The 57,671-nt window shown below is 45.1% G+C and carries 46 protein-coding genes and 1 tRNA gene (1 of these 47 running past the window's edge); 32 read left to right on the plus strand and 15 right to left on the minus strand.

The genetic code is table 11. The features are described from left to right. Window positions 1-97 precede the first annotated feature (97 nt). From VJL_RS04595 to nspC, 4 genes are all read left to right on the plus strand, one after another. Window positions 98-173 (plus strand) — tRNA-Gly (locus tag VJL_RS04595). Window positions 174-926: 753 nt separating this feature from the next. Further along, the gene (locus VJL_RS04600; protein ID WP_038876061.1) at window positions 927-3,818 is read left to right on the plus strand and encodes a pyridoxal phosphate-dependent class III aminotransferase; all 2,892 of its coding nucleotides are present in this window, start codon (window positions 927-929) and stop codon (window positions 3,816-3,818) included. A gap of 18 nt (window positions 3,819-3,836) precedes the next feature. Then, window positions 3,837-5,090, plus strand: coding sequence for a carboxynorspermidine synthase (locus tag VJL_RS04605; RefSeq protein ID WP_009706907.1), 1,254 nt, complete (start codon window positions 3,837-3,839; stop codon window positions 5,088-5,090). A 236-nt stretch (window positions 5,091-5,326) separates the two neighbouring features. Continuing rightward, on the plus strand, window positions 5,327-6,460 hold the full coding sequence (gene nspC / locus VJL_RS04610; protein ID WP_038876065.1) for a carboxynorspermidine decarboxylase: 1,134 nt from the start codon (window positions 5,327-5,329) through the stop codon (window positions 6,458-6,460). A gap of 80 nt (window positions 6,461-6,540) precedes the next feature. On the opposite strand, the gene VJL_RS04615 is transcribed toward nspC, so the two are convergent. Then, entirely contained in the window at window positions 6,541-7,053 is a 513-nt protein-coding gene (locus tag VJL_RS04615; protein ID WP_038871841.1) for a glycine cleavage system transcriptional repressor, read from the minus strand. 240 nt (window positions 7,054-7,293) lie between these two features. Next, window positions 7,294-8,196 carry a DUF3943 domain-containing protein gene (locus VJL_RS04620; RefSeq protein WP_038876066.1) on the minus strand — a complete coding sequence of 301 codons (903 nt, stop codon included), beginning with the start codon at window positions 8,194-8,196 and terminating at the stop codon, window positions 7,294-7,296. 199 nt (window positions 8,197-8,395) lie between these two features. On the opposite strand from VJL_RS04620, the gene VJL_RS04625 reads away from it, so the two are divergent. After that, on the plus strand, window positions 8,396-9,628 hold the full coding sequence (locus tag VJL_RS04625) for a CinA family nicotinamide mononucleotide deamidase-related protein (protein ID WP_038876067.1): 1,233 nt from the start codon (window positions 8,396-8,398) through the stop codon (window positions 9,626-9,628). Window positions 9,629-9,708: 80 nt separating this feature from the next. Here VJL_RS04625 and yfaE read toward each other — a convergent pair whose 3' ends face one another. The 4 genes from yfaE to ubiG form a co-directional block, all read right to left on the minus strand. Beyond that, a complete protein-coding gene (yfaE, locus tag VJL_RS04630; protein ID WP_038871832.1) occupies window positions 9,709-9,987 on the minus strand; it encodes a class I ribonucleotide reductase maintenance protein YfaE in 279 nt (92 codons plus the stop codon). Further along, window positions 9,987-11,120, minus strand: coding sequence for a class Ia ribonucleoside-diphosphate reductase subunit beta (gene nrdB / locus VJL_RS04635; protein ID WP_038871828.1), 1,134 nt, complete (start codon window positions 11,118-11,120; stop codon window positions 9,987-9,989). The genes yfaE and nrdB overlap by 1 nt, the downstream gene beginning before the upstream one ends. Before the next feature lie 80 nt (window positions 11,121-11,200). Next, entirely contained in the window at window positions 11,201-13,483 is a 2,283-nt protein-coding gene (nrdA, locus tag VJL_RS04640; protein WP_038871826.1) for a class 1a ribonucleoside-diphosphate reductase subunit alpha, read from the minus strand. A gap of 498 nt (window positions 13,484-13,981) precedes the next feature. After that, the gene (gene ubiG, locus VJL_RS04645; protein ID WP_038871823.1) at window positions 13,982-14,689 is read right to left on the minus strand and encodes a bifunctional 2-polyprenyl-6-hydroxyphenol methylase/3-demethylubiquinol 3-O-methyltransferase UbiG; all 708 of its coding nucleotides are present in this window, start codon (window positions 14,687-14,689) and stop codon (window positions 13,982-13,984) included. A 309-nt stretch (window positions 14,690-14,998) separates the two neighbouring features. Here ubiG and gyrA point away from each other — a divergent pair, with 309 nt between their 5' ends. The 3 genes from gyrA (at window position 14,999) to VJL_RS04660 (ending at window position 18,989) form a co-directional block, all read left to right on the plus strand. Then, a complete protein-coding gene (gene gyrA / locus VJL_RS04650) occupies window positions 14,999-17,647 on the plus strand; it encodes a DNA gyrase subunit A (RefSeq protein WP_038876068.1) in 2,649 nt (882 codons plus the stop codon). A gap of 121 nt (window positions 17,648-17,768) precedes the next feature. Then, window positions 17,769-18,392, plus strand: coding sequence for a TPR domain-containing protein (locus VJL_RS04655; protein WP_038876069.1), 624 nt, complete (start codon window positions 17,769-17,771; stop codon window positions 18,390-18,392). 42 nt (window positions 18,393-18,434) lie between these two features. Continuing rightward, entirely contained in the window at window positions 18,435-18,989 is a 555-nt protein-coding gene (locus tag VJL_RS04660) for a hypothetical protein (protein WP_038876070.1), read from the plus strand. Window positions 18,990-19,094: 105 nt separating this feature from the next. Here VJL_RS04660 and nrfA read toward each other — a convergent pair whose 3' ends face one another. Further along, window positions 19,095-20,522: an ammonia-forming nitrite reductase cytochrome c552 subunit gene (nrfA, locus tag VJL_RS04665; RefSeq protein WP_038876071.1), complete on the minus strand. Its 1,428-nt coding sequence runs from the start codon at window positions 20,520-20,522 to the stop codon at window positions 19,095-19,097. A gap of 449 nt (window positions 20,523-20,971) precedes the next feature. Here nrfA and nrfB point away from each other — a divergent pair, with 449 nt between their 5' ends. From nrfB to VJL_RS04740, 15 genes are all read left to right on the plus strand, one after another. Further along, the gene (gene nrfB / locus VJL_RS04670; protein WP_038871811.1) at window positions 20,972-21,574 is read left to right on the plus strand and encodes a cytochrome c nitrite reductase pentaheme subunit; all 603 of its coding nucleotides are present in this window, start codon (window positions 20,972-20,974) and stop codon (window positions 21,572-21,574) included. 1 nt (window position 21,575) lies between these two features. Beyond that, window positions 21,576-22,262, plus strand: coding sequence for a cytochrome c nitrite reductase Fe-S protein (nrfC, locus tag VJL_RS04675; RefSeq protein WP_038871809.1), 687 nt, complete (start codon window positions 21,576-21,578; stop codon window positions 22,260-22,262). Then, window positions 22,259-23,230: a cytochrome c nitrite reductase subunit NrfD gene (nrfD, locus tag VJL_RS04680; RefSeq protein ID WP_038876072.1), complete on the plus strand. Its 972-nt coding sequence runs from the start codon at window positions 22,259-22,261 to the stop codon at window positions 23,228-23,230. The genes nrfC and nrfD overlap by 4 nt, the downstream gene beginning before the upstream one ends. 9 nt (window positions 23,231-23,239) lie before the next feature. Then, entirely contained in the window at window positions 23,240-25,147 is a 1,908-nt protein-coding gene (locus tag VJL_RS04685; RefSeq protein WP_038876073.1) for a heme lyase CcmF/NrfE family subunit, read from the plus strand. Continuing rightward, window positions 25,125-25,658, plus strand: coding sequence for a DsbE family thiol:disulfide interchange protein (locus tag VJL_RS04690; RefSeq protein ID WP_038876074.1), 534 nt, complete (start codon window positions 25,125-25,127; stop codon window positions 25,656-25,658). The genes VJL_RS04685 and VJL_RS04690 overlap by 23 nt, the downstream gene beginning before the upstream one ends. Then, the gene (gene nrfF / locus VJL_RS04695) at window positions 25,645-26,055 is read left to right on the plus strand and encodes a heme lyase NrfEFG subunit NrfF (RefSeq protein WP_038876075.1); all 411 of its coding nucleotides are present in this window, start codon (window positions 25,645-25,647) and stop codon (window positions 26,053-26,055) included. The genes VJL_RS04690 and nrfF overlap by 14 nt, the downstream gene beginning before the upstream one ends. A gap of 144 nt (window positions 26,056-26,199) precedes the next feature. Beyond that, window positions 26,200-26,376: a hypothetical protein gene (locus tag VJL_RS04700; protein WP_038871948.1), complete on the plus strand. Its 177-nt coding sequence runs from the start codon at window positions 26,200-26,202 to the stop codon at window positions 26,374-26,376. Between the two features lie 227 nt (window positions 26,377-26,603). Next, window positions 26,604-27,251 (plus strand): GTP cyclohydrolase II, encoded by a 648-nt coding sequence (locus VJL_RS04705; RefSeq protein WP_170946265.1) that lies wholly within the window; start codon window positions 26,604-26,606, stop codon window positions 27,249-27,251. 177 nt (window positions 27,252-27,428) lie between these two features. Further along, entirely contained in the window at window positions 27,429-28,691 is a 1,263-nt protein-coding gene (locus tag VJL_RS04710; protein WP_038876076.1) for an imelysin family protein, read from the plus strand. A 94-nt stretch (window positions 28,692-28,785) separates the two neighbouring features. Further along, complete coding sequence (locus VJL_RS04715; protein ID WP_038876078.1) at window positions 28,786-30,168, plus strand: di-heme oxidoreductase family protein; 1,383 nt, start codon at window positions 28,786-28,788, stop codon at window positions 30,166-30,168. 10 nt (window positions 30,169-30,178) lie between these two features. Next, window positions 30,179-31,216, plus strand: a complete 1,038-nt coding sequence (locus tag VJL_RS04720) for an imelysin family protein (protein ID WP_038876080.1) — start codon at window positions 30,179-30,181, stop codon at window positions 31,214-31,216. Then, window positions 31,197-32,279: a DUF1513 domain-containing protein gene (locus VJL_RS04725; protein ID WP_038876082.1), complete on the plus strand. Its 1,083-nt coding sequence runs from the start codon at window positions 31,197-31,199 to the stop codon at window positions 32,277-32,279. Before VJL_RS04720 ends, VJL_RS04725 begins: the two co-directional genes overlap by 20 nt. Before the next feature lie 131 nt (window positions 32,280-32,410). Continuing rightward, window positions 32,411-33,976 carry a L,D-transpeptidase family protein gene (locus tag VJL_RS04730; protein ID WP_458260169.1) on the plus strand — a complete coding sequence of 522 codons (1,566 nt, stop codon included), beginning with the start codon at window positions 32,411-32,413 and terminating at the stop codon, window positions 33,974-33,976. Window positions 33,977-34,149: 173 nt separating this feature from the next. Then, the gene (gene mepK / locus VJL_RS04735; RefSeq protein ID WP_038876086.1) at window positions 34,150-34,698 is read left to right on the plus strand and encodes a peptidoglycan L,D-endopeptidase MepK; all 549 of its coding nucleotides are present in this window, start codon (window positions 34,150-34,152) and stop codon (window positions 34,696-34,698) included. A gap of 130 nt (window positions 34,699-34,828) precedes the next feature. Then, window positions 34,829-35,485, plus strand: a complete 657-nt coding sequence (locus VJL_RS04740) for an MBL fold metallo-hydrolase (RefSeq protein WP_038876088.1) — start codon at window positions 34,829-34,831, stop codon at window positions 35,483-35,485. 25 nt (window positions 35,486-35,510) lie between these two features. On the opposite strand, the gene VJL_RS04745 is transcribed toward VJL_RS04740, so the two are convergent. Continuing rightward, the gene (locus VJL_RS04745; protein ID WP_038876090.1) at window positions 35,511-36,179 is read right to left on the minus strand and encodes a DUF2982 domain-containing protein; all 669 of its coding nucleotides are present in this window, start codon (window positions 36,177-36,179) and stop codon (window positions 35,511-35,513) included. Window positions 36,180-36,450: 271 nt separating this feature from the next. On the opposite strand from VJL_RS04745, the gene VJL_RS04750 reads away from it, so the two are divergent. The 6 genes from VJL_RS04750 to VJL_RS04775 all read left to right on the plus strand — a co-directional run bounded on the left by VJL_RS04750 (window position 36,451) and on the right by VJL_RS04775 (window position 42,438). Continuing rightward, on the plus strand, window positions 36,451-36,840 hold the full coding sequence (locus tag VJL_RS04750) for a MarR family transcriptional regulator (RefSeq protein ID WP_038871782.1): 390 nt from the start codon (window positions 36,451-36,453) through the stop codon (window positions 36,838-36,840). 412 nt (window positions 36,841-37,252) lie between these two features. Next, window positions 37,253-38,347 (plus strand): TRAP transporter substrate-binding protein, encoded by a 1,095-nt coding sequence (locus VJL_RS04755; RefSeq protein ID WP_038871780.1) that lies wholly within the window; start codon window positions 37,253-37,255, stop codon window positions 38,345-38,347. A gap of 131 nt (window positions 38,348-38,478) precedes the next feature. Next, complete coding sequence (locus VJL_RS04760; protein WP_038876092.1) at window positions 38,479-39,018, plus strand: TRAP transporter small permease subunit; 540 nt, start codon at window positions 38,479-38,481, stop codon at window positions 39,016-39,018. 12 nt (window positions 39,019-39,030) lie between these two features. Further along, window positions 39,031-40,317 carry a TRAP transporter large permease gene (locus VJL_RS04765; protein ID WP_038871776.1) on the plus strand — a complete coding sequence of 429 codons (1,287 nt, stop codon included), beginning with the start codon at window positions 39,031-39,033 and terminating at the stop codon, window positions 40,315-40,317. A 134-nt stretch (window positions 40,318-40,451) separates the two neighbouring features. Beyond that, complete coding sequence (locus VJL_RS04770) at window positions 40,452-41,807, plus strand: cache domain-containing protein (protein WP_038871774.1); 1,356 nt, start codon at window positions 40,452-40,454, stop codon at window positions 41,805-41,807. Continuing rightward, complete coding sequence (locus tag VJL_RS04775; protein WP_038871772.1) at window positions 41,800-42,438, plus strand: response regulator; 639 nt, start codon at window positions 41,800-41,802, stop codon at window positions 42,436-42,438. The genes VJL_RS04770 and VJL_RS04775 overlap by 8 nt, the downstream gene beginning before the upstream one ends. Before the next feature lie 55 nt (window positions 42,439-42,493). Here the strand turns inward: VJL_RS04775 and cosR are convergent, their stop codons facing one another. Beyond that, a complete protein-coding gene (cosR, locus tag VJL_RS04780) occupies window positions 42,494-42,970 on the minus strand; it encodes a MarR family transcriptional regulator CosR (RefSeq protein ID WP_038871769.1) in 477 nt (158 codons plus the stop codon). A 395-nt stretch (window positions 42,971-43,365) separates the two neighbouring features. On the opposite strand from cosR, the gene VJL_RS04785 reads away from it, so the two are divergent. Both VJL_RS04785 and VJL_RS04790 read left to right on the plus strand, forming a co-directional pair. Next, on the plus strand, window positions 43,366-44,937 hold the full coding sequence (locus VJL_RS04785) for a BCCT family transporter (protein WP_038871767.1): 1,572 nt from the start codon (window positions 43,366-43,368) through the stop codon (window positions 44,935-44,937). Window positions 44,938-45,165: 228 nt separating this feature from the next. Further along, window positions 45,166-47,049: a methyl-accepting chemotaxis protein gene (locus VJL_RS04790; protein WP_038871766.1), complete on the plus strand. Its 1,884-nt coding sequence runs from the start codon at window positions 45,166-45,168 to the stop codon at window positions 47,047-47,049. Between the two features lie 77 nt (window positions 47,050-47,126). Here VJL_RS04790 and VJL_RS04795 read toward each other — a convergent pair whose 3' ends face one another. Both VJL_RS04795 and VJL_RS04800 read right to left on the minus strand, forming a co-directional pair. Next, entirely contained in the window at window positions 47,127-47,846 is a 720-nt protein-coding gene (locus VJL_RS04795) for a 3'-5' exonuclease (protein ID WP_081634911.1), read from the minus strand. Window positions 47,847-47,854: 8 nt separating this feature from the next. Then, window positions 47,855-49,744 carry a DUF294 nucleotidyltransferase-like domain-containing protein gene (locus tag VJL_RS04800; RefSeq protein ID WP_038876094.1) on the minus strand — a complete coding sequence of 630 codons (1,890 nt, stop codon included), beginning with the start codon at window positions 49,742-49,744 and terminating at the stop codon, window positions 47,855-47,857. A 228-nt stretch (window positions 49,745-49,972) separates the two neighbouring features. Between VJL_RS04800 and VJL_RS04805 the strand changes: the two genes are divergently transcribed. Then, window positions 49,973-50,614 (plus strand): outer membrane beta-barrel protein, encoded by a 642-nt coding sequence (locus VJL_RS04805; RefSeq protein ID WP_038871763.1) that lies wholly within the window; start codon window positions 49,973-49,975, stop codon window positions 50,612-50,614. A 121-nt stretch (window positions 50,615-50,735) separates the two neighbouring features. Here VJL_RS04805 and VJL_RS04810 read toward each other — a convergent pair whose 3' ends face one another. From VJL_RS04810 to VJL_RS04825, 4 genes are all read right to left on the minus strand, one after another. Continuing rightward, window positions 50,736-51,926 (minus strand): amino acid aminotransferase, encoded by a 1,191-nt coding sequence (locus VJL_RS04810; RefSeq protein ID WP_038871761.1) that lies wholly within the window; start codon window positions 51,924-51,926, stop codon window positions 50,736-50,738. 181 nt (window positions 51,927-52,107) lie between these two features. Beyond that, window positions 52,108-53,574, minus strand: a complete 1,467-nt coding sequence (locus tag VJL_RS04815; protein WP_038876104.1) for an HD domain-containing phosphohydrolase — start codon at window positions 53,572-53,574, stop codon at window positions 52,108-52,110. Window positions 53,575-54,097: 523 nt separating this feature from the next. Continuing rightward, the gene (locus VJL_RS04820) at window positions 54,098-55,819 is read right to left on the minus strand and encodes a solute:sodium symporter family transporter (protein ID WP_038876096.1); all 1,722 of its coding nucleotides are present in this window, start codon (window positions 55,817-55,819) and stop codon (window positions 54,098-54,100) included. Window positions 55,820-55,952: 133 nt separating this feature from the next. Next, window positions 55,953-57,671, minus strand: partial view of an alpha-galactosidase gene (locus tag VJL_RS04825; protein WP_038876098.1) — the 3' portion only. The gene runs 384 nt beyond the window's last position; 1,719 of the gene's 2,103 nt are visible here — the last part of the coding sequence; its start codon lies beyond the right edge, outside the window — the gene reads right to left on this strand; the stop codon is at window positions 55,953-55,955.

Here is a 57,671-nt window from a genome sequence, read left to right on the forward strand (position 1 = left end):
CCCTGGTGGTGGAATTGGTAGACACAAGGGATTTAAAATCCCTCGACGTTCGCGTTGTGCCGGTTCAAGTCCGGCCCGGGGCACCATCTCAAAATCTGCGACACTAGCTCAGTTGGTAGAGCGCAACCTTGCCAAGGTTGAGGTCACGAGTTCGAACCTCGTGTGTCGCTCCAGATTCGAAAGCCCAGCATTTATGCTGGGCTTTTTCGTATCTGTCATTCCGCATGGCTGTTTTCATCAAGGCTTCATTTTTAGTGGTGGGCTTTGAATATGCCTCTCACGCTTTTTCTTTCCAGATCTTCTGAGCCGTTTCTTCCGTTCCTCGAATCGCTGTTATCGATAGTCTGTTTCCTCTAAAGCACGAACCTTTGCGGTGCAAAACTGCAGCGATACGGTTTGATATGATTAAAAATGAATGGAGTAAACGTTTGCTGTTGTTTGTGATCTCAATCAATATGCAACCTGTGAAAACATATTGCCAGAAGATTTTATTTTGTGATAAATTCGCGCGCAATCTCGGAGCGTAACTTTTACGACATTTGATTCTCTGGGGGATACGCGTAGTGACCATTCAAGCTGATTGTGACACTACGTAGGGTAGGTATCGGCAAAGCCATTTGTCGATAGACGGGATACTAATGCTGTAAACGCAGCATGTTTATGGGAAACCCAACATTGAAACCTTTTAACAACCACACACTAATCAGCTTCATACTGCCGAAATGTCCTGTTTTACAAAACGGATGCATTACGGAACCTTGATTACTTCCCAATATTTATAAAAGTCGCGCTTGTCGTGACGGGTTATCTGTATTTGTCATTTAAGTAATGACGAATGCGGAGGTGTATCTGTATCTCCTGTTATTTAATACTAACGATAATAAATACAGGAAAGAGAATCATTATAATTCAAGGGATTATGTAGTATGAGCACTGCCTTTGAAGTCGATAATACTATCGCAAACTTTTTTTCTTCCCAGGTTCCTGTAGTTGAAGGAACGTATGATTTAACGCCAGATCAAATTCTTATTGAGCAGGCGGAGCATGAATCTGAGGTTCGATCTTATCCACGTCGTCTGCCAATCGCGATAAAACAAGCCTATGGTTGTTTGGTTGAAGACACTCGTGGTCAAATCTTCTTAGACTGTCTTGCGGGGGCGGGCACTTTGGCTCTGGGTTATAACCACCCAGAAATCAACCAAGCGCTAAAAGAACAATTGGATTCTGGTTTGCCGTACCAGACTCTGGATATCGCAACATCTGCGAAAACGCATTTCATTAAGTCTGTTAAAGGCTTCCTACCTCAAGAGTTGAGCGACAACTGTGTGATTCAGTTTTGTGGCCCTTCTGGTGCAGATGCTGTTGAAGCCGCGATCAAACTGGCGAAGCAAACCACAGGTCGTAATACCATGTTTGCTTTTCGCGGTGCCTACCACGGCATGACGAACGGCACTATGGGCATGATGGGTAACTTGGGCACTAAGGCTCGTCGTACCGGTTTGATGTCAGACGTACACTTTATGCCCTTCCCATACAGCTTACGTTGTCCGTTTGGTCTAGGCGGTGACGAGGGTGCGAAAGCGAGTATTCGTTACATCGAGCGTCTACTGAACGACGACGAAGCAGGCATCATGAAACCTGCTGCAATCATTGCAGAACCGGTACAAGGTGAAGGCGGTGTTATTCCTGCTCCTGCGTTCTGGCTACGTGAACTACGCCGTATTTGTGATGATCATGGTATCTTGTTGATCTTCGATGAAATTCAATGTGGTGTTGGCAAGTCGGGCTACAACTTCGCGTTTGAAGAAGCGGGGATTGTTCCTGATATTTTATGTTTGTCTAAAGCGATCGGTGGTGGCTTGCCAATGTCACTATTGGTGATCAACAAACAACACGATACATGGAAGCCAGGTGAGCACACTGGTACTTTCCGTGGCAACCAGTTAGCAATGGTGTCAGGTGCGAAAGCACTAGAAATCATCCAGCGCGACAACCTTGTAGAGCATGCAAACGTTGCAGGCCAGTACCTACGCTTTGGTCTTGAGAGCATTCAAAAACGCGTAAACTGTATTGCAGATGTACGCGGCAAAGGTTTGATGCTTGGCGTTGAGATTAAACATCCAAGTGGCGAGCTAAACAAGTTTGGTGAGCCTTTGTCGGATGGCCAACTTACTCTAGATATTCAACGCGCGGCACTTGAACGTGGCTTGATGGTAGAAAAGGGCGGCCGTGACGGCTCTGTGATTCGTTTCCTTCCACCACTTATCATCTCTTTCGAGCAAATCGACTTTGCCCTCCGAGTATTGGAAGACGCCATTATCGCGGCGGGTGGTAGCCACGTTGAAACAGACCCACAAGAAGAGTGGAAGAAGCACTTCATTCAAACCGGTGAGCTTGGTGGTACTGAGTTTGCGTCTGTGATGAATCACATGACTGCAGCAATGAAGTCAGTGTTTGAGCAGGTGAATTCACCATACTCGGGAATGGAACCAAAATTGCTGGAAGCGGCGATTAACGCGGTCGACCTAGACAACAAAAACGCATCGCTAAAATCAGTGATTGATGAATCAGCAGAGCTTGTTGCGAAGAATGCGATTTTCACTCAGCACCCTGATTGTATTGCTCACTTGCATACGCCTCCTCTCATGCCTGCGGTAGCGGCAGAAGCCATGATTGCAGCGTTGAACCAATCAATGGATTCATGGGATCAAGCATCGTCTGCGACTTACGTTGAGCAGAAGGTCATTAACTGGCTTTGTGACAAGTACGAGCTTGGTGAGAAGGCGGATGGCATTTTCACTAGCGGTGGCACACAAAGCAACCAAATGGGCCTAATGCTGGCGCGTGACTGGATTGCTGACAAGCTTAGTAACCACTCAATCCAAAAGCTCGGTCTTCCTGATTACGCAGACAAACTGCGCATTGTGTGTTCTAAGAAATCACACTTCACGGTTCAAAAGTCAGCATCTTGGATGGGACTGGGTGAGAAAGCCGTGATGACCGTCGATGCGAACGCTGACGGCACAATGGACAGTACTCAGTTAGATCAAGTTCTAACGCAGGCAAAAGCAGAAGGTTTGATTCCATTCGCTATTGTTGGCACCGCGGGTACGACCGATCACGGTGCAATTGACGACCTAGATTTCATTGCTGATATGGCAGCGAAACACGAAATGTGGATGCACGTGGATGGCGCTTACGGTGGTGCATTGATTCTTAGCAGCCACAAATCACGCCTGAAAGGTGTAGAGCGTGCACACTCGATCAGTGTCGACTTCCACAAACTGTTCTACCAAACAATCAGCTGTGGCGCGTTGCTGGTGAACGACAAGTCGAACTTTAAGTTCTTGCTTCATCATGCTGACTACCTAAACCGTGAACATGATGAGCTACCAAACTTGGTCGACAAATCTATCGCAACCACGAAGCGTTTTGATGCATTGAAAGTCTTTATGACGATGCAAAACGTCGGTCCTAAGACGCTTGGCGATATGTACGACCACTTATTGGTACAAACGCAGCAAGTCGCCGACATGGTTCGCGATCACGAGCAGTTCGAACTTCTCGCTGAACCAGCACTTTCTACAGTTCTATTCCGTGCAACAAACGTTCCCGTAACAAACGCGTGTGCTGATCTAGATGAACTGAACAAAGCATTGCGCCTTGAAGCGCTGACTCGCGGTATTGCAGTTCTTGGTGAAACCATCGTTGATGGTAAGACCGCTCTTAAATTTACGATTTTGAATCCTTGTTTGACGACAGCGGACTTTGAATCTTTGCTCTTTAAAATCAACACGCTAGCAGTTGAGCTAGTTTAATAAAGGTAACGGAAAACTATGGCAGTTCTACAGATTGGTGCAGGCGGCGTTGGCTGGGTTGTTGCACATAAAGCAGCACAAAACAACGACGTTCTGGGTGATATCACAATCGCATCACGTACTATCGGTAAGTGTGAGAAGATCATCGAATCGATTCAGAAGAAAAACAACCTGAAAGATTCAGCTAAGAAACTAGACGCGCGTGCAGTGAATGCTGACGACGTAGATTCTCTGGTTGCTCTTATTGAAGAAGTAAAGCCGGATCTAGTGATCAACGCGGGTCCTCCGTGGGTAAACATGCCAATCATGGAAGCGTGTTACCGAGCAAAAGTTTCATACTTAGATACATCAGTAGCGGTTGACCTATGTTCTGAAGGTCAGCAAGTACCTGAAGCTTACGATTGGCAGTGGGGCTACCGTGAGAAGTTCGAAGAAGCGGGTATCACAGGTATCCTAGGTGCGGGTTTCGATCCAGGCGTAGTATCAGTATTTGCGGCGTACGCAGTGAAGCATCTGTTTGATGAAATTGACACGATCGACGTAATGGACGTGAACGCAGGCGACCACGGTAAGAAGTTTGCGACGAACTTTGACCCAGAAACGAACATGCTTGAGATCCAAGGCGATTCGTTTTACTGGGAAAACGGCGAGTGGAAACAAGTACCTTGTCACTCTCGTATGCTAGAGTTCGATTTCCCGAACTGTGGTTCACACAAAGTGTACTCAATGGCGCACGATGAAGTTCGCTCAATGAAAGAGTTCATCCCTGCTAAACGCATTGAATTCTGGATGGGTTTCGGTGACCGTTACCTAAACTACTTCAATGTAATGCGTGATATCGGCCTATTGAGCCCAGATCCGCTAACGCTACACGATGGTACAGTCGTACAACCTTTACACGTATTAAAAGCGATGTTGCCAGATCCAACGTCTCTAGCTCCGGGCTACACTGGCCTAACGTGTATCGGTACTTGGGTTCAAGGTAAGAAAGACGGCAAAGAGCGTAGCGTGTTTATCTACAACAATGCAGACCACGAAGTGGCTTACGAAGATGTAGAACACCAAGCGATCTCTTACACAACAGGTGTGCCAGCAATTACAGCTGCGTTGCAATTCTTCCGCGGCGAATGGGCAGACAAAGGTGTGTTCAACATGGAACAGCTGAATCCAGACCCGTTCCTAGAAACGATGCCAACTATCGGCCTTGATTGGCATGTTCAGGAATTAGAAGCAGGCCAAGGTTTGCCGCTGATTCACGAACTGAACAAATAAGTTTAACGCCAAACTTATTTAGATAACTCGAGCAGTCATGGCATGAAGCCGTGGCTGCTTTTGTCGTATTTAAGGTTAACCCCTCCCAGCCTCCCCTTGAAAAGGGGAGGAGCAAAGACAGGCCGATAGTTGCTTCAATCTCTCCACTTTTTTGGCAAGAGTAGAGGTGGCTTGGTTTAATCCTCCCCCTCTCTAAGGGGGAGTTAGAGGGGGTAATCGTTGATAAATGGTTAGTTATGAGCAAAGAACAACTGAAAACCCCGTACTTCATGATCAATGAAGACAAGTTGGTTGAGAACTTAGAGAAAGCAAAACAGCTGAAAGATATCTCTGGTGTGAAACTGGTGTTGGCGCTGAAGTGCTTCTCAACATGGGGTGTGTTCGACATCATCAAGCCTTACTTAGACGGGACAACCAGCTCTGGCCCGTTTGAAGTAAAGCTTGGCTATGAAACTTTCGGCGGAGAGACACACGCATACAGCGTGGGTTACAGCGAAGATGATGTCCGTGAAGTAGCCGATATTTGTGACAAGATGATCTTCAACTCTCAGTCACAGTTGGCGGCATACCGTCATATTGTTGAAGGCAAAGCGTCGATTGGTTTGCGATTAAACCCCGGTGTGAGCTACGCAGGTCAAGACTTAGCGAACCCTGCTCGTCAGTTCTCTCGTCTTGGCGTACAAGCAGACCATATCAAGCCGGAAATCTTCGATGGTATTGATGGCGTGATGTTCCACATGAACTGTGAGAACAAAGACGTCGATGCGTTTATTAGCTTGTTGGATGCCATCTCTGAACAGTTTGGTGAGCATTTAGATAAGCTTGATTGGGTAAGCATGGGCGGCGGCGTGTTCTTCACATGGCCGGGCTATGACATTGAGAAGCTAGGCTTAGCACTAAAAGCTTTCTCCGAGAAGCACGGTGTACAAATGTATTTAGAGCCGGGCGAAGCCATCATTACCAAGACCACGGACCTTGTGGTTACCGTAGTGGACGTCGTAGAAAACGTGAAGAAGACGGCGATTGTGGATTCTGCAACGGAAGCGCACCGCTTAGACACGCTTATTTACAATGAATCCGCGTCAATTCTGGAAGCCTCTGAAAACGGCGAGCATGAATACGTGATTGGTTCTTGCTCTTGCTTAGCGGGTGACCAGTTCTGCGTGGCGAACTTTGAGCAACCGCTTGAGATCGGCCAACGTCTACATATTCTAGATAGCGCGGGCTACACCATGGTGAAGCTGAACTGGTTTAACGGTTTACGTATGCCATCTGTGTACTGCGAGCGTTCAAACGGCGAGATTCAAAAGTTGAATGAATTTGATTACTCAGATTTCAAACGCTCTCTGTCTCAATGGACAGTGAAGTAATCCTATTTCATTTGGTTGAACGTAAAAAGAGCAGCATAACGCTGCTCTTTTTTATTGGATGAAAGCGTTTGAATAGTGCGTTAACCTTCCACGATAACGCGTGTATCTTCACTTAATGCTTCAAGCTCATTCGCTACGTCATCAATGCCCAACTCACTTGGTAACTTAATCGCCATTTTTGCGCTGAAGAGGCTCGAGCTAACGCCACCTCCGCCAGCAATAAACACACGTTGGCAGTCCATATCGAGAATAGAGATGCCTTGCCCGTCGAGGACATGAGTGATTTCATTGACGATACCAGCTCGATCGTTCGCATCCAGACGTAATTGAAAAACCGTATCTTCTGAGTGAGCATGCGGCTCTGAATCAACAAATTTTACGACCAATGTTTGGCACGCTGAAAACGCTTCTTTAACAATGTCTGCGTTTTCTTCAGGAAGTTCAACCTTGATAACACCGGCGACCTGATCTTCAATAAAGTTCACTTTACTGATTAACCATTTGCCGTCGTTTTCGTGTGTAACAGCTGCAAGCTGTTTAATGGTCGCTGGTGATGCCTGACCGACAAAATTAACGATAAACACTGTGTTCATAATGTCCCCTCCCGGAATAAGGTTTGGGTGCGGCACGGTAGACGTATCGCTATAGTTATTTGGGCTTAAGGTTCAAGAACTTAAGTTAATAGAGTTTTTCCTTAAATTCAGTGTAGATGTTGGGGGAGGGTTAGGTTTGACAAAGGTCAATTTTTCACACTAATTCGTGATGTAAATAATGAAAACTATGCTTGGGGCACAAAAAAAGCAGCTCGTGAGCTGCTTCTTAAATGTTTGGTTTTAGAAGGTTACCTTCATTTCAAAACCGTAGAAGACGTTGTCGTAGCTTGCGCCTGCGTCCATCGCGAATTTCGCGGCATCTTGGTTGCCGAACCAAGGCGATGAGCTGAATTGGAATTCTGCGCTACCACCCCAAGCGTCGGATACCCAATAGTGGATATGACCAACCGGGTTTAGGAAGAACAGAGACACATCCCCCATTGTTTCTGAACCCATCACCTCGCCACCACCGGCAATAATGTCTTGCTCGGCTGTTAGCATCATCTCACCAACCACGGCACCAAAAAATGGAGTAATAAACAAGTCTTGCCATGATGGGATTTCTGCAAATGCTTCTACGCCGTATTCCCAGAAGAACGTCGACATGGTCGCAGAATATAAAAACGATTCAAACTCGTTGTAGCCTGCGTGACGTGCAGCCGTATAGTAAACACCGCCAAAGTATGGGTGCATAACGTAGTTTAGGAAGTGTTCATCACGATCCCAAACTGGACCGCTTGAAACGTTGTCTTTCCATTTACTACCAAGCTTACTCATGTCACGATCTTCATCGTCCCATTTCGTGATGCTTTCAGGTAGCAGTGTCATCAAACCGACGGTTGCGACACTCAAGCCAAGAATGGTGTATGTCTGCCCCATTAAATAGTCCCAATCTTTATCTTTAGGGATGATGAGGTGTTTTGGTTGAAGACCAGCGTCAAGGTTTAAAGAGTCACCATTATCCAGACCCATAGCGAAACTACGATTTTGTGGCTCGAAGCTATACAGAGTGGTTGTTTCGCAGTAACCTGACAAGCAATCAGGCGTGTAAGAAAACTCAATATGATTAGTCATATCGTACTGGCTTGCGTTTGCTGAAGCAGATGCTGTCAGAACAAGACCACTTAGCGTTTTCTTGAACATGGATGATTTTGACACAGAGGTCTCCGAGTTGTTGGTTTGATGATCGGGCTCACAATTATCCCTTAAAAGAACAGCCATTTAAATACTTGACCTACATTTAATCTCAACAATTTGACTAAGAGATTAGTCTAATAAAAAGAAAACGATATAGGCACAATGTCGAAAAAAAGTGAATTTTGCCTATTTCCAGGAGTCAGTTGTGAAAATTGCGATGCTTAGTACCGGAGAAGAAGTGCTTCACGGTGATATTGTTGATACGAATGCAGCTTGGTTGTCGAGCTTGTTTTATCAACATGGATTTGGCTTAACCAAGCGCTCGACGGTCGGAGATAAACAGTCGAGCCTTATTGAAGAATTTCTCATGCTTAGCTTTAACAACGATGTTGTTATTGTTAATGGAGGTTTGGGCCCAACTACAGATGACATGAGCGCGGCGGCAGCGGCAAAAGCTGCCGAATGTAAGTTAGTACTGTTCAAAGATTGGTTAGAGAATCTGGAGGCAATGTACGCTCGTCGTGGTATCCCAATGCCAGACAGCAACCTCAAGCAAGCGATGTTGCCAGAGACGGCAGAAATCGTAGATAACCCAATCGGCACCGCTTGTGGTTTTAAGATGCTGATCAATGATGCGGTTTTCTATTTTACCCCTGGTGTGCCAAGTGAATTTAAGTTGATGGCAGAGGCGCAGATTCTGCCTGATTTAAAAAAACAGTTTCCTGAAATCGAAAGCTCGTCATGCAGTCGAATTTATACCTTTGGTCTCTCTGAATCTGGTATTTCTGACAAGCTCGATCAAATGAAATTGCCGCAAGGTTATGAGCTTGGCTACCGCTCTTATTTGCCTTTTATCGAAGTGAAACTGTTTGGGCCATCTAATCAACTAGAGCAGCGTATGAAGCTCATGCAGCTCATTCACAAGCACCTTGAGAGCAACACGGTGAGCGTTGACACACCAATGGTTGAGCACGTCGGCCACTTGCTGGTGGAGAAAGGGTTAACCTTATCGGTTTCTGAGAAGAGCAGTGCAGGGCATTTAACTTATTGGCTCAATGGCGATGAGAACGTCGAAAAACAATTTGGACATGGATGGGTGCTCTCAGCGCAGAGCCAAACCATTACTGATGAAGGTGATCCGTTAGCGGCGACGTTTGCGCTGGCGGGGGCGACGCGTGAGAAGTGTGGTACTGATTTAGCGTTAGTCACAGGTAAGCTTGATGAGGGCGTTTTCTCTGTCGCACTTTCCACTTCAACGGGAGAGTGGGGCGCGTTGTATAAGTTATCGAGAAAATACCAACGTGACGACCAAGTGAAAGTCATCAGCGCGGCGGCACTAGATATGCTACGTCGTTATTTGGAACGCAAGCCAATGTCTGCACAATACGCTTTCTTAGAGAAAGTCAAAGAAATGCACATTCCAAGTAGTGCGCTTTAGGCTAATGGCAGACTGCCCAATTTACATAGCAAAAAGCCAAGACGATTGTCTTGGCTTTTTTGTATTTGTTAGAGCTAAGTTTATGCGCGTTTTTCTTTCATCGCATAGTTTACGCCACTAAGCGAAACACTGGATTTCGCTTTGCAAATACAAGGCAGAATCTCATCTGGCTGAGTGTAAGCCATTGCAAAACCTACATACTCTACCTCACCAGATTCTAACTTGCAGCGACAAGCACCACAGTGGCCGTCTCGGCAGTTATATTCTGGTAACAGTCCAGCTTGCTCCATCGTCTCCAAAATAGTATTGGATGGGTTAGACTCAATGCTGACGAGTTTGTTGATTTTGATGGTTGGCATTACAGCTCAAATCCTTCGAAGTCGTCTGCGCTTACTTCGTTGTCAATTTGACCAACAAGGTAAGAAGAAATCTCTGCTTCTTGTGGCGCTACTTGAACGTTATCCGATGACAACCAAGCGTTGATCCATGGGATAGGGTTCGTTGTTGCTTCTGGGTATGCCATTGGTAGACCTACCGCTTGCATACGGATGTTGGTGATGTACTCAACGTATTGGCTCAGGATATCTTTGTTCAGACCGATCATTGAACCGTCTTTAAATAGGTACTCTGCCCATTCTTTTTCTTGCTCAGCCGCTTCTTTGAAAAGATCAAAACAGTCTTGTTTTGCTTCTTCAGCGATTTGCATGAATGTGAAGTCATCTTGGCCGTTGCGTAGCAAGTTGATCATGTGTTGCGTGCCGTTCAGGTGAAGGGCTTCATCACGTGCGATCAGCTTGATGATTTTCGCGTTACCTTCCATCAGCTCACGCTCTGCGAAAGCGAATGAACAAGCAAAACTTACGTAGAAGCGGATGGCTTCTAGTGCGTTTACTGACATCAAGCACACGTACAATTTCTTCTTCAAGTCGTACAGGCTAACTTTAACCGTTTCGCCATTTAGAACGTGCTCGCCTTCACCGTAGCGGTGGTAGTCATTTGTCGCTTGGATCAAATCATCATAGTAGTGTGCAATGTCTTTCGCGCGCTTTAGGATATGCTCATTTTCAACGATGTCATCGAATACAACACTTGGATCATTCACGATGTTACGGATGATGTGCGTGTATGAACGAGAGTGGATCGTTTCAGAGAAAGACCAAGTCTCAATCCATGTTTCTAGCTCTGGCAAAGAAACAAGCGGAAGTAGTGCTACGTTCGGGCTACGACCTTGGATTGAATCTAGAAGCGTTTGGTACTTCAAGTTTGAGATGAAGATGTGCTTCTCATGATCTGGTAGCTTGTTGTAATCGATGCGATCGCTTGACACGTCAACTTCTTCTGGACGCCAGAAGAACGACAATTGTTTTTCGATTAGCTTTTCGAAAATTTCGAATTTTTGTTGGTCGTAACGAGCAACGTTCACGGATTGACCAAGGAACATTGGTTCCTTTAGCTGGTCATTTTTGTTCTGGTTAAAAGTACTGTAAGCCATAATGCCTCAATTCCTTTTAGACCTCCCCAAGAGGGGAGGCGTTCGATAGTCTGTTTTTACGTATTGTTCAGTGGGGAAGATTAAATCTTACAACCGCCGCCTGCACAATCGTCATCTTGTGGTTGAACTGCGTCTTTCTGGTCGTCTTTCGCGCCATCACGAGTGTTATGGTAGTAAAGTGTCTTCACACCAAACTTATACGCAGTTAGCAGGTCTTGAAGAAGCTTCTTCATTGGAACCTTGCCAGTTTCGTAACCTGATGGGTCGTAGTTTGTGTTAGCTGAGATCGCTTGGTCAACGAATTTCTGCATGATACCCACAAGATGCAAGTAACCGTCGTTAGAACCGATGTTCCAAAGCAGTTCATAGTTGTCTTTCAGCTCAGTGAAATCAGGCACAACTTGCTTCAGGATACCGTCTTTCGATGCTTTTACTGATACATAACCACGTGGTGGCTCAATACCATTTGTTGCGTTCGAAATTTGAGAAGAAGTCTCTGATGGCATCAGCGCAGTCAGTGTTGAGTTACGTAGACCGTGTTCAACGATTTCTTTGCGTAGACTATCCCAGTCGTAATGAAGTTCTTCTTCACAGATAAGATCGATGTCTTTCTTGTAAGTGTCGATTGGCAATAAGCCTTTCGCGTAGTTCGTTTCGTGGAACGAAGGACACTTACCTTGTTCTTTCGCAAGTGCTACCGATGCTTTCAATAGGTAGTATTGAATCGCTTCGAATGTACGGTGCGTTAGACCGTTTGCGCTACCGTCAGAGTATTTAACACCGTTCTTCGCTAGGTAGTATGCGTAGTTGATAACACCAACGCCCAGCGTACGACGGTTCATTGTCGACTTGTATGCTGCTGGTAGTGGGTAATCTTGGTAATCAAGTAGTGCATCTAGTGCACGGACTACAAGTTCAGATAGCTCTTCGAAATCATCAAGAGATTTGATTGCACCAAGGTTGAACGCAGAAAGCGTACATAGTGCGATCTCGCCTGAGTCATCTTCAACGTTCTTCAGAGGCTTAGTTGGCAGTGCGATCTCTAAACATAGGTTTGATTGACGAACTGGCGCGACTTCTGAGTCGAACGGGCTGTGAGTGTTACAGTGGTCTACGTTCTGAATGTAGATACGACCCGTTGATGCACGCTCTTGCATTAGCAGAGTGAACATTTCAATCGCTTTAACGGTCTCTTTCTTGATTGAAGGATCGTTCTCGTATTTCACGTATAGACGTTCAAATTCTTCTTGGTTTTCGAAGAATGCGTCATATAGGCCTGGTACGTCAGATGGTGAGAACAGCGTGATGTTGCCACCCTCTACCAAGCGTTGGTACATCAGTTTGTTTAACTGAACACCGTAATCCATGTGACGAACACGGTTCTCTTCAACACCACGGTTGTTCTTAAGAACCATCAGTGAACGAGCTTCACCGTGCCATAGTGGGTAGAACACCGTCGCAGCACCACCACGAACACCACCTTGAGAACAACATTTCACTGCAGTTTGGAAGTATTTGTAGAATGGGATACAACCAGTGTGGAATGCTTCACCACCACGGATTTCAGAACCTAGCGCACGGATACGACCTGCGTTGATACCGATACCAGCACGTTGAGATACATAACGTACGATTGAGCTCGCCGTTGCGTTGATAGAATCAAGGCTATCACCACACTCGATCAGCACGCATGAGCTGAACTGACGAGTAGGAGTACGTACACCAGACATGATCGGTGTAGGTAGAGAAATCTTAAATGTCGATGTCGCATCGTAGAAACGCTTGATGTAATCAAGGCGTGTTTCTTTCGGGTAATTTGCGAACAGACAAGCTGAAACTAGGATGTATAGGAACTGAGCACTTTCGTAGATCTCGCCAGATACACGGTTCTGTACGAAGTACTTACCTTCTAGCTGTTTTACAGCAGCGTAAGAGAAGTCTAGATCGCGTTTGTGGTCTAGGTACGCATCAAGTTCGTCTAGTTCTTCTTTTGTGTAGTCTTCCAGAATGTGCTGATCGTACTTACCCATATCAATAAGACGAGCTACGTGATTGTATAGCGTTGGCGGCTCGTATTGGCCGTATGCTTTTTTACGTAGGTGGAATACCGCTAGGCGAGCCGCTAGGTATTGGTAGTCCGGTGTTTCTTCTGAAATCAGGTCTGCGGCAGACTTGATCATCGTCTCATGGATATCTGACGTGGTGATGCCGTCGTAAAACTGGATGTGAGCACGCAGTTCTACTTGAGATACTGAAACGTTGTTAAGACCTTCGGCAGCCCAAGTGATAACGCGATGGATTTTTTCCAGATCGATAGTTTCTTTACGGCCATCACGCTTGGTGACGGTAAGTTGTTGGTTCATTCTGCTTTATTTCCCTAAGAAAACTGATAAAAGCCGTGTTTTTGTTTGTTTATGTGCAAAACTTGTAAAATTTGCGGCGGCTTTGTGATCAAAGTCTATCTATATATTGTAGCTTAAACACAACATATAGGGGTTAATTTGTTTTCGAGTTACAAGATAGTGCTGTTACCCCAATTTTTCAAGGCACAGGTTTGGGATGACTTGTGGATAACTAACAAAATAAAAAAAATCAGTAAGTGAACACTAACCGATGAGAAAAGGGCGGACTTGAATGGGGAAAATTACGTTTTTCAGATCGGTTCATAAATAACCGCATGTAAAAATATTTTCCTTGATCTTTGATAGTTTTTGTCTGTTAAAAATAGATTGGTCAAAATGGAATCTAGAGCACTATTTTTATACAGAATATGACAAAAAAAGCGGTGCATTTATGCTACCGCTTTTCACTTAATTTCATATTTTAATGAAAGGATATCTCTTGGCGAGATGGTGACATTATCAATACTTCTGAGTGTGCACGATGTAGTTTACATCCACATTACGGCCTAGTTTGTAACTGTCGTTTAGTGGGTTGTAATGTAAGCCGGTGATGCCCATTTCTGTTAGGTCAGTTTGGTCTATCATCTTCATCATTTCTGCTGGCTTGATGAACTTTTCATGGTCGTGCGTGCCTTCAGGAACAATCTTTAATAGTTTTTCAGCACCCACAATCGCAAACAAGTAAGATTTGATGTTGCGGTTTAGTGTAGAGAAGAAGACATGGCCACCAGGTTTCACAAGTGCCGCACACGACCGAATAACTGAAAGCGGGTCTGGCACGTGCTCAAGCATTTCCATACAAGTGACGACATCGTAAGACCCCGCATTTTCTTCTGCATGGTCTTCAATCGTGCTTTGGATGTAAGTCAACTTGGTGCCTGTTTCAAGCGCATGAAGACGAGCAACTTCGAGAGGCTCTTTACCCATATCTAGCCCGGTAACGACGGCGCCTTCTTTTGCCATACTCTCGGCAAGGATGCCACCACCGCAGCCAACATCGAGCACTTTCTTCCCAAACAGGCCATCGGCTTTGTCTAGGACATAGTTCAAGCGAAGCGGGTTAATTTGGTGAAGAGGTTTGAACTCGCCCTCTAAATCCCACCAACGAGAAGCCATCTCTTCGAATTTCTTAATTTCACTAGGGTCGACGTTTTGTGCTTTAGTCATGATAGTTATATCGCTTCGCTAATAGTCCTTTGGAAGGCGAGATTATACTCCAATGGTACGATACGTTAAAACTGCTTCTTTTCTCACAATCGCTACAGGGGAGATTTTTGAACGACGTTGGTGGAAATGTAGTCAGTTTTCAGAAAGATATGGGATGAATGTGCAAATTCTCTTCATTTAACTCATAACGAAGCTCACAACCTGATAAAAGGAGCGGGAAAGTGATGCCCCGTTGATGAATTGTGTGTTATATTTTTGCACCTTACACGTATCGTAATTACGATCAGATAATAGAGGGATAATGGCTCTATGAGCGATTTAGCTAAAGAGATCACGCCCGTAAACATTGAAGATGAGCTTAGAGGTTCATACCTAGACTACGCGATGTCAGTAATCGTGGGTCGTGCTCTTCCAGATGTGCGTGATGGCCTAAAACCAGTACACCGCCGCGTTTTATTCGCGATGAACGTACTAGGCAACGATTGGAACAAACCATATAAAAAATCAGCCCGTGTTGTCGGCGACGTAATCGGTAAATATCACCCACACGGTGATAGTGCTGTGTACGACACAATCGTACGTATGGCTCAGCCGTTCTCACTTCGTTACATGCTGGTCGATGGTCAAGGTAACTTTGGCTCGATCGATGGCGACTCTGCTGCGGCAATGCGTTATACCGAAGTACGTATGGCGAAAATTGCCCACGAGCTTCTGGCTGACCTAGATAAAGAAACCGTGGACTACGTACCTAACTACGATGGTACGGAGCAAATCCCAGCGGTTCTTCCAACGAAAATTCCTAACCTATTGGTAAACGGTGCTTCTGGTATCGCGGTAGGTATGGCAACCAACATCCCGCCACACAACCTTGGCGAAGTGATCGATGGCTGTCTTGCATTCATCAATAATGAAGAAATCACCATTGATGAACTGATGGATTACATTCCTGGTCCTGATTTCCCTACGGCAGCGCTTATCAGCGGTCGTAAAGGCATCGTAGACGCGTACAAAACTGGTCGCGGCAAAATCTACATGCGTTCAAAAGCGGACATCGAAGTGGAGAAGAATGGTAAAGAAACCATCATCGTCACTGAAATCCCTTACCAGGTAAACAAAGCTCGCTTGATCGAAAAGATCGCTGAGCTAGTGAAAGATAAGAAAGTAGAAGGCATCAGTGCACTGCGCGACGAGTCGGATAAAGACGGTATGCGTATTGTTATTGAATGTAAGCGCGATGCAGTGGGTGAAGTTGTACTAAACAACCTTTACGCACAAACTCAGCTTCAAACGACTTTCGGTATCAACATGGTTGCGCTAAACAACGGCCAACCACAGCTATTCAACCTAAAAGATATGTTGAAGTGCTTCGTTGACCACCGTCGTGAAGTTGTAACTCGTCGTACTATCTTCGAACTGCGCAAAGCGCGCGAGCGTGCTCATATCCTTGAAGCACTGTCTCTTGCTCTTGCAAACATCGATGAAGTTATCGAGTTGATCAAAAACGCACCAACACCAGCAGAAGCAAAAGTTGGCTTGGTATCGCGTGGTTGGGATCTTGGTAACGTAGCATCAATGCTTGAGCGTGCTGGTACTGATGCAGCTCGTCCAGAATGGCTAGAAGATCAATACGGTATCCGTGATGGTCTGTACTACCTAACTGAGACTCAAGCGCAAGCAATCCTAGAACTTCGTCTACACCGCCTAACCGGTCTAGAGCACGAGAAGATTCTTGATGAATACAAAGCACTTCTAGAAGAAATTGCAGAGCTAATGCATATCCTTGCAAGCACTGAGCGTCTAATGGAAGTGATCCGCGAAGAATTAGAAGCAGTTCGTGATAGTTACGGTGATGTTCGTCGTACAGAAATCACAGCAGCAACCCATGACATTGACATGGAAGAGCTGATTGCTCGTGAAGACGTGGTTGTGACTCTGTCTCACGAAGGTTACGTTAAGTACCAAATTCTAAGCGACTACGAAGCTCAGCGTCGTGGTGGTAAAGGTAAGAGTGCAACGAAGATGAAAGATGAAGACTTCATCGAGCGTCTACTTGTTGCAAATACTCACGATAACATCCTATGTTTCTCTACTCGTGGTAAGACTTACCGTCTGAAAGTTTACCAATTGCCGCATGCAACTCGCACTGCTCGTGGTAAGCCAATCGTAAACATCCTTCCGCTAGAGGAAGGCGAGCGTATTACTGCAATCCTTCCTGTTGATGAGTTCTCTCCAGAGAAATTTATCTTCATGGCAACGGGTGACGGTACGGTTAAGAAGACCCCACTGAACCAGTTTGCAAACGTACGTTCAAACGGTCTAATCGCTGTTAACTTGCGTGATGATGACTCGCTAATTGGTGTTGATATCACCAACGGCGATAGTGACATCATGCTGTTCTCTAAAGCAGGTAAAGTGGTTCGCTTTAGCGAAGACAAAGTACGTGCAATGGGTCGTACAGCGGCGGGTGTTCGCGGTATGAAGTTAGCAGACGATGACCAAGTGGTTTCTCTGATCGTTCCATCGAACGAAGGTGACATCCTAACCGTTACTCAAAATGGTTATGGTAAACGTACTGAACTAGCAGAATACCCAACGAAAGGTCGTGCAACTCAGGGCGTTGTGTCTATCAAGGTTTCTGAACGTAACGGTCCAGTAGTTGGTGCGGTACAAGTAGAAGAAGGCGACGAGATGATGATGATCACCGACGCTGGTACTCTAGTTCGTACACGTGTTGCAGAAGTTAGCCAAGTTGGTCGTAACACTCAAGGTGTGACTCTGATCCGTACAGCAGAAGACGAATCAGTGGTTGGCCTACAGCGTATCGATGAAGTTGAAGAAGTTGAATTGCCTGAAGGCGAAGAAGCAGAAGCAGCCGAAACGACAGAAGTGAATGCAGAGCAACAAGCACCTGAAGCGCCAAAAGCAGATGACGCAGAAGAAGGCTCTGAAGAAGAATAATCTTCACCTTCATAACTAAATGTGAAAGCCGAGCGAAATGCTCGGCTTTTTTGTATTTGTATCACCGCAATTCAAATCATAAACCAGTAAACTGTGCGTACATTCTCCGATAGGTCGTGTTATGTCTGTTTGGTTTTTTGTTGCCATTACGTTGATGGGTTTGTTCATCGTCTTGTTGTCCTTGAGCGCGTCTCGAATAAAACCGGCAAAATGGTTTGGTTTTTGCGTATTAGTTTTCGTTCTGACGACCGCTGGCTTTTTGCTATTTCGACAACCGCCGCCACCGCCGATTCAAGCCGAAATGTCACGCATGATGACCACTCGCGACATCATGGAAGAGATTCAAACCCAACTTCGGGAGAAGCCTAATAATGCCGAGCTTTGGTTCCAGCTAGGGCAGGGCTATTTGCTCGAAGGAGAGTTTGATGGTGCTCTTATTTGTTTCGACTACGCGATCCAATTGACTGACCCAGTCAGTGCTACTCAGCTTGCCGCTAAAGCGACGACCCTGTATTACATTCATAAGCAAGCAATGACGGATGAAGTGGGTTTGTTGCTTGAACAAGCGCTACAACTTGAACATCACAATGAAGCGGCTTTGTCTTTGATCGCAAATGACCATTTTTTGTCATTCCGCTTTCAGGAAGCCATTGATACTTGGGTACTATTATTAGATTCTAATGATCCAAACTTAGATAGAGTGCAAATCATTAACTCTATCAACAAAGCAAAAGAGCTGTTGTAGGCGTACAATTTAATAAGCAGTAGAGGGAAAGGTGGGCAACGAATGAAAAATAAAGCACTGAGCATATTGGTTTTGCTGTGCGGCTCTATATTGGCGGGTTGTAGCTCTTCCGATCATTCTGGCTCTTCCTCTTCGGTTTATTATTCTTCAGGTTACTATGATCCTTGGTGGTTCGATCATGACGACTACTGGATTTATTACTACCCGGGTTGTTGCGACAACGACGATGAATACAAAGAGAAGCTTGAAGAATGGTGGAATGGCTTAGATGAAGACCAACAGCAATCGATTAAAGACAAGGTAGAAGATTGGAAGGACGATGATATGTCCTCCAATATTGACAATATGAAGCGTCAGTTAGACGACCATTGGCAATCGCTTCCTGAAGAACAAAAGCAGGAGATTCAAACCAAGTGGGAAAATCGTCCGGAGCGTATTGAGCCTGCAGCGTTACAAGACAAAGCCTTGAAAGAAAAGGTTCAACAAAGAAAAGCATTACCGGAAACGAAAATCCAGCGACCAGTTGCTCGTCCAAATGTGCAGATGCCTAAAGCACGTCCAAATATCCAACCTAGGCCGAGGCTTCCTCGTCGCTAGTGAATCTAATTTTTATCTCTCGATAAGATTGACGATGAAGAAATAAAGAAAGGGGCGTACTGTGCGCCCCTTGTCGTATCTATTTAACCATACCTGTCAGTTTAATTAGTACGTGGCTTCGCGTTCGGCTGCAGCCTTATCCCAATCTGGAGCAACGGTTTCTAAGAAGTCTTTCTTATCGGCGTTCATTTTCTCCATGTCCATACCGAGTGCTTGCTGCGCTTTCGCTTTAGTGGAGATGTCCGGGATCTGTACTGGTTCGGTAATGCCTTTCTTCGCAAGTAGACGAACAAGTTTAGTACGCGCATCCGCAGCACGGTCAACGGCGGTACCGAGCACTTCGAGCGCAACTTCAGGTGCATGCATGTGGACACCGTGAGACGCTATTGCATAGTCCCAACGCCATTGTGCGTGACGGATGTCTTGTAAGATTGGTTGCATTTCTTCTTCTGTTGCACCGGCATCCCAAGCCGCTCCTGCTTCAAAGTGTGCAGCAACGATTTGTTTCTCGGCGGTTAGCTTCATGTTCAATACTTGCGCCTTACGTGTTGAAACGATGCCCTGTAGCTGCTCTTTTGTTTGAGTGTGGCATTGCGCGCACGTATCATCAAAGCGATCAAATGGGTTACCGACTTTATGATCGGTATACACAGTGCCATCTTCTTTGGTTACTTTCGGCATGTGACAGTCTACACAAACTACTTTGTTCTTACCGTGGATGCCTTCTCGCCAAGTTTCGTAACCAGGGTGTTGTGCTTTTAACATGGGTGCTTTAGAAACGGCATGCGTCCAATCTTTGAAGTTTAGTGCGTCGTAATACTTCTCCATGTCGTTTACTGAAGTTCCCATATCCCAAGGGAATTTGACCGCTTTTGTTGGGCCTGTGAAGTAGTATTCAACGTGGCATTGTGCACAAACAGAGGCTTGTTGATCGAGGCGGGATTGCTCATCAAATTTTTTGCCAATCGTATCAAAAGCTCGCTCAACATACGGGCGAGTGACCGCAAGTGCTGGCTCGCCATTTTTGAACTCCTCAGAGCGAGTATCGTGACAGTCAGAGCAGCCAATAGGATTTACGATTTCTGAGCCCAAGCGTGCCCATTTTCCCTCGAAATACCCATCTTCACCTCGTTCATCAATCACACGTGCGACATCTGGGCTCTTACAGCTCCAACACGCCATTGGCATGGGACCTGATTTTTCATCGGTGGGAGCACCAGTGCGAAGTGTTTGACGAACATCATCGAGAGCGTAAAAGTGCCCGCGAGCCTTATTGTAGTCTTTAGCGAAGCCATAGCCAGCCCAAAGAATGACCATATTAGGGTCTTCTCCGAGTGCATCTTCAATATGTTCGCTTTCAGATGTCGCTTTCCAAGAATGGTATTGGTCAGGGTGGTTTTGTTCGAAGGCGTCATTGCGTGGATCGATGAGACCTTTATCTTCCGCTGCCAACGGAGCGCCGACCAAAAATAATTGGCTGGCAAATAAGGTCGCAACCGCGATAGGTGTGCTCATCCAGTGTTTTATGCTCACGGTGTTATCTCCATATTCATTTTTATTAGCAGCGTTGTGAGAAGCTATTCCAAATAAGAATCGGAGATCTACTGTTTATAATATGGCTTAATTAAATAGATGAAATAGTGAGCGGAACTTGTTTTGTTTTAGATCAATTTATACCAGTGATCTCAATCATGTTTGAATTTATATAACCCTAAAGGGGTAGTTATCAATGCTTTGTTTGATAAGGGGTTAGCTTTTTAACCATTTTAAAAATAGGGTGATTAAGCTCGCTTTTTGAACGGTTGTCTCTACCTCTTATGAATAATAGAGGTATTATAAATATAGGTTTAGCGTTGTGGCTTTCTGAAATAAGAATTGATGTCATTTGAAGATGTTAAAAATATCTTCAGAGGAAATTAATTGTCGCTCAAATAAATAATTGAGAATAATTATCACTTATTTAAGAGCTAAGGAAAGAAAATATGGGCAATATAAAATTGGCCATAGAGACAATGTTGAAACTTCTCTTCATCTTTGCCGTCTATGGTTTTTCCATCGCCGCCCATGCGACTTCTTCAGAGCCAGTTGAAGGTGCTCAAACCGAGCGCCATCAAGTCGAATTAATCCGTGACAGAGACTATAAATGTCTCCAGTGTCATAAGGACGCCAAAGATACTCTGAATCTATCGCATGACCCGCAAGCTCTATTAAGCCAGGGCAAACAGCTCAACTGCACGAATTGTCATAGTAATATCGGACCCGATCACCGTGAAGGTGCTTCGGAGGTGATTAAGTTTTCCGCAGCACAATCTCAAGCCGTTCACGATAAAGTCTTTCTTGATCCAAGTTTAATCCTTAAAGCCAATAGTCAATGTGTGGATTGTCATACACCGTTGAAGTTACGTGAAAGTCACTGGACGCATGATGTACACGCGAAAAACCTGACGTGTTCAAATTGTCATGATGTGCATGCTGCGAAAGCCAAAGCGCTGGCATACGACCGTAAAGAACTGATTAAGCAATGTGTCGACTGTCACTCTGAATTTGCCATCGAGCCTGAACTCGCAAAAGAGGAGGAGAGATAGCATGAAATGTTCTAGAAGAAATTTCTTAGCCGGTGGCGGCGCACTGATTTTGACTACAGGCGTTGCAGGCACTTCCGTTGTGAGCTCTTCTCTTTATGCCAGTGACAGTGAGCGAGCTAAACGTTTAGGTATGTTACACGATGAAACGGCTTGTATTGGTTGCACCGCGTGTACTGATGCGTGTCGTGAAGTGAATAATGTTCCGGAAGGTGTGACTCGTCTTAAAATTCATCGAGGAGAGCCGATAGGGGAATTCCCTGATGTGGAATACCAATTCACTCGTGAATCTTGCCAGCACTGTGATAACCCACCTTGTGTGTATGTTTGTCCAACAGGTGCTGCATATAAAGACGAAACGACAGGCATCGTCGATGTGCACAAAGAGAAATGTGTCGGCTGTGGTTATTGCTTAGCGGCCTGCCCTTACCAAGTGCGCTTTTTCAACCCTGTTGACCACTCTGCAGATAAATGTAATTTCTGTCGCGATACCAATTTAGCGCAAGGTAAACAGCCAGCTTGTGTGGAGTCTTGTCCGACGAAGGCACTGATATTTGGTGATTTGAACGATCCGACGAGTGAAGTGAGCAAAGCGATAGAAGGCCACGTTGTTTACCGGGATAAATCGCACCTAGGTACGCAACCTAAGCTGTATAAAATTCCGCATAGCAAAGGGGAGGTGTCATCATGAACGGCTTTGAAAGTGCTTTCCACTTTGACTCGTTAGTCTGGGATTGGATTATCGCGATCTATTTGTTCTTAGCGGGTATGTCCGCTGGTGCGGTGATGATTGCCATCTATCTAAAACGTAAAGTCATCGAGGGTGACCCAGCAAATAACGGCATCATGAAGGCCATGGCTTGGTTGGCGCCATTTGGTATCATTGCTGGTTTGGTTATTCTGATTTTCCACCTAACTAAACCGCTAGAGTTTTGGAAGATCATGATTTACTACAATCCGACTTCCGTGATGTCGATGGGCGTTATCCTGTTCCAAGTGTACATGATTGTGTTGTTTGTCTGGATCGGCGTAATTTTCCGCCACCCTATCATCAACTTCTGTGAAGGAAAGCTGCCAAGTAAGCTACTGGACTTTGTTGATGGTCTGCTTATTAAGTTAGGTAAAGGCAACAACGCCATAGAACTTTTTCTGGGATTTTTAGCGATAATCTTAGCTGCATACACCGGTTTCTTACTGTCTGCATTGAAGACCTATCCAATGCTTAACAACCCAGTGCTGCCTATTTTATTCTTGTTCTCGAGCTTGTCTTCTGGCGCAGCGGCTTGCTTGATGTTCGGAATTCTCGTCTTTAAAGAACCGACTAGCAGCCCTAGCGTGTCTTGGGTTCACGGGTTTGAACGCCCAGTGGTGTTGTTCGAATTGTTCGTATTGGTGACATTTTTCACGGGCTTAATCTTCAGTGGAGGGCAAAATGAAGCAGCTGCGTGGAACGCGATATCCAGTGGCTTTTGGGCGCAGTGGTTCTGGGTTGGTGTAGTACTAATAGGTATGCTAACACCTCTTACCATGAACTGGCTGATACCTTCAGAAGTGCGCCATAAAGGCAGTTATGTCTTTGTCGTTACCACTTTGAGCTTGGTCGGTGTACTCATGCTACGTACGTTCATCCTTTATGCAGGCCAAATGACGGTTGTATAAGGAGGTAAAATGGAAGCTGAATTGGGGTTTTTCTTACTGGTATTGGTGGTCATGGCGTCCAGCAGCGCAGCATTGTTGCACTGGTTTCGACGTGCTATCGGAAAGAGCGTGGCGTTAACACATCAAATTGCCACGTCGCACATCATCAGTTTAGCTTCCGTTATCTGTCTATTGCTTCTTGTTCATTGTTTCATTAAAGACAACTTCGCTCTTGAATATGTCATAGCTCACTCTAATAGCCATTTGCCAGTCGCTTTTAAGGTTGCTGCCGCATGGGGAGGGCATCAAGGCTCGATGCTGTTTTGGGTGGTAACGCTTAGCGTGTGGGCGTCATTTATTGCGTTCAAATCTCCTATTAGTAAGCAATATACAGGTGACTGCTTAGGCATCATGAACGTGTTAATAGCCGTCTTTGCTTGGTTCACATTAACAACTTCTAACCCCTTTGAATACGCTCAAGTCCTAGCTACAGAAGGACGAGACTTGAATCCGATGTTGCAAGACATTGGGCTTATTATTCATCCACCACTGCTTTATTTAGGTTATGTCGGTTATGCCGCGATATTGGCCTTTGCTTTAGCTGCTTTGCTGGGTAAATGTCCTCTGAATGAATGGTACGGGATTGCTCGTCGTGCCGCTTTCTTTGCTTGGGGGACACTCACTGTCGGTATTTTGGTTGGCTCTTGGTGGGCTTACAACGAGTTAGGGTGGGGCGGTTGGTGGTTCTGGGACCCAGTAGAAAACGCTTCATTATTACCATGGTTAACCGGAACTGCACTGTTGCACAGCGGAGTTCTAGCTCAAAGACATAAAAGTGCTCTATGGAGTACCTATGCGTTGGCATTTGCGACTTTTAGCTTGAGTATTTTGGGAACATTCATTGTGCGCTCTGGGGTTCTTACCTCGGTGCATGCTTTTGCGGTTGATCCAACCAAAGGCTTATTACTGCTGGCGGTGTTGAGTCTGTTGGTCGTGGTCACTTTTGGGATACTTATTGTTCGAGGTGACGGCATCAAAGCTTTTAAGCTAGTTTCTCTTCTTAGCCGAGCATACTTGACTTACGTTGCGATAGGCTTGTTCGTCATTACTACAGCGATTGTTTTCTTGGGTACGTTCTACCCGATGGTCTACCAACTGTTTGGACTTGGTAATATTTCCGTTGGTGCTCCTTACTTCAACAGCTTGCTATTCCCATTATCATTATTAGCATTGGGCGTAATGGCGATTATTCCTTTGCTTAGGTGGCAAAAGGGAGCGGATAAAAATGCTTTTATCTTTGCCTTGATTGCTATGTTGGCAATGGTGAGCTCTGCTTTCGTGTTTGTTTTCTCGGTTGAAAGCGTGCGTACAACCAGTTTGATCACGATTATGTTAGCGGTGTGGGTTGTGGTCGCCCATTTTTTGCTGATATTAACGTCTGAGACTAAGGTGACGCTGGTTCCTATGGTAATGGCACATATTGGTTTTGCCCTCGCCGCAACTGGGGCGGTGATAAACAGTGACTATTCTTATGAATATCATTTGCGAGTTGAGCCTGAGAGCTTGCACCAACGTTCAGACGTGAGTATTGATTATCATGGCATTGAGTGGGTAATTGGTCCAAATTACACCGCAGAACGAGCGAGCATTTATCTTCATTTGGAAGATGGTCGTACCTTGTCCCTTCAACCGGAAAAACGCCATTATCCAGTTCGAGTTATGAATATGACCGAGCCAGCCATTCGTTCATTGTGGCATGGAGACTACTATGTCACGCTAGGCGATAAAGTAGATTCCAATGCCTATGCAATTAAACTTCAGTATCGAGCCGGTATCTGGTGGATTTGGAGTGGTGGGCTAATCGCAGTATTTGGTGCGTTAATGACACTCGCGAACAAAAGAAAAAAGGTGGCACATGGTGTCGAAGAATACGCTTAAGTTGTTATTTCTTGTTAGCGTTGTGGCTTTGTTTGCTGCCCTTACGGCAACCGCTCTGTCTGACAGGCCCAATGTTGAATTGTCTGAGCAGCGCAAGTTGGTGATTCCTAGCTTTACCTCGATATCATTGCTTTCTGAAAAGGAAGTAAACCAAACCGTGTTTAAAAGCGAAGGTTATAAATTGCTGAATATTTGGGCTTCTTGGTGTGGAATATGCAAGAGTGAGCACGATGAGTTACTTCTATTAGCAGAGCAGGGTGTACCCATCATTGGTTTGAATTATCGAGATCAAAAACAAGCCGCTCGTGAATATTTGAGCTTTAAACGAAATCCATATAAAGAGGTAATCAGTGATCCCAATGGAAAGCTTGCTGTTGAACTTGGTGTAATAGGTACACCAGAAACTTACTTGATTGATCAAAATGGAATCGTGTTGATCAAATATCGTGGAGAGCTCACTAAAGATAAATGGAATGATATATTTTCGGAGTATTTTGATGTTTCGATTTAATTATCTACTCGCCTGTTTGTTGGCTTTTACGTTATTTTCATCTTTAGTGAAAGCGGAAGACATTAAGCAGAATGTTGATCTATTTCAGTTTCATTCTGTTGAAGTGCAACAACAGGCAACCGCTCTAGCCAAGACATTACGCTGTCCTCAATGCCAAAATCAAAACCTTGTTGAATCAAATGCCCCAGCGGCAAAAGACTTACGTTTGAAGGTCTACACGATGGTGAATGAGGGGAGTAGTGAACAAGAGGTCAAAGAATATTTAGTTGCAAGATATGGGAATATTGTTCTTTATCAGCCGCCGTTTAATTATTCCACAGCATTGTTGTGGATCTTTCCTGCGCTATTTTTGATCTTTTTTGTCTTATATTCGATCCGAATGACAAAACGTAATTAATGTGATGATAATTCCACTATTAAAAATAAATTGTGCACATAACAAGCAGAATGTTATCATTTTGCAGAATTTATGAAGGCTCCAGTGAATAGCAGACCATAAAAATGAGCTGGAGAAGTAATAAAAGAACGAAAGGTGTACGCAGTGGATTCAGTTATATCGCAATTAAAAAAGGACTTTTATTCGCAGATTCGTGCATTGCAGTCACCGAAGCTGCCACAAGTCACTTCGTCTCTCGCCGTCTTAACCGACGAGGAAATTCAAGAACTCGAAGCCGTTTGGATTGAGCTCGCTGTATGGAAGCGAAGCCAAACTCATTAAACCGATTCAAACTTAGCGACTTTAAACCCCAGGCAAATTTGTCTGGGGTTTTTTTATTGTAGTTAGCTGTAAATGTTATACTATAACAAATGTAAAGTCGGCAGTTGGGGATCATTTTCGCTATGAATTCTCGCTGTTGCTAGAATAAGAGTACGCCTCGTTGTGATCTCAACATTGAAAAATGCGGTATCAATCCCCATAGTTGAAGAGCAAATGAGAGCAATCCCATGAATGCGATAACGAAAATGCATCAAGCAATAAATCGAGTGAGTGTAGATATGGCGGAAGTACGTGCCAGAGTAGATTTTAAAGTCGGGGCTAACAGCAACATAGATGCCGAAATCCTGTCTTTCCATGGCCTAAAGACAGATAAAGAGCATGTAGCAATTATCTTTAAACAAGCGGATCAAACGCAAGATATGCCTTTAGTGCGTATGCACTCTGAGTGTCTGACTGGCGATGTGTTCCACTCTTCACGCTGTGACTGCGGTGAGCAACTAGAAGAGACCATCAATCGAATGGGCGAATCAGGTGGCATTATCCTATACCTTCGTCAAGAAGGCCGCGGTATCGGTCTTTATAACAAGATTGATGCATACCGTCTTCAAAGTCAGGGTATGAATACCTACGAAGCAAATAATCATTTGGGCTTCGATGATGACTTACGTGACTTCACAGAAGCAGCACAAATGCTTGAAGCACTAGGTGTGAATAAGATTCAGCTTGTTACTAACAACCCTAAGAAGATACGCGAGTTGTCAGAGTACGGAATTGAAATCGCAGAGGTTGTCAATACTTCTGCGCACATCAAAGATGGCAATGAAAATTATCTGAAGGCGAAAGTTTCCCATGGTAAACATCACCTAAAGGTTTAATCTTTAAAGATAAAACTAACAATAAAGCATTTTAAAAGCCTCATATTTATGAGGCTTTTTTTGTATCTAGAGTTGCAAATAAATTGTAAATTTGTATTATCTCGGGACAAAAGTGCAAATAAGAATAATTAGCACTACGAATAAGATTATTAAAAACGCTCAACAAGGATGCTTCTGATGAATGCAAAAAAAGTGTTAGTCCAATCTATTGCTGCATCACTTCTCATTGCTAGTGGTTCTACGGTTGCTGCTTCAGTAACTCAACAACAAGTTGTCGAACATTACGCGGACGTTGCTCATGCTGTATTTGCTGATTCAGTGACAACAGCTAAAGCACTCGACGTAAAAATCGACGAATTCCTAAAATCCCCATCTGCTGCAAAGCTTGAAGAAGTAAAACAAGCTTGGCTTGACTCTCGTGTACCTTACCAACAGTCTGAAGTTTTCCGTTTTGGTAACGCAGTCGTTGATGATTGGGAAAGCCAGCTAAATGCATGGCCACTGGATGAAGGGCTGATCGATTACGTTGCGACAGATTACCAATACGAATTAGGCAACGAAGGCGCCTCTGCTAACATTATTGCCAATACAAGCCTACAGATTGGTGCGTCTAAACTCGATGTATCAAAAATTACACCAGAATTAATTGCGGACTTGAACGAAGTTGGCGGCTCGGAAGCAAACGTGGCTTCTGGTTACCACGCGATTGAGTTCTTATTATGGGGCCAAGACTTAAACGGCACTAACGCAGGTGCTGGTCAACGTGCTTACACAGATTTTGTTGTGGGATCTGAATGTACTAACGGTCACTGTGACCGTCGCGGCGAGTATCTAAAAGCCGCTGCTGATTTGCTGGTTCAAGACCTTGAGTGGATGGAAAAACAGTGGTCTGCAGAAGTGAAAGGCAACTACCGCGAAGAGCTACTTGCTGGCTCGGCTGAAAATGGTCTACGCAAAATGCTATTCGGCATGGGTTCTCTTTCTCTAGGTGAGCTGGCGGGTGAGCGTATGAAGGTGGCACTAGAAGCGAACTCGACAGAAGACGAGCACGATTGTTTCTCAGATAACACGCATAACTCTCACTACTACAATGAGCAAGGTATCTACAACGTTTACACTGGTACCTACAAAGGTGTAAACGGTAAAGAATTGTCTGGTCCAAGTATCGCTGATCTTGTTGCTCAAAAAGATCAAAAAGCAGCGAAAGAGATCCAAAAGCAGTTTGACATGACTCGTAGCCAAGTTGGTGAATTAGTAACGTCTGCTGAGAAGAACAACCAGCACTTCGATCAATTGATTGCAGCGGGCAACGCACAAGGCAACGCGCTAGTAAACGACACCATCATGTCGTTGGTAGCCCAGACCGGTGCGATTGAGCGAGCGGCAAACATTGTCGGCATCGACAGCCTAAGCCCTGATACTGCTGACCACGAGTTTTAATCGTTCATAACCATAATAAATAAGGGCTCTTTGTGAGCCCTTTTGCCGTTTGAGCTCGTTGTTATCACCCTTGTTGTATATGTAGAGCAATGATATGAAGCCATACCTAATTTCTGCGCTAGCCGCGCTCCTTTCTTCTTCTGCCATGGCTTACGATGTTAAGTCTGGTGGCAAAACCAGTGTTAAAAAAGACGGCGCGAATGCGTATTCTCTTCCTGCTGCCAACTTGCCGATGAGTAAGCGCCTCGATTTCAGTGTAGGTAACAGCTTTTTTCGTAACCCTTGGGTACAAGCGCCAGCGTCAACAGATGCTCGTGATGGCTTAGGCCCGCTTTTTAACACTAATGGTTGTCAGAACTGTCACATCAAAGATGGCCGTGGTCATCCTCCAGAAAAAGACGATTTACATGCGGTGTCTATGCTGGTGCGCTTAAGCATTCCTGCGATGACGCCAGAACAAAAGAAATCTTTTATTAAGGATGGCGGAATCCCTGAACCAACATACGGCGGCCAGTTACAAGATTTTGCACTCCAAGACCAAAAACCAGAAGGAAAAATCGACATTACCTATACCGATGTTCCGGTGCAGTTTAAAGACGGAACGACAGTCGTTTTGAGAAAACCAAACCTGAAAATTACCGAATTAGGCTATGGTGACATGCACCCAGATACGGAATTTTCCGCGCGTGTGGCACCGCCAATGATCGGTCTTGGTTTGTTGGAGAGTATTCCCGACGAAACGCTACTCGCTTGGGTTGATGAACAAGATGCCAACAAAGATGGTATCTCAGGCAAAGTAAATAAGGTGTGGGACATTGAGAAGGGTGACTTCTCAATTGGTCGTTTTGGATGGAAAGCAGGACAACCGACGTTGATGCAGCAAAATGCGGCGGCATTCAATGGCGATGTGGGTTTGACAAGCCATTTATTCCCGAACGAAAACTGCACCTCGAAGCAAAGCATTTGTGACGACATGCCAAATGGCGGCAAACCAGAAGTGAGTGAAAATATTCTCGACTTCGTTGAGTTTTACAGCCAGCACTTGGCGGTGCCAATTCGTCGCAATGTCAAGGATCCGAAAGTGCAACTAGGACAGCAGATCTTTGCATCATCGGGTTGTGAAAGTTGCCACAAGACCAGCGTAAAAACGGCGAAACGACCTGAATTGCCAGCGCTTTCTGAGCAGCTTATCCACCCATACTCAGACATGCTTCTGCATGACATGGGTGAAGGCTTAGCCGATAACCGCCCGGAATACTTAGCAAACGGCCGTGAGTGGCGAACTGCACCGTTATGGGGCATTGGTTATACCGAAGAAGTAAACGGTCACACGTACTTCTTACATGATGGCCGTGCTCGTAACCTAATGGAAGCGGTGTTGTGGCATGGCGGTGAAGCTGAAACAGCGAAACAAAACGTCTTAGCACTGAACAAAAAAGAACGAGATGCATTGATTGCGTTTCTGAATTCTCTATAAGGAAGCAACCATGAAAAAAACACTGTTAGTGAGTGCGATTACCGCAACGTTAAGTTTGGTTGGTTGCCAATCGACCATTAGTTCGAGCTCTGCAAAGCCTGAGAGTACAAGTCATATTTCTCAAAGCGTGTACGAGGTCGAGTTTCAATCAGCTCAGACGTTTTTAGCGCAAAGCACAGAACTTGAACAACGCTTCGCAGATTATTGCGCATCAGAGTCGAAAAATGATGCTCAAGTAAAGCAGCAATGGCACCAAACCATGTTGTCTTGGATGTCACTTCAAGGCCAAGAGCGCGGTCCTGCTACGGCATTAGAGCAAAGTTGGAATGTTCAGTTTTGGCCAGATAAAAAGAACACCACTGGACGTAAAATGTCGGTACTGACGAAATCTGAACAAGAATGGACATCAGAGCAGATTGCGACACAAAGCGTTACTGTGCAGGGCCTGGGGGCGTTGGAATGGTTGATTTACGACAATGCATCGACACTTTCTACCAATAACAATACTTGTGCAACTGGCGTTGCGATTGCTGAAAACTTGCATGAGAAAGCACAGATCATTGCAGATTCTTGGGCAGAAAATCCATGGAAGTCATTAGAGATGGCGGAATGGGAGTCAGAGTACATTTCTCTTCTGTCGAATCAGCTTGAATACAGCATGAAGAAGCTCAGTCGACCACTAGCGAAGATTGGTAAGCCTCGCCCGTATTTTTCAGAATCGTGGCGTTCAGAGACCTCGCTTTCAAACTTAAAAGCCAACCTTCAAGGGATGGAAGCGTTGTACTTTGCTAATGGAAATGGTCTAGATGCGCTACTGAGAGAGCAAGGCCATGCAGATCTCGCAGACCGTGTCGTTCATCAGTTTGAAATGGCGTTAGAAACTTGGCCAGAAGATAAAAGCTTATTTGCTGCACTACAAACAAAAGAAGGCTATCGCATGGTGCTCGCTCAATACAATAAGCTAGAGCAATTGAAGTACTTGATCCACGAAGAAGTGGCGATCGAACTTGGTGTCGTAATAGGATTCAATGCTACCGATGGTGACTGATCAAACCCGCCGCACATTATTAAAGGCCGCTCTGTTTGGAGCGGCAGCGCCCGTTATGCCATTTGGTTGTGCTTCGACAACATCGCGAGAGGCTGCATTGATTGGCTGTTCAATCATAGGCCGAGATAAGTTTGCAGCTGTCGTCGCTGATGAACACGGTATGCCGATCACGACATTGCCGATCCCAGAGCGTGGTCATGGTGTGGCGACAAACCCACAAGGTCATGCCGTGGTTTTTGGCCGCCGACCTGGTACTTTCTTCATGGTGTTTGACTATCGCTCAGAGCAGATGATCAAACTGCAGCTAGCAAAACCGAATCGCCATTTCTATGGTCATGGTGTTTACTCCCATGATGGCACGTTGCTATTTGCCACAGAAGGGGAGAGGGGGACAAGTCGTGGGATCATTGGTGTTTATGATGTGCAAAAGCAATATCAAAAGATCGATGAGTTAACGGGCTTTGGCCTTGGGCCTCATGAAGTGATCATGATGCCGGACGGCGCATTAGCGATTGGAGTCGGTGGAGTACACACCAACGGTCGTGAACCGTTAAACCTCGACAATATGGCACCTAGCTTGAGCTACCTCTCGCAAGATGGCGAGTTATTGGATCAGGTTTCTTTACCAGATCATAAGCTAAGTATTCGTCATTTAGCTCATGATGGTGCGGAAACCGTGCTTTGTGGTCAGCAATATCGTGGCGAACCGGACGAGTATCCAGCCTTGATCGCCATGCACACGCGTGGTGGTGAAATGCAAGATCTTCAAGCTGAGCCTGAAGAGTGGGCCCGATTCAATCACTATGTGGCGAGTATTGCTGCGACAGATGAATGGATTTTAGCGACTTCTCCCCCTGGTAGTTGTTATGGAATCTGGTCTAAATCTACCGGCAAGTTGGTTGAGCTTAATGCCTTGCCGGATGCGTCTGGCGTCGTGATTTATGGCGATGAATTTCGAGTGAGTTCGGGTGCAGGAAAAGTGGTTGAGCAACGGCCATTAGAGTCAAAAAAAAGCTTCTCTAGCGGCATCCAATGGGACAACCATTGGTCGCGAATTATCTAGAAAGATCATGACTTAATTGCTTATTGAGAAATTTGTTGTCGATTTCATCTTCAGATTCTTAATTTTAAAGCTGCAACCCGTGAGATATTTGCCATACTTTTTTTATGGCAAACAACGGAAGGATCGATTCAGTGATTGCTAGATTCCTTATAATAACGGCACTTATGGTGCCGTTTTGCAGCTTTTCTACTGTAGTTTCTCTCGATGCTTCTGCACAAACAGAGCAAGAAGGGGCAGTTGCTCAGCTGTCAGTCGAGAAGATGATCCATTACCCAGAAGTGATTGATCAACTTTACCAAAGCACCAATTACCGCCTGAATTGGGAAAATGACAGTGATGTCGATCGATTAGTGTTCCAGATGAATTTGGTGGCACTAGCAGACGTAACTCAAGAGTTTGACGATCAGCTTCGTCGTATCGAACAAGTTAGAGCACAAGGTGATAAGCTTGACTTCGATCTTGTGATGACGGACTCATTGCTCATGTATCTTAGTTACCTTGAGCAAGTGCCTGAAGAAGGCATCAATTGGTTGTTCGCAAACAAAGACCACATCAAGCTTCCTGCTCCGAGCATTGAAACCCTTTCTCTGTTGAGTAATGAAATCACTGTCGGAAAGATGGGCCAATTTCTTGATGGTCTTCGTTCCCCCCTACAAATGGATGAGTCGTTTAACACGGCATTTGCGTCCTTGTCGACGTACGCCAAATTTGAGTTCCCTTTGTATCAACAAGATCAACGCTTGGCGAAAGTGGGTGACGACTTGTTTGATAAAGCAAGTTTGATTGCACGAATGCAAATTGTCGGTGTTGACGTAGGACATTTGGAGACAGAAACAACACTTTACGATGAAAATCTAGAGCTTGCAGTCAAAGAGTTTCAGCGTATTCATGGCCTAAAACAAGACGGTGTGATTGGTCCAAACACGCTTCGTTGGATTAATTTTTCGCCACAACAACGTTTACATTCATTAGCGTTAAATGCTGAGCGCTCTCGTATTTGGGCAAAAGAGCGTGACAATGTCGTATTTGTTAATGTGCCTGGGTATGAGGTCACTTATTGGCATGATGGCCAAGCTCTGTTTGAATCGAAGGTAGTGGTTGGGCGAGCGTCACGTAAGACACCAATCATGACGGGGACGTTAGATTCCGTCATTCTTAATCCTACATGGAACGTGCCTTGGAAAATCATGGTGAAAGACATCATTCCTAAGGTGAAGCGTAATCCAATGTACCTGATGGAACACAACATTCAGATTATTCGCTCTTGGACATCGCGTGAGATCATCGACCCTACGACGATCAACTGGGCAACCGTAAATCCAAGAACGTTCCCTTACCGCATGCGACAGTCTTCTGGTGCGCACAACGCATTGGGTCTGTACAAATTCAACATGCCTAATCCACAAGCGATTTACTTGCACGATACGCCAAGTAAAAACTTGTTCCAGCAAGATCGACGGGCTTATAGTTCAGGTTGTGTGAGAGTAGAGAATGCCGATCAATTAGCAGAATTGCTGTTCAAAACTCAAGGCTTAGAAGAGCGGTTAGCTAAGAAGCGTCAAAGCTCACGTCGTTCAAATAACTCCGTACCATTGAGTGAACGCATTCAAGTGCATATCATTTATCAAACGGCATGGTTAGAAGAGGGTGTGCTTTACTATCGTGATGACATTTATCAATACGATCATCAAGGGTGAGATTCGTTCTCAATTTAAAAAAATTTACAATTCATAAAATCTGTTTGCTGTTCAATAAGTAAACAAGAATTCCAGCCTAAATGTGACAAGCCGGACCAATTTATGCATTTGACGCGCTAAATTGGTTTCGGTAATGTCCGCTGCTTGTACAGTAAATGAGCAGTATCTTTTAAATGGTAAGTCGTAATTTTTCCCGTCGTGATTTTCTTAAAATGACCGCTGGTGGTGTGGTTGTCGCATCTGCAATGCCAAGTATCTCTTGGGCTGCGTTGCCTGATGAACCACGAGTACTCGCAATGAACAACTTAAACACAGGTGAGTTGCTAGAGTCCTGCTACTTCGATGGTAAAGGTTATGTGGATGAAGAGTTGAAACGCTTGGATCAGTTCTGTCGCGATCATCGCCGTAACGAAGTGCACCCAATGGATCGACGCTTGTTCGACCAAATCAGCCAAATTCAAAAGTTAATTGGGACTGAGTCAGAAGTCATTGTGATTTCCGGCTATCGCTCTCCGGTAACCAATGCATCTTTACGTAATGGCTCTTCAGGTGTAGCGAAGAAAAGCATGCACATGGAAGGAAAGGCCATTGATTTCCGTTTAGATGGCGTGAAGCTCTCTACCGTGCGTGAAGCCGCGCTTAGCTTAAAAGCGGGTGGGGTTGGTTTTTATCCACGCAGTAACTTTGTTCATATCGATACCGGAGCAGTACGTTCTTGGTAACACCTTATTGGTACTCTATTTTTTGCGATAAATCGCCGTGAACAACCCGTCCCACAAAGCTTGAAGTCGCTTAGGGTTAGTGTCATAGTTGCGGCAGTTTTCATGCAAATTTATTCGGTATAGGTTATCTATGGCTCTGAAATACCAAGTTGTTCCAGTAACATCTTTCTCTCAAAACTGCTCTATCGTTTGGTGTGATGAAACCATGAAGGGGATTGTGGTTGATCCAGGTGGCGACGAGAAGCAACTAGCAATGTTAATCAAAGAACTGGGTGTTGACGTTGTGAATCTAGTATTGACCCATGGTCATTTGGACCATGTAGGTGGCACTGAGCCTTTGGCTGCTATGCTGGGCGGTACAGAGATTGTTGGTCCTCATAAAGCGGACAACTTCTGGTTGCAAGGCCTAGAAGGCCAAAGCCAAATGTTTGGTTTTCCTTTGACAGAGGCCTTTGAACCTCATCAGTGGCTGAATGAAGGTGACAAGGTCACTTTTGGTCAGCAAACCCTAAATGTCATCCACACGCCAGGCCATACTCCGGGCCACGTAGTGCTTTATAGCGAAGACGCGCGTTTGGCATTTGTCGGTGATGTTCTGTTTAACGGCAGTGTTGGTCGTACAGATTTCCCACAAGGTGATTTCAACACGCTTATTGGCTCGATCAAAGAGAAACTCTGGCCACTTGGTAACGACGTTACTTTCGTCCCAGGTCATGGTCCTCAATCGACTTTTGGTCATGAGCGTAAAACTAACCCGTTTGTCGCTGATGAGATGCCGCTATACTAGAGCATGCAGATTTAGCTCTCGTAAATTATGCATCTGGCTCGGCTGCCGCTAGGTACCGTCGAGCCAACCCTACAAACTCTTCCGCCTCTCTATCCAAATCACTGGCCGAAATAAACACATCATAGCCATAGAACTTCCTTTGATATCTCATTCTATTTGCTAGCATGGCTTGTAGGCCGTCGAATTGCATTCCGTCCTCATTGATGTAGGGAGCAGGGTCGAGCACCATGTCTTCGAACTTTGTCTCGCAGTTATTTTGTCTCGCTCCCAAATAGAGCAGTGCGCGTTGGCCCAATAAAATTTCAGTTGCGATACGTGGACATATCGCGTTGAGGTAGGGCGAGTAATGCTTGAGGCGTATGCCTATCCAAGGTAGTGGTTGATGCCACCCTTCTTGCTCATAAGTACACACACCAATGGAGTCGATATTCTTCCAACGGACGACCCATCCGCCTTTGAAAAGGTGCTGCTGAAAATGCGAAGCGGTCAAGGTATAAGATACTTGGCTCTTTTTAATCATCATGATTGCAAAGCCGATGATGATGGCCATCAGCACCACAGAGAGCATCGCTTGCTTCCAGCCAGGTGCAATTAGAACCAGAAACAAGGTAATCAGCACCACAAGGAGCATGATCAGTTTGTTCACTGGGGAGTTGGATTTGAAATGTGAGTTAGTCAGATGCAGCGTTTCCATGCTTTTAACCTCAATGAATAATGAGTCTGAGGTCTCTGATTTTGATTGCTCAACTTGTTGCTTATTAAGTGCAAAGAACCTCTGTTTTTATACCCAGTATTCAATAAATCCGTTCACAATTTATCTGATTAAATAGTAGACGTTCTATGCAGTGAGCGCATTTTTCATCGCGTTTCGCCGCTAAAACCTACAAATCGCTTGTGAATTTTGGTATAAAACGCGCTTCAAATTTTCATCCCTGCTGAGATGCAGTGAACTGGAGAAATATTCGATGAGACTTGCTCATAAGCGTAAGGTGCAGATGAAACTGCAAAAACGCATTAAAGCGACAGTAGCAAAAGTAGCTGCTGCACCTAAAGCGGCTAAGCCTGCTGTTGAAAAAGCAGCAGCACCTTCTGTTGCTGAGAAAGTTGTAGCTGAAAAGAAAGTAGCTGCAGCAAAAACGGTTGAGGTTGCACTTACTCCTAAGCAGCAACAAGTACTAGACATCGTTGTAGCAAATGCTGAAGGTATTAACCCTAAAGGTATTGGTCAAGCTGCAGGTCAAGAAGACACTAAAGCGGCATCATGGGCTACTGGCGCACTGAAGAAGCTTCTTGAAGAAAACCTAGTTCAAAAAGAGCAGTTAGCAGGTAACAAAGTTATCTATAAAGCAGTTTAATTACCGCTGTAATTCTGTTTTCTAATTAAATGCCTCGACATTAGTCGGGGTATTTTTTTACCTGCGATACGCTTAATAGAGTTTCTAATTGAGAATTCTAAAGATATAAAGCCGTCATTTGTCACATTTTTTTAAATACTGTGTAAATTCTTCTGCAGTCAGATACTTAAGTAGTTCCTTATTCTTATAATCCAGAATGCTAACTTAACTATCTGATTAATAGACTTTATAAAATTTAGCCATCATAAAGACTACGTATAACTACGTAATACTAATGGCTAAAGCCCGTTTCAAAGCACAAATTTGTGCGTGTTCATGCCCATTTCTTACTTCCATGTAATGTCCCATCTTCTATAGCGAATCCTTATGTAATGGATGACAACAATAACCTTGGTGACAAAGGACGTGAACGATGAGTCTTATCCAAAAATCTCTGAAACGAGTGCTCAAAGCGACAGCGATGGTTGCTGCTATGGCATTTTTAACTACTTCTGCTCATGCTGCTGACGACAAAGTTTATCGCTTAAAACTGGCGGAGACATGGGGGCCGAACTTCCCAATCTTTGGTGATGCGACTAAAAACATGGCGAAAATGGCAGAAGAAATGTCAAACGGGCGTTTGCAAATCCGTATTGACTCTGCGAACAAACATAAAGCACCACTTGGTGTGTTTGATATGGTGAAATCCGGTCAATACGACATGGGTCACTCGGCGTCCTATTACTGGAAAGGCAAAGTACCAAACACCCTTTACTTTACCTCTATGCCTTTCGGTATGTTGCCAACAGAACAATATGCATGGTTCTACTACGGTGGCGGTATGGAGTTGATGGAAAAAGTTTACTCCCCCCACAACCTATTATCTTTCCCTGGTGGTAACACGGATACCCAAATGGGTGGCTGGTTTCAGAAAGAAATCAAATCAGTCGATGACCTACAAGGTCTGAAAATGCGTATCCCGGGCTTTGCTGGTGAAATTCTTGCAGAACTGGGGGCGAAGCCTACCAATATCGCACCGGGTGAGCTGTACACTTCTCTTGAGCGCCGCACTATCGATGCATTGGAGTGGGTAGGTCCTTCTCTTGATTTACGTATGGGCTTCCACAAAATTGCGCCTTATTACTACACAGGTTGGCATGAGCCAGGCACTGAGCTGCAGTTCCTAGTGAACAAGCGTACTTGGGAACGTCTACCAGATGATTTGAAAGCGATCCTTCAAGTTGCGATGAAAGCCGCCGCGTACGACATGTACACTCAGTCTAAGCACGAGAGTGGTAAGAACTGGGCATCAATTCAATCAGAATACCCTGATGTTCAAGTCAAAGACTTTCCGCCGGAAGTTATCTCTGCGCTACGTGAAGCGAACGAACGCCTTCTAAAACAACATGCGGAAAAAGATGCATTGGCAAAAGAGATTCAAGAATCTCAAGCGAGCTATATTGAGCAAGTGCGTCCTTGGTCTGACATTTCTCACCGAGCTTACTTAAACAGCCAAGCTCAACAGTAACTTCAATATGCTGGCTGAATCTATTGGTTCTAGCCAGCTAGCGAAGCCCAAGAAAAACTTCTCTTAGAGAAGATCATAACAAGTGCTCCGCGAGCCAGCGGAGCCAATTAACACGTTCCATGGAGTTCGGAATGAGAAGCCTTATTTATATTGAGCGAATCTTTAACCGCTTCGGTGATTTTCTGGGGTGGTTATCCAGCATCCTATTTATATTGTTATTAGCGAACGTGGTGTACGACGTTGTCATGCGTTACGTGTTTAATGATGTCTCTATTGCCTTTCAAGAAATGGAATGGCACCTCTTTTCTGCGGTATTTTTACTCGGTGTTCCTTACGCGATTAAATCCGGTGGTCACGTTCGAGTGGATATTTTCTATGAGCGTTTATCTTATAAAGCTCAATCCGTTATCGATCTCTTAGGCACACTCTTTTTCTTATTTCCTTTCTGTCTATTGGTGGCTTGGTACGGCATCGACTTTGCCAAAGAAAGTTATGCCTTGGGTGAAACATCGGGTGATCCTGGTGGCTTACCATATCGTTGGATTATCAAAGCAATGATCCCACTTTCTTTCTTGTTCATGGCAATCAGTGGTATGGGATTGCTGCTGCACTCCATCAACAAAATTGTTAACCCTCATCTTATCTATGCCGGTAATAACGGTAAGTCGTAAAAGGAATTCAGTATGATCGGTATAGTGATGTTTTTTGTCGCCTTGTTTGCGCTACTGCTCGGTTTTCCTGTTGCTTTTACTTTTGGCGGGATCGCATTAATTTTTGGCGTTTGGGCAGAAGGGATCGAGATGTTCGCCTTCATGCCATATCGCATTCAATCCATCATGGAAAACACGGTATTGATGGCTGTACCTCTCTTTGTCTTTATGGGGTTGGTATTACAAAAGACACGGTTAGCGGAGCAGTTGTTGGAATCCATGGGACGTCTATTTGGTGGCGTTCGTGGTGGTATTGCGATTTCTACCGTGCTAGTGGGGGCGTTATTGGCGGCATCGACTGGTGTGGTTGGTGCGTCTGTCGTCGCGATGGGTTTGATCTCTCTTCCCGTCATGCTCAAGTATAACTACGATAAAGGGTTAGCTTGCGGCACTATTTGCGCGTCGGGGACACTCGGCCAAATTATCCCACCTTCGATTGTATTAATTTTATTGGGCGATGTACTTGGTGTCCCAGTTGGCGATCTGTTCCAAGCTGCGGTGTGGCCGGGTATTGTGCTGGTGGGTGCTTATGTTATCTATATTCTGATTTACGCCAAACTTAACCCAGAAGCAGCCCGTCCTATTGATCGTGATGAATCGATCAGTCGCAAAGAGGAAGTGATCACCGCGCTGAAAGCTGTATTGCCGCCTTTAGCATTGATCATTGTGGTGCTGGGCTCTATTTTTGCGGGCATTGCGACGCCAACAGAATCTGCTGCACTCGGTGGTGCAGGTGCGATTGTGCTGTCACTGTTGTATAAACAGTTTAGCTGGTCGATGGTGTACGAAGCATCGAAAGAGACCGTCAAAGTAACCGCGATGGTATTTGCTATTTTGTTGGGTGCGACGGCGTTCTCTATGGCATTTACTTATACTGGTGGTGACTACTTGGTAGAAGAGTGGATGCTGCAAATTCCGGGAGAAAAGTGGGGCTTCTTGATCATCACCATGCTCGTGATTTTGATTCTCGGTTTCTTCATCGATTTCGTTGAGATTTGTTTCATTATTGTCCCAATAATTGCGCCTGTTGCTGAGCTCATGGGCATCAACATGACGTGGTTTGCGATTCTGATTGCTATGAACTTACAGACTTCATTCCTCACACCACCGTTTGGTTTTAGCTTGTTCTATCTGAAAGGGGTGGCGCCAGCAGGTGTGACAACACGAGATATTTATAAAGGGGTAATGCCGTTTATCGCAATTCAAATTGTTGTACTCGCCTCACTGTTATTCTTCCCTGGTTTCTACGGCATGTCGTAATACGCATGCAGTGACACTAGCGTAGCAATGTAAAGGTGAAAGGCGTATTTGTGAGCTGAGAGTTTTTACCTTTTGAGACAAGTTGTTAAGCTGATTAGTCATTAAGCTAATCAGCGTTTCATTGGAGGAAAGGGATGCCTCTTAAAGCCAAACTTATCTTGCTGGCGTTGATCCCCGTGTTGTTGGTGTCCGCAAGCATCAGTTGGATTTCCATTTATCAAGCGAAGACGCTAGGTCAACGAGAGGTGGAAATCTTTCATCAAAGCTTGATTCAATCTAAAGAAGTCGCGTTGAAAGACACCGTTGATTTGGCTTTCGATGCGATTTCGCACATCTACAATGATCCCACCATAGAAGAGCATGCTGCCAAAGCACGAGTGAAAGCGATCCTCAATCGACTTCGCTACGGTTCCGATGGCTACTTCTTTGCCTACGATAAACACGGAACCAATTTAGTTCATCCTATTTTGCCCGATTTGGTTGGGCAGAACTTACTGCATATTCAAGATGAAAACGGCGACCACCTCATCGAAGCGTTGCTCTATCAGGCTCAGCTTGGAGGCGGCTTTCATCAATACCTTTGGCAGAAGCCTTCCACGGGGGAAGTCGTGCCTAAGTTGAGTTATGCCGCTTGGCTGGATAAGTGGGAGTGGATGATTGGCACAGGTTTGTATATAGAAGATGTCAGTCGCGAAGTGGCTAATATGCGCGCCGCTGTGAATCAAAATATCGAGACAACGTTTTTCACCGTGGTTGTCATTTTGGTGGTGACAGTCGCGGTCATCATTGTTCTAACTCTTGCAATCAACCTACATGAGCACAGGTTAGCCGATAAACATCTAAAAGAGCTCGCTCACAAGACGGTGATGTTCCAAGAGGACGAGAAGAAGCATTTAGCTAGAGAGTTGCATGATGGCATTAATCAGTTATTGGTTTCGAGTAAATGCCATTTAGATCTAATGGGGCATCGGATCGACGATGAAAAACTCAAATCACACCTCGATAAATCTCAGCGTTCGTTGATTACGGCAATCAATGAAGTTCGCCACATTTCCCATCAGTTGAGACCAAGTGCGTTGGATGACATTGGTCTTGAGGCGGCGCTATCAACCTTATTGCAAGATTTTCATTCGCATTCCGGTATTGATATCGACTGCCATTTTGATACCAACCATGTGAAGTTAAAATCCGAAGTAGCGACAACGTTGTATCGCGTTGCTCAAGAGTCGTTGAACAATATTGAGAAACACGCGAAGGCAAAAAAGGTCACGGTAATTTTGCAAAAAATGGGCAATATGCTGCAATTACTGATACGTGATGATGGTACGGGGTTCTTAGTCAACCAATCGGCTCATCGGCAAGGTATCGGATTGCGTAACATGCGTGAGCGGGTCGAATTCATTGGTGGTGAGTTTGAACTGATGAGTGAACCAAGGTTAGGGACAGAGATTACCGTTTTGTTAGATTTGGATGGATTAGTTTATGGATAAACCGATTAGTGTGGTGATTGTGGATGACCACCAAGTCGTGCTTGATGGTTTTATGGCACGCTTGGAGCTTGAGTCTGACATCAATGTTATCGGTACTGCGAGTAACGGGCTGGAAGCCATCGAAGTCGCTAAGTTACTTAACCCTGATGTCATCTTGATGGACATCAGTATGCCGATCATGAACGGTATCGAAGCCACGGGGGTGATTAAGGAGGAACGACCCGAGAGTAAAATCTTAATGCTTACCATGCATGACAATCGTGAATACATCATGAAGGTGATGCAAGCGGGTGCGGTCGGCTACATGCTTAAAGAAATCTCAGCAGAAAAAATGGTGCAAGCGATAAAAACCGTCAACCAAGGTTCAACATATTTTTGTGAATCGGTTACTCAAACATTATTTACACAAGATGTTGTACCTGCGGCACAAAAGCCGAACCCACTCAGTCGCCGTGAAGAAGCGGTATTGAAACTGGTGGCTCAGGGCAATAGCAGCAAAAAAATTGCTACGCTTTTAGATATTAGCTATCGAACGGTAGAAACGCACCGCCACAACATTAAGCACAAGTTGGATCTGCACTCAACAGCGGAATTGGCCAAATACGCGTTTGAGACTGGTTTGACAGAGTGATTTCTGGGTAGGAGAAAGCGCTCATCACTGGACGAATGAGCGCTAACAAAGCATGTTATTCAGGTTTGGTGATGCTACCGATCTCTAGCATTGGTGCAACATCGATATCTTCCGCATTCATCATGGTAGAAATGCGCTGAACAGACGAAAGCAGCAAGCTTTGCTCCCATTCTTCCAGTTTTTGGAAGCGGCTGATGAAGTGCTCTTGAAGTGGCGTTGGCGCTTGTTTTAACGCTTCTTGTCCTTTTTCTGTTAGCACTGCATGCACTTTACGCTTGTCTTCCACACTACGGCGGCGTTCAACAAGCTGATTACGCTCTAAACGGTCTAAAATAGTGGTAGCGGTTGCCTGACTCATATTGGTGTGGCTAGACAGTTGCTTAATCGTGACATTGTCTAATTCACTAATGGCACGCATAAGAATCAGCTGTGGAGCCGTCAAACCAGACTCTTTGCTCAACTTTTTAGAATGTAAATCAATGGCGCGGATGATCTGACGAATCGAGACCAAGACTTCTTCGTACTTTTCCAATTTAGTAATCCAGTCATTAAGGGATCATGTAACGACGCGACACTAACTCAAAAGCGTTGCTAATAAAAGGGGTTAGTCAGGGATCGCGACACCATTTTTCAATTATTTGCCTTGGCTCTCCTTATTAAATTTATGGTTTTTTGCGGGTAAAAAAGGATGACCTAGAATTATTATAGTAAGAAATGTTTGTGGTCTAATTATTGCTGTGGTTGTTTTCGCTTTTTTTGGTGGATTTTTCTGATTGAAAAGTAAGTTATTGGATTTTTTATCAGCAAAAGATAGACAAAAACGCCTCAAATGGTAGGATCTTCCACTTTCATGGAAAATAAAATGTATCGTGTTCGAAAGGTTTTTTGGCGCTGCGTCGAAAAACTAGAATGCAAAAGAGAGGAACAATGACAAAAGGTATAGATAAGTACAGTATCGACAGTACCGACTATACGGTTGGTCAAGACAACGTGCAAAAATGGGGTTTTGACGTACATAATCCTGTTTTTGGTATCAGTGCGGGTTTCATTGCACTATTTCTTATTGCTGCATTAGTTCTTGATGCACATACCGCAAAAACAGCGTTAGATGGCATTAAGCTGAAAATCATCAGCTCATTTGACTGGCTGTTTATCCTTTCCGGTAACATCTTCGTTATCTTCTGTTTGGTATTGATTGTTTCACCAATGGGTAAGATTCGCCTTGGTGGTAAAGATGCCGTTGCCGATTACTCTTTCATATCATGGCTTTCTATGCTGTTCGCTGCAGGTATGGGTATCGGCTTGATGTTCTGGAGTGTTGCTGAGCCAGTAGCTTACTTCACCGGTTGGTATGAGACACCGTTGGGTGTTGAAGCGAATACACCAGAGGCGGCTAAGTTAGCACTAGGTGCGACCATGTTCCACTGGGGTCTACACCCTTGGGCAATTTACGGTGTGGTTGCGCTTTCACTCGCCTTCTTTACCTATAACAAAGGTTTGCCGCTATCAATGCGTTCGATCTTCTACCCGTTATTGGGTGATCGCGCTTGGGGTTGGGCTGGTCATATTGTTGATATCCTAGCGGTACTAGCAACTCTATTTGGTCTTGCGACGTCTTTGGGTTTAGGTGCACAACAAGCAGCAAGTGGTATTCACCACGTGTTTGGTGTTGAGCCTGGGCTTGGCTTGCAGATTGTTGTCATTACTGTTGTGACTTTACTCGCTGTTGTATCCGTTATTCGCGGTATTGACGGTGGTGTGAAAGTTATTAGTAACATCAACATGGTTATTGCCTTTTTACTTCTTATCCTTGTTGGTTTAATTGGTTGGGCTGTGAGCCTTGGTTCTATTCCGACGACATTTATGTCGTATGTAGAGAACCTAATTCCGCTGAGTAATCCGTTTGGTCGTACTGATGAAGCATGGTTCCAAGGTTGGACTGTATTCTACTGGGCTTGGTGGATTTCATGGTCACCATTTGTTGGTATGTTCATTGCGCGAGTTTCTCGCGGCCGTACAGTTCGTGAGTTCATCACGGCGGTACTGATTGTCCCTACAGCTGTGACGTTGATTTGGATGTCAGTATTCGGTGGTTTGGCTATCGACCAAGTGATCAACAATGTGGGTGAGCTAGGTGCAAACGGTCTAACTGACGTTTCATTAGCGATGTTCCAAATGTTTGATGTTCTGCCATTTGGTAACATCCTATCTATCATTGCGGTTGTTCTGGTATTGGTATTCTTTATTACCTCTTCAGACTCTGGTTCTTTGGTTATCGACAGCATTACCGCTGGTGGTAAAGTGGATGCGCCAGTTCTACAACGTGTATTCTGGGCATTTATGGAAGGTGCAATTGCGGTTGCACTACTGTGGATCGGTGGCTCAGAAGCGGTTCAAGCACTGCAAGCTGGTGCTATCTCAACTGCGCTTCCATTCACATTCGTATTGCTTGCCATGTGTGTCAGTTTATTGATGGGCATGAGAACAGAACGACAATAATTGATAAGATTTATAAATATCTCTTAGATATTAATGAGTTAAAAAGCCAGCGTAATGCTGGCTTTTTTTGTGCGATTTTTCTGACGCTTGCCAAAAAAATGGCGAATCAAATTCTTTATTTTACAACAGGTTATCGTATTAAATTTGTGAACAATCTTCGTGATTACTTTGTCAGAAATGTGTAAGATTCAGCCTCCTTAACTGTTCTCCCAACTTCTTATAATAATTATGAAATTATCATTAAAACAAAAGCTAATTGGCGCAAGCCTCTCTGCTGTTGTAGTGATGGCAACAGCATTAACTTGGTTGTCGGCTGGTCAATTGTTTGATCAGACGCGTTCAGGTGTCTATTCACGAGCACAAAGCCTAAGCAACGCAGCATCAGAAGGTATTTCTGACTGGGTTGCGATTCGCAAAGACATTGCGACGGCTTTCAACGATTACTCAACTGAGCAAGACGTTGTGCCTTTCCTACAACAAGCACGCAAAGCGGGGGGCTTTGACGATATCTTCCTAGGTACTCCGGAAGGTGGTATGTACCGTTCTCATCCAGAACGCAACCGTGCCGATTACGATCCTCGCACTCGCCCTTGGTACACTGAAGCGAAATCAGCGGGTAAGCAGATCATCACTGAAGCGTATCAAGATGCGATCACTAACGCGCTACTGGTGACCATTGCCGAACCGGTAATGAAGAACGGTAAGTTCATTGGTGTAGTGGGTGCTGACGTTCTGATTGATCAGTTGATCAATGACGTGATCAGCTTGGACGCGGGTGAAAATGCGCATGCAATGTTGATCGACATGAACGACGGTACTTTCCTTGCGCACCCGAACAAGAGCTTGACACTTAAGCCAATTACGGACCTTTCTAACCAATTTTCAAAAGATTCGATTGAGCGTGCAGCCAATACAGGCTCGATTGAGACAACAACGATCAAAGGTCAAGAGAAGCTTTACTACTTCAGCAAAGTGCCAGGTACAAACTGGATGTTCGCGATTGAAATGGATCGTGCAACTGAAGAGGCGAGCCACGCACAATTACTACGCGAAATGCTGATTACAGCTGTTCTCATCACCATCGTAGTGATTGCAGCGGTGTCTTGGTTAGTTGGCTTCTTGTTCCGCGATCTTGGTCGTGTATCGCAGGCGCTTGAAGAGATTGCTTCTGGTGAAGGTGACTTAACACAACGTCTTGAGCCACGTAGCGATGATGAAGTTGGTAAACTTGCCGAAAACTTTAACCGTTTTGTGGGCAACATGCATACTATGGTGACCAAGCTTAGTCACGTTTCTGCATCGTTGTCAGAGCAAGCTCGTACGACCGCTCAGCAGGCTGAGGAGCGTAGCCAACGTATTTCTTACCAGCAAGACGAAATCAACATGGTTGCGACTGCGGTAAATGAAATGGCTGCGGCGACACAAGAGATTGCAGGCAATGCTGACAATACTGCATCAAGCTCAGAAGAAGCGGTGCAAGCGTGTGTTCATGGTTCAGGTCAAGTGACTCAAACTCAAGGCTCTATCCAGAACCTTGCACAAGAAGTCCAAGTGGCGACGAACGTGATTCAAGAGCTTGAGGCGCACGGTAATGCAATCAATACGATTCTTTCCACGATCCAAGGTATTGCAGAGCAAACTAACCTACTAGCACTAAACGCAGCTATCGAAGCGGCGCGCGCGGGTGAGCAAGGTCGTGGTTTTGCGGTGGTTGCTGATGAGGTTCGTGTTCTGAGTCAACGTACTCATGCGTCTACTCAAGAGATTCAAGAAACGATTGAGATGTTGCAAGGTACGACAGCAAAAGCTGTAGGTATTATGGATGACAGCCGTCGTCTTGCTGACACCAGCGTGGATGATGCGAACTCAGCAGCGGTGAGCCTCACTCAGATTCACACTGCAGTAGAACGCATTAGCGACATGGCAACACAAATTGCGTCTGCTGCTGAAGAGCAAGCGTCCGTAACAACAGAAATTACGCGCAACACAGAAGGCATCCGCGATGTCTCCAACGAGTTGTCAGTTGAAGCGCATCAGGCCGCAGAGCAAGCTGCGCACCTATCTGAACTTTCTCATGAGCTAGAACAAGAGATCAATCGCTTTAAACTGTAAGTGATTTGAGCATTAAAAAGGAGCCGATTGGCTCCTTTTTTGTTTATCAGCGGAAAGTATTCTCGATTCGCTATGACCTACAACCAAAGACTACTGATAGGTTGCTCTTCGCTGTAGTGATGGGCAATTTGGGCTTGAAGTAGTTCTGCTGTGGCGATTGCATCCGTTAACGCATGATGAGGTGTATAATCCGGCAGACCATAACGGCGACGAGATTGAGCTAAGCGCAATGACTTCGGCTTATTCCCTTTTAACTTGTTCCAAAGGCCGCCAGAGAGGCGCTGTTGAATGTCCTCTTCAATTTGCAGCGTATCCAATACAGGGAACTCGATGCCTTCCTTAATGCGCGCTCGCAGCGCTTGGTCGAGGAATTCGCGCTCAATACGACGATAGTGAACGACAACAATTTTGCCCGCTAAGCTTTCCAATAATGGTCCGAGGATCTCTCCTAAGTCGGGTGCGTCTATCAGCTCACTGTGTGTAATGCCGTGAATGATGACTGATTCTTCATCGAGCTTTTCTTGCGGTCTTACTTTCCAGTGCTTTGCTTGGCGAAGGAAAATACGATTAAGATTAAACGGCACCAAACCAATGGTGATAATTCCGTTCTTTTGCGGATTCAACCCAGTAGTCTCAAAGTCCAAGGCGACAAACTCTACCTCCGATAATGGTGTTTCTGGCGCAGGCAGTGCGGTGCTGTAGAAAGCGACCAGACGTTCATCCTTCGCGTTTTCTAATTTGCTTTGAAACTTGGTTGGCCATTGGACAAAAGGTTTTTGAAACAGCTTCTTGATCATTCCGTGTCTCACTTAAACTTACTGCTGGCCTGATAACGGAACTTGAGGAAGTTCTGACCATTACTCAAGATTTGGAAAGCATCCTTAAGATTACGTCGCTCAAAATCCGATAAGTTCTCTGGTTCGATGTTGTTATCCGGCTCAATACCGAGTTCAACATCGATGGCTTGGTGACGGATGCGAACCATAGAGATGAACTCCATTGCGTCCTTCAAGTCCTGCGCACGTCCTTTTGGTAAGATGCCCGCGTCAATGATGTCATCCAAACGCTCAAAAGAGTTTTGAGCTCGAGAACCTACCGCCAAAGAGTGAACACGAATCAAATCTACCAATGGTGCAGTACCACGACGTTTTAAGTTGATCGAGTTTTTGTGTTGACCATCTTTTTCCATCACGAAGTCTTTGAAGAATCCAAGTGGAGGCGTTCGATTTAAGGCGTTGCGAGCCAAGCAAGCGAGGAAGCGGTTATTCTTACGCGCGCGACGAACGATAAAGCTGGTCAGTTGTTCTGCCCATTTTAAGCGGCCATAAACGCCATCTAAGTCAAAGAAAATAGACGCATTCAGTAGCGCTTTCGGGTTAGGGTCATCAATCCAGTCTGCAAAGCACTCTTCCCATTGTGAGCGAGTCATACGCCATTCAGGGTTGGTTGCCATAATGTCGCCGGTACAATACTTGTAACCACATACGTTCAAACCGTCACTGACATATTGCGCCAGCGCTTCAAAATACTTGCCGTGCTTGTCTTCTTTGTATGTATCATCAAGGATGATGGCATTGTCTTGGTCTGTGACCAACAATTGCTCATCTCGACCCATTGAGCCCAGTGCTAGGAAGCAATAGGGAATGGGTGGTGGGCCTAATTCTTCTTCTGCCATCTCAAGCAAGCGCTGTTTGAAGCTGCGCCCGATCACTGACATCGCACTGCCAACCATGTGAGAGTTTGCGTCTTCATTTACTAAACGTACAAAGCTGCTTTTCACTTCATCGGCAACGATCGCTAAATCTTCGATGGTTTGTTGCTGGAAAATACTGCTCACCAACAACAGAGAGTTTTGAGATTCATAACGAACGATATCGGTGGCTTCAATAATGCCAATTGGCATCTGGTCTTTCACGACAGGTAAATGATGCACGTTATAGCGCAGCATGGTTAGCATGGCTTCATACACATAGGCGTTGTGATCGAGGGAAATAACTTCTGTCGTCATCACCGTTGAAACGTCATCTTGAGGCGACAAACCTTCGGCCAAAACACGGGTACACAAATCGCGGTCAGTAATAATACCAACGACAGGCGATTGCGGGTCATCTTCATCAAGAACAAATTCAGGGTCGACAATCAACAACGAAGAGACATTGTCTTGCGCCATAAGCTGTGCGGCTTCTTGAATGGTTTGGCCTCGCTCAATGGTCGGCGCATCGCGCGTCAGCAGTGTTTTTACTTTCGATGTCGTCAGATCATTCGCGTCATTATTTTCAGACACGGCTTGGCGTAGTCTTGCACTGTTTTCAACTTCGACAAAGTCGGCAAACGAGTCAAAGTTATCGTAAAGCTCTTGGAAAATGTCTTGCGGAATGCAGTAGAGCAGGGAGTCTTCGATTGCCTTTACTGGAAAGCGAACTTTGTTGTTAGTAAGAAGGCCCATTTGACCGAAAAGATCACCTTCATCGAGGCGGTTGTAGAGCTCACCTTTGCGTCGATAGACTTCAACTACGCCACTTCTTACCATATATAGGTCGTCAATTTGATCTCCTAAATGGATGATAGGGGTGTCCTGACGGTAGTAAGAGATCTCGATGTTCTCTGTCACTTTGATGAGCGTTTCTTCCGGAAGCTCGTTGAATGGGGGATACTTGGCGAGAAAGTTATATATCTCGAGAAGTTCTGCTTCCATTAAGGTGCCTTTTGGTTTGCAAGTGATAGAGTAATCTTAACTTAGTTTTAAAGCAGAATCTTATCGGATCACTGTTTTTCGTGCGCAATGATAAGATTCAGACAAGTCGCACGGCAAATCGCCATCAATTCGGCTACGCTGTCATCAAGATGCCGAATTAAATCAATAAACTGTAGTCGAACTAGAGAGCATAAGTACTTTTGGATGACACTCATGGAAGGAAGTAAAATGGTAAGATTGTTATTAGCTGCACCTCTTGTAGCATTACCTATAATGAGCGTTGCCTCAGAGGCAGAACAAGCTGCAAAATTTGGGTATGAACACATTAACCTCGACCTCGGCGCGGGTACGACCAACGAAGAATGGTTAGATAACTCGAATGCCACCACCGTAGGATTGGGTGGTAACTATCTGCTGACCGATAACTGGTTGTTTAATGTGGATTACTCCGCACAGTTTTTCCACCCAGACGACTTCACTTTGCGCATTGACCGTTTAATGTTTGGTGGTGGATACCGTTATGGTATTAACGAAAAACTGGATGTGTATGGCGTTTATGGGCTCGGAGCCATAAAAGCTAAGGCAACCGATGATAAGAGTGACAATACGATTTCATCAGAAAGCGAGTTTATCCAGGGCGTGACGATTGGTGCTAACTACCTGTTCAGTGAAAAATTAATGGGTACGGCTGAAGTGCATTTAAATCGAAGTGATATCGTTGATGAGAACAACTACAAGATTGCTTTCAATTATCAGTGGCATGATGTGATTGGTACAGGTTTGTACTATCAGTTCCGAGATACGGATTATCAAAATCAGAGCTCTGATCATATTAACGAAGTGGGCATCAGCTTTAAGTTCGTTTATTAGAGCAATGGTTTAATTACATCATCGGCTTGTGACGGTGCTGTTTGAAATGAAACACACAAAAACAAAAAGGTCAGCATGTGCTGACCTTTTCTGATTGTGCTTTCTATTAGCTAAAGCGGAGTTATAGAACTGCCGCAATGCCTTTACATAGAGGACCCATGTTTGACTTCGTCATGCCTGCTACGCTGATACGACCAGAGCCAACAATGTAGATTGCAAACTCTTCCTTCAGGCGGTTTACCTGTTCTTTAGATAGACCAGAGAATGAGAACATACCGTTTTGGCGCTCGATGAAGCTGAAGTCAGCGTCTACACCTTCAGCTTTCAGAGTTGCAACGAATAGCTCACGCATCTCTTGGATACGGTCACGCATTTCTGCTACTTCAGCTTCCCATTCCGCACGCAATTCTGCATCGCCAAGGATATGCGTAACGACAGCACTGCCGTGCGCAGGTGGGTTAGAGTAGATAGAACGGATGATCGCTTTCACTTGCGAGAATGCGGTTGTTGCTACTTCTTCTGATTCAGCAACTAGAGTGAATGCACCTACACGCTCGTTGTATAGGCCGAAGTTCTTAGAGAAAGAGCTCGCTACTAGGATTTCTTTGTTGTACTTCGCGAAAATACGAAGACCTTCGGCATCTTCTTCGACACCTTTCGCAAAACCTTGGTATGCAAAGTCAAATAGAGGCAGTAGTTTCTTGTCTGCCACTAGCTTCGCCAGAGCTTCCCACTCTTCAGCCGTTGGATCGATACCAGTAGGGTTGTGGCAGCAGCCATGCAGAAGCACAACATCGCCTTCCGATGCAGCTTGAAGATCTGTCAGCATCGCATCAAAGTCTTTGTCTTTCGTTTCTGCGTTGTAGTAGCTGTATTGTGCCGTTTCGATACCAGCAGCTGTGAACACGCCGTTGTGGTTTGCCCAAGTTGGGTTGCTGATCCAGATCTTCACTTCGCCAAGCTGACGTTTAATAAACTCGCCGGCAACGCGCAGAGCGCCCGTACCACCAGGTGCTTGAGCTGTTTTAGCTCGCTTGCTCGCAACGATTTCTGCGTCTGCACCAAATAGCAGTTTTTGTACTGCCAGACCATATTCTGCTGTACCTTCGATTGTTAGGTAAGATTTGGTTTTTTCAGTTTCAATCAGTGCTGCTTCGGCTTTCTTTACGGTAGCAAGAACAGGGGTTTCACCTTGTTCGTTCTTGTAAATACCAACGCCTAGGTTGATTTTTTCAGCGCGAGTATCTTTTTTAAACTCTTCAGTAAGTCCAAGAATAGGGTCGGCCGGAGCGGCAACTACTTTTTCAAACATAATCTTCATCCATGTTAATCGAAGGGGTCTGCTGACATTTATACCTTTCAGCAATATTCGTTACAACAGTTAGTGAAAAGAAAACTTAAAAAAGTTTTGATTTGAAACAGAATTCTAACATAAGCAAAGATTTTGCTATGAAAACCCCTCTTAACTGTGGAGTTAAGAGGGGGATAATTCGCTAAGCGGCGAGATCTTGAGCATCTTGATATTGATGTGCGATATGCTGAAACTGTGTTTCTACAGCAAGGAAAGCGTCGACAACTTGCGGGTCAAAATGTTTTCCATTTCCTTTAAGAATGATTGATTTTGCCTTGTCATGACTGAACGCTGGCTTGTATACACGCTTTGAAATAAGTGCATCATAAACATCTGCGAGTGCCATCAATCGGCCAGAGAGGGGAATGCTTTCACCCGAGAGTTGATTTGGATAACCACTTCCATCCCACTTTTCATGGTGTGTCAGCGCGATCTCTTTCGCAACTCGCAAAAATGAGCTACTTCCTAGCTGTTTTTCTGCGATTGACAACGCTTCGGCACCAATTTCAGCATGACCCTTCATGATCTCAAATTCTTCGTCGGTCAATTTACCCGGTTTGAGTAACACATTATCAGGCACGCCGACTTTACCCACATCGTGAAGCGGGGCAGATTTATACAACAGTTCAATGTAATTGGGAGTCAGTAACATGCGATGTTGTTCAAACTGACTTAAGTGTTCTGCCAGCACTTTGACGTATTCCTGCGTTCGCATGATATGCGCACCAGTTTCGTTATCGCGAGACTCTGCCAAGGCGGACAGGCTGACAATGGCAACATCACGCGTCGTTTTCACCTCGTCTTGCGAAACTTGCAAGCTGTCTAGCATTTGGTTGGTGAGGCAGGCCATTGAGCCTAGCTCATCATGTTGGAAGACCGGGAGGCGTTGAGCCACCTTACCTTGAGTGACTTCCAATAATGCTTGTTCTTGGCTAAACAAAATCTTCTGCATCAAGCGAGTCCATAACACCATGATGGCAATAACGTATCCCCCTACAACCAACGCGATATACACCAGTTCCTTGATAAAACTGATCTTGCCTAAACCATTGCTGATTTGTTCGGGGTTTTGCTCTAACCAATAAATGTCTTTTACTGCGACCATGGTTAAGATTGCGGTGAGAGTGATCAGTAACGCAATCATCATCCCGATCATCTGTTTGACCATAGATTGGCGTTGCCCTGAGAGGACAAAATCGAATTGGTTTTGCTGGCGCAAGTCATTAAATTGAGCCAATTTGCTTTGTAGTTGAAGGATAGAGCCTGTCAGGAAGCCAAACAATCCCATGCCAAATAGGACCTTTACATTGCTATCGAAAGTAAAGTCATACTGGAGGTTGTAATAAGCCGCGAAAGGGATGCTAACCGCAGTAAATAAAATCGTATCCAGCTTCGTTTGGCGGTTTTGTGCAATTAACGGGTGTGTTGCGAGAATAAAGTGACGCACTAAATAGATGAAGGTAAACACCACGGCGCAGTGCAAAATGACTTCGTAAACGCTGAGCGTACTGAGCATGGGGCAGACGCGTCCGCCATAGGTGCCAAAAAAGAATGCAGCGGCCAAATAAAGTTGCAATGTTAGCGGTGCGTTGTAGTTAGTATTCGCCATGATTAACCTTTCTAAGATCATCCTCAACATCATTGTCTTCGCTCTTGGTTGCGCTTCTAGAGAGGAATTTGGTTATGTTATCGATGCTGTTGATTGATCTGTCACTTGTAAAATCAAAGACCTGCGATTCTAGCGATAGATTTCATTAAGCGCTATAAGGACAGAGAAAGGGAAACGGGGTGCATCTTTAACTTGAAAGTAAAACCGCAATTAGACGCTGCCTAAAAGGGACTTCATTGATCTGAACAGGCCAGCGGAGAGATGATTGCATGAACATCGATATTTCTAGGTTTTATAAGGTCTGATGATGTATTTACATAATTTATTTAAAGTTGCGTTCTAATTATCTTTCTCTATGTATTTGTTCTTCCTGTGTTGCGTTTACCTCGAAAAATCCGAAAGGTTAAAAGTGCCTTTAGGAGACATTTCTTTCCTCAAAAGCTCTTTGTTGATGACGAAGTTTCGGTAGAAAACAAAAATCGGAGCCAGTGCTCCGATTTTTATGTGCGCAATCTAAGTCGACTTAAGGCATGTACATGTCATTGAGCTTTGACACTTCTTTGTGCTTTCTACGTTTGATGAAGTAGTTAGAAACCACACCGAAGATCAAGACCAGACCACAGAAGCCGTACACTTGCATGATAGTCGGATCGCTTGAGACAAAACCGAAGTCTGAAAACATCACGTAAGCGCCCAATACCATGTAGATGATGACCGCTGATGCTTCAAATCGGAATGACCATGGCGTCACATCGATATTCTCATTCACTGGCATTACGTAGTTTGTATCACGCGGCATGAAGTGACCAATCGCAAACATCAGAGCAGTACACACGACGAATAGAATCGCTAATTGGTGTAGGAAGTGGATTGGTGTACCAAAGACCAACTGCATTGCAGCGTAAGAGCTAACAAACACGACCAAAGCAACTTTAGCGGCAATAGCAGGAACGCGTTTTGAAATGTAGCCCACAAACACGATAGTGAAGATAGGCACACTAAAGAAGCCCGCAACCATTTGTAGGTATTGGAACAAGCCTTCCGGTGCGTACATGATGAAAGGGGCAATACAGACCGAAATGATCGCAATGATAACGCCGAAGATACGACCTTTACCGACCAACTCTTCATCCGATTTGTCTTTGCCAAATAGTGGTTTGTAAACGTTCAACGCAAACAAGGTGGTTGAGCTGTTCAATACGCCGTTAAAGGTACTTAGGATAGCGCCGAACATGACCGCAACGAAGAAACCAACAAGCGGCTTAGGTAATACTTCGTTCACCAAGCGTGTGTACATCGTATCTGGGTTGCCCGCATCTGCGCCAAACATATGGAACGCAATGATGCCCGGAATGATTAGGAAAAGTGGAGAGATAACTTTAATTGCACCCGCCAGAATCACGCCTTTCTGACCTTCTTTGAGGTTTTTCGCGCCAAGTGCACGTTGGATAATAGATTGGTCAGTACCCCAGTAGTACAAGTTCACCAACAATAGACCTGTGAATAGGGTAGAGAACGGCAGTGGATCGGTCTCTTTACCGACGGATTGCAGCTTTTCCGGTGCGGCGGTCAGCAATACGTCTAAACCTTCCGTAAAGTTACCGCCGCCTAATGCCATCAGACCAAATACAGGGATCATCAAACCGCCGGTGATCAAGCCAACGCCGTTGATCGTGTCTGCAATTACCACGGCTTTTAGACCGCCGTAAATCGCGTAGAAGAAACCCAACAAACCAATAGTGGCGGAAATCAGGGCGATAGAGCTGAACTCTGAAATGCCCAGCAAAGCTTGCACATCAAAGATTTCGCCCAGTACCACAGCGCCAGCGTAAAGAGTGGTAGGTAGAATGTTGATGACGTATTGGCACAAGAACAACAGGGTAACGAACTTCTTCACCGACATGTCGTAACGGCTTTCTAAGAAGTCTGGAATAGTGGTGATGCCTTGCTTGAGGTAGCGAGGAACAAGCAGCAGCGCAATGATAACCAGTGTAACGCCAGAGGCCACTTCCCAGCCCATCACACTCATGTTGTGGGTGTAGGATTGTGCACTCATGCCAACAAAGCTGGTGGCACTCAGGTTGGTCAGAATCAAGGAGCTGGCAATCAGACCGCCTGTTAAGCTTCGTCCACCAAGGAAGAAGCCGTCTTGAGAGGTGTTTTTATCGTTTTTAACTTTGCTGTAAGTAAACACCACAACAAAGCCTGTAAACAGCAAGAACGAAAGTAATACTGTAATAGACATTTTGTTTCCTTAACAAGTTAAGCAATTAAGTTTTGCTTGTTAGTTGTAGGGTGTCCCTCTAGCGCGTATAGGAGTGTTTTATCAGGAACAACGCGAAGTTGAAACCCGGTCGCTAGAGGGCACAGGTAGAGGTTTAAATTTTCTTAAGATGAACAATGAGCGCCGATTCTGGATCGAGAATCGGAAGCGTCACCCCAATTTCCTTTAAGTTATCGCCACTTAGTGTCAGGGTTTTGTCTAGCCATTGCGGACGTTGTTTCATCAACTGGAAACTGGTTTTTGGCATTTCAACAATCTTGACTTCGTAACGGGCGTTTTCATCCACACCGCTAACGCGAAGTGGAGATGGCAGCGCATGATTTGGCATTGCCAACTGACACACCGTAATCAGCATTTCTTGTCCGTTCTCAACGCCATAGATGTTCTGGTTTTGATCGGCAGGATCGATGCGGAAAGTACGTCCAGAATGAAGCAAATCGCGATACTGTTTGTGCAGTTGAATGTAATGAGCAAACGCTTGTTTTTCTTCCGCGCTTTCTTTTACTGGATCGAGCTCCACACCCATGTGACCACTTAACGCCGTCACGCCACGCATGTTGATCGCATGGCGACGATTGGTTGAGTGACACTCTGCAGGACCAATGTGAGCGCCCATGACTTCAGGTGGGAAGAAGTAGCTCATACCACGTTGAATCGCTTGACGTTCCAGCGCATCGTTACAATCAGAAGCCCAGAAACGGTGAGTGCGTTTAAGGATTTCAACATCAATACGACCACCACCCGATGAACAAGACTCAATTTCAACCGCAGGGTGTGCTGCTTGAAGCTCGTCTAGCAAGCGGTAAAGCGCTTTCGTTTGACCATGCACAGCAGGTTTACCTTGATGCCCAGGTTGAACCAATTCACGGTTCATGTCCCATTTCAGGTAGCCGATGTTGTAACGAGTCAGTAAGTCATTCAAACGCTCAAACAGGTAGTTGAAGCAATCTTGGTTTTGCAAATCCAACACGTATTGCCAGCGGCCTGAAGGTTGGTGGTAGCCTTGCAGACTTAATACCCAATCTGGGTGCTGGCGATAGAGATTTGAGTCTTGGCTGAGCATCTCTGGCTCTACCCAAAGACCAAACTCCATGCCTTTGTTGTTTACGTGCTCGATGACAGGCTCAAGACCATTCGGGTACTTCGTTTCATCCAAGTACCAGTCACCAAGCGCTGCGCGTTCGCCATCACGACCAATGAACCAACCATCGTCAATGATGAAGCGCTCGACACCCATCTCAGCAGCTTCGGTTGCCATCTGCATGATGTATTCAGGTTTGTGCTCGAAGTAGATGCCTTCCCATGTGTTTAAGTGAACAGGGCGAGGTTTGTTGTTTGGAAATTGAATAATATTGGCACGAACAAATTCGTGGAATCGCTCTGATATTCCATTCAAACCCGAGTTACTGTATGTCGCATAAAGCCATGGTGATTGGTAGGCTTCACCGCTTTGTAGACGCTTTTCACCAGACAGTAGCAGTTCACCAGCTTGAACAAAGCGACGACCGTCACTGCGAACATCGGCACGAAGTTGGTGGTTACCACTCCAACCAAGATGGAAGCCCCAAACTTGCCCCAATTGCTCACTAAAGCCATTAGTGCCCGCGAACAAACCTGGGAAGTTTTCGTGAGAGGTGCGACCGCGACGGTTTTCTTGCATAAAGCCACCATGCTCAAAGCTCAAACGCTGAGTTTGAAACTCATGACACCAACGCCCGTGGAACGTCATCAGCTCGTTTGCATGGTTAGGAAGTGGCAGGGTAGAGGAGAGCTTACCCAAGCAATACTCACCGGCTGTCGTGTTTTTTACTGT

Source organism: Vibrio jasicida CAIM 1864 = LMG 25398 (assembly GCF_000400365.1).
Taxonomy (GTDB): domain Bacteria; phylum Pseudomonadota; class Gammaproteobacteria; order Enterobacterales; family Vibrionaceae; genus Vibrio; species Vibrio jasicida.

What these genes read in the sequence shown, in the direction of transcription:
- VJL_RS04755 (WP_038871780.1), top strand. Translation starts at nt 37,253, where the DNA reads ATGAGTCTTATCCAAAAATCTCTGAAACGAGTGCTCAAAGCGACAGCG.
- VJL_RS04620 (WP_038876066.1), bottom strand. Translation starts at nt 8,196, where the DNA reads ATGTTCAAGAAAACGCTAAGTGGTCTTGTTCTGACAGCATCTGCTTCA.
- nrfF (WP_038876075.1), top strand. Translation starts at nt 25,645, where the DNA reads ATGTTTCGATTTAATTATCTACTCGCCTGTTTGTTGGCTTTTACGTTA.
- yfaE (WP_038871832.1), bottom strand. Translation starts at nt 9,987, where the DNA reads ATGCCAACCATCAAAATCAACAAACTCGTCAGCATTGAGTCTAACCCA.
- VJL_RS04720 (WP_038876080.1), top strand. Translation starts at nt 30,179, where the DNA reads ATGAAAAAAACACTGTTAGTGAGTGCGATTACCGCAACGTTAAGTTTG.
- VJL_RS04795 (WP_081634911.1), bottom strand. Translation starts at nt 47,846, where the DNA reads ATGATCAAGAAGCTGTTTCAAAAACCTTTTGTCCAATGGCCAACCAAG.
- VJL_RS04655 (WP_038876069.1), top strand. Translation starts at nt 17,769, where the DNA reads ATGTCTGTTTGGTTTTTTGTTGCCATTACGTTGATGGGTTTGTTCATC.
- VJL_RS04820 (WP_038876096.1), bottom strand. Translation starts at nt 55,819, where the DNA reads ATGTCTATTACAGTATTACTTTCGTTCTTGCTGTTTACAGGCTTTGTT.
- VJL_RS04765 (WP_038871776.1), top strand. Translation starts at nt 39,031, where the DNA reads ATGATCGGTATAGTGATGTTTTTTGTCGCCTTGTTTGCGCTACTGCTC.
- VJL_RS04770 (WP_038871774.1), top strand. Translation starts at nt 40,452, where the DNA reads ATGCCTCTTAAAGCCAAACTTATCTTGCTGGCGTTGATCCCCGTGTTG.
- nrdB (WP_038871828.1), bottom strand. Translation starts at nt 11,120, where the DNA reads ATGGCTTACAGTACTTTTAACCAGAACAAAAATGACCAGCTAAAGGAA.
- VJL_RS04805 (WP_038871763.1), top strand. Translation starts at nt 49,973, where the DNA reads ATGGTAAGATTGTTATTAGCTGCACCTCTTGTAGCATTACCTATAATG.
- VJL_RS04710 (WP_038876076.1), top strand. Translation starts at nt 27,429, where the DNA reads ATGAATGCAAAAAAAGTGTTAGTCCAATCTATTGCTGCATCACTTCTC.
- VJL_RS04615 (WP_038871841.1), bottom strand. Translation starts at nt 7,053, where the DNA reads ATGAACACAGTGTTTATCGTTAATTTTGTCGGTCAGGCATCACCAGCG.
- VJL_RS04785 (WP_038871767.1), top strand. Translation starts at nt 43,366, where the DNA reads ATGACAAAAGGTATAGATAAGTACAGTATCGACAGTACCGACTATACG.
- nrfD (WP_038876072.1), top strand. Translation starts at nt 22,259, where the DNA reads ATGAACGGCTTTGAAAGTGCTTTCCACTTTGACTCGTTAGTCTGGGAT.
- VJL_RS04775 (WP_038871772.1), top strand. Translation starts at nt 41,800, where the DNA reads ATGGATAAACCGATTAGTGTGGTGATTGTGGATGACCACCAAGTCGTG.
- VJL_RS04750 (WP_038871782.1), top strand. Translation starts at nt 36,451, where the DNA reads ATGAGACTTGCTCATAAGCGTAAGGTGCAGATGAAACTGCAAAAACGC.
- VJL_RS04815 (WP_038876104.1), bottom strand. Translation starts at nt 53,574, where the DNA reads ATGGCGAATACTAACTACAACGCACCGCTAACATTGCAACTTTATTTG.
- VJL_RS04605 (WP_009706907.1), top strand. Translation starts at nt 3,837, where the DNA reads ATGGCAGTTCTACAGATTGGTGCAGGCGGCGTTGGCTGGGTTGTTGCA.
- VJL_RS04660 (WP_038876070.1), top strand. Translation starts at nt 18,435, where the DNA reads ATGAAAAATAAAGCACTGAGCATATTGGTTTTGCTGTGCGGCTCTATA.
- VJL_RS04690 (WP_038876074.1), top strand. Translation starts at nt 25,125, where the DNA reads ATGGTGTCGAAGAATACGCTTAAGTTGTTATTTCTTGTTAGCGTTGTG.
- VJL_RS04685 (WP_038876073.1), top strand. Translation starts at nt 23,240, where the DNA reads ATGGAAGCTGAATTGGGGTTTTTCTTACTGGTATTGGTGGTCATGGCG.
- VJL_RS04600 (WP_038876061.1), top strand. Translation starts at nt 927, where the DNA reads ATGAGCACTGCCTTTGAAGTCGATAATACTATCGCAAACTTTTTTTCT.
- VJL_RS04745 (WP_038876090.1), bottom strand. Translation starts at nt 36,179, where the DNA reads ATGGAAACGCTGCATCTGACTAACTCACATTTCAAATCCAACTCCCCA.
- VJL_RS04725 (WP_038876082.1), top strand. Translation starts at nt 31,197, where the DNA reads ATGCTACCGATGGTGACTGATCAAACCCGCCGCACATTATTAAAGGCC.
- VJL_RS04740 (WP_038876088.1), top strand. Translation starts at nt 34,829, where the DNA reads ATGGCTCTGAAATACCAAGTTGTTCCAGTAACATCTTTCTCTCAAAAC.
- VJL_RS04790 (WP_038871766.1), top strand. Translation starts at nt 45,166, where the DNA reads ATGAAATTATCATTAAAACAAAAGCTAATTGGCGCAAGCCTCTCTGCT.
- VJL_RS04715 (WP_038876078.1), top strand. Translation starts at nt 28,786, where the DNA reads ATGAAGCCATACCTAATTTCTGCGCTAGCCGCGCTCCTTTCTTCTTCT.
- VJL_RS04800 (WP_038876094.1), bottom strand. Translation starts at nt 49,744, where the DNA reads ATGGAAGCAGAACTTCTCGAGATATATAACTTTCTCGCCAAGTATCCC.
- VJL_RS04705 (WP_170946265.1), top strand. Translation starts at nt 26,604, where the DNA reads ATGAATGCGATAACGAAAATGCATCAAGCAATAAATCGAGTGAGTGTA.
- gyrA (WP_038876068.1), top strand. Translation starts at nt 14,999, where the DNA reads ATGAGCGATTTAGCTAAAGAGATCACGCCCGTAAACATTGAAGATGAG.
- mepK (WP_038876086.1), top strand. Translation starts at nt 34,150, where the DNA reads ATGGTAAGTCGTAATTTTTCCCGTCGTGATTTTCTTAAAATGACCGCT.
- VJL_RS04760 (WP_038876092.1), top strand. Translation starts at nt 38,479, where the DNA reads ATGAGAAGCCTTATTTATATTGAGCGAATCTTTAACCGCTTCGGTGAT.
- nspC (WP_038876065.1), top strand. Translation starts at nt 5,327, where the DNA reads ATGAGCAAAGAACAACTGAAAACCCCGTACTTCATGATCAATGAAGAC.
- nrdA (WP_038871826.1), bottom strand. Translation starts at nt 13,483, where the DNA reads ATGAACCAACAACTTACCGTCACCAAGCGTGATGGCCGTAAAGAAACT.
- VJL_RS04810 (WP_038871761.1), bottom strand. Translation starts at nt 51,926, where the DNA reads ATGTTTGAAAAAGTAGTTGCCGCTCCGGCCGACCCTATTCTTGGACTT.
- ubiG (WP_038871823.1), bottom strand. Translation starts at nt 14,689, where the DNA reads ATGACTAAAGCACAAAACGTCGACCCTAGTGAAATTAAGAAATTCGAA.
- nrfC (WP_038871809.1), top strand. Translation starts at nt 21,576, where the DNA reads ATGAAATGTTCTAGAAGAAATTTCTTAGCCGGTGGCGGCGCACTGATT.
- nrfB (WP_038871811.1), top strand. Translation starts at nt 20,972, where the DNA reads ATGGGCAATATAAAATTGGCCATAGAGACAATGTTGAAACTTCTCTTC.